The sequence below is a fragment of the Jannaschia pagri genome (assembly GCF_019655435.1).
GTDB classification, from domain to species: domain Bacteria; phylum Pseudomonadota; class Alphaproteobacteria; order Rhodobacterales; family Rhodobacteraceae; genus Jannaschia; species Jannaschia pagri.
Genome location: NZ_BPFH01000003.1, coordinates 1 through 53939, shown reverse-complemented (window position 1 = coordinate 53939; position 53939 = coordinate 1). Strand labels below are relative to the sequence as shown.

The following is a 53939-nucleotide window of genomic DNA, read 5'->3' as shown; positions in this document are numbered from 1 at the left end:
TTTGCGCTGTGATCCTCGTGGACCATCAATTGCCTTTGGGTGACCGCCCAGCATGGAACAGGAGCGCACGGCCAAGACCTAGGCGATGACTTCCAACTGCTCTTTCGAAAGATCCCCCGGCACAATCGTAATGGGCACCGGCAATGTGCCCGCCGATTTCGTCAAGGCCGTTACCAATGGCCCGGGGCCCTTTTTGTCGGCAGCTGCGCCCAGCACCAAAACGCCGATCTCCGGATCTTCGCGAACCTGGGCCAGGATTTCTTCGACCGGTTCGCCTTCGCGGATCACCAGATGGGGTTCCAGCTTGTGCTTATCGCGCATCCATTTCGCAAAGACCTCAAAGTGAGCGACGATCCGCTCTCGCGCTTCTTCGCGCATGATATCGCCGACACCGATCCAATGGTTGAATTCATCGGGGGGGGATCACCGACAGAACCTCCACCCCGCCGCTGGTATGTTCAGCCCGCAGCGATGCAAACCGCATTGCGTTCAGGCATTCGCGGCTGTCGTCCAAAACCACGAGAAACTTGCGCATGACGTCTTCCTCTCCGAGAGCGGCGTCCACCATGGCGCCTGGAACGGCGTCTGTCCATGGGCAAGCCCCTGCGTCGGGGATGAACCGATGGTCAAAGTCGCACCAGGGTGCACAGGGCCAGAGCACCCAACCGGGTGCCGAGGACGACTGCCAGGTGCAGCACCGTCGCCCAGAGGATCAGCAGCGCGCCAATGGCCGCCTCCGTCAGGCGGAGGGTTGCCCGAAAGGCGCGGGCCTTTCCCAACACGGCCAGGCTGCGGCTGGTGCGGGGACCCGCGGCCTCAGCCAAGCGCGCCAGGCGCGCGGCGTCCTCGGGGCTGTCCACATGGCGCGCCAGGCGCAGGGCTTCGGCGGTGGACGTGGCGCGGCGAACCCGGTCCATATCCGCTGCAAACCGACCCAAGCGGGCCACATGGGACAGGTCCGTCACCGTATCCAGAGCGGCGCGACCGGACAGGTACGCCGGGACAGCGGTCCACCGGACCGGCACGCGCAGCAGGCCCTTTGCGGCGGGCGTCAGGGTGCCCATGCGGTTTGCCATGCGGGTCAGGCCAGCCCCCGCTTTGACAGCGGTGGAACTGCCGCCACTGGCAACCACCGCCACCGTCGCACCCAGGCCGATCAGGGCAAGCGAGACGTCCAGGTGATCGACCTCGTCACCGGCCGCCCAGGCGACGGCTCCCCGGCGAAGGGCGTTGATATCCCCCAACGGTGATAGCTCGAACGGAGCCGCACAGGCGGCCAGATGGGTGAGCGAAGGGCAGGTCGCCACATCCACCATACAGCGTCCGCATGACAAGGCCTGGGGCAGCAGGGATTGGTGCCGCGCCAACAGCGCCTCGGCGGCCTCCGTGTCCAGGCTGTGCCCCAGGTCTTCCCGAAGGGACAGGAGCATCGCAACCCGGTCGGGATCGTCGGACGCGATGGCCCGATCCAACTCCGACGCTATCCAGGCTGGGCTGGCCTGACGCGCGATGCGCCGCTCCAGCGTTTGGGACAGATCCTCTGCTGTGCGCTCCACGAACGGTTGGGCAAGCGGGTTGGTCGTCAGCAGCCAGATCACGCCAGCCCCGGTCGCAAGCGTGGGGGCAAGTGTTGCGCAGACCCGCAGGGCACCGCGCAGCGCGCCTCGCTTCAGTCCGAGGAGAGCGCCCAGTCCCAATACATCTCTCGCACGCGCCGGGTGACAGGCCCCACTTGGTAGGACCGATCATCGAAGGCGGTAACGGGGGTGACCTTGGTCAGATTGCCGGACAGGAACACCTCATCGGCATCGCGAAAATCATCGAAGGTTAGCACGGTCTCATGGACGGGTGTGCTGTCGCCGCTGAGATTTGCGATATGTCGGGCCCGTGTGATCCCCGACAGAAAGGTCCCGTTGGCGATTGGGGTGAAGACCTCTCCGTCTTTGACCATAAAGACGTTTGACGTGGCGCTTTCGGCGACATTGCCCATGGCGTCCGCAACCAATGCATTGCCAAAGCCCTTTCGCTGCGCTTCTGCCAGCATCCGCGCGTTATTGGGATAAAGGCAGCCCGCCTTGGCGTCACAGACGTTGTCTTCCAAAACCGGGCGGCGAAAGCGCGTCGTGGTCAGGGTCGTGGTCTTGTCCGGGGCAAACATCGGTACTTCTTCGAGACAGATGGCAAACCCCGTGTCTTCGCCAGAGGGGACCAGCCCCAACTCGCTGCCGTGAATGCCCCAATACATTGGGCGAATGTAGATCGCGGCGTCTGGGGCGAAGCCCTCCAACCCTTCGTGGATCAGCGCGACCATGGCGTCGGCAGTCATTGTCGGGGTTAGCATCAGCGCCTCAGCCGAGCGGTTCACGCGGGCGCAGTGCTTGTCCAGGTCTGGGGTGACCCCTTCGAAGCGGCGGGCGCCGTCAAACACGCTGGAGCCTTGCCACATGCCATGATCGGCGGCGCGCATCACGGCGACATCCCCGTCGTGCCACGTTCCGTCGAACCAAGTGCGAATGGTCGTGCCGAATGCCATGGGGTCCCTTCCTTCGCTCTGGCCCTGACCGTAGCACCACTGCGCCATAGGTCCAGCCACCCCTTGCCCCGAAGCGGTTGGCGACCCAATCTAGCGGAATGACACCGTTTCGCCCCTTAGACGATGCTGCCCGGACCGAGGCGCGAGGCTTGCTGGCGGGTGCTATGTCCGCATCACTCGGTACCCTGCGCGATGGCGCGCCCATGGTCACGCGCACAGGCTGTCTGTGGATGCCCGGGCGGGGTCTTTGCATGCTGATCTCCGACCTGTCGGACCACGCGCGGGCTTTGGCGGCTGACCCAAGATGTTCGGCTTTGGTCGGGGAGCCAGCCGAACGGGGGGATCCGTTGACACATCCGCGCCTCACGTTGCTGGGGCGGACTGCCGCCCTGGACAAAGAGGCCGAGCGCAGCGCCTATCTGGCCGCCCGGCCGAAGGCGACGCTCTACTACGATTTCACGGATTTCCGGCTGCTGTTGATCGACGCGGACGAGGCGCTTTTGAACGGCGGCTTTGGCAAGGCCTATCGCCTCGGGGCCAACGATCTCCGGGCGCTGTGACCTTGGTTGCCATCGTTCTCGGGGCCGCCGTGCGTCCTGACGGAGAGGCGTCGCCCACCCTCCGGCTGCGGGTGGAGCATGCGGTCGCCTTGTATCACCGTGGCGCGGTCGCGGCTGTTTGTGTGACAGGGGGCGTCGGGCGCCACGGCCCCGCCGAGGCGGAGGTGGCGGCCCGTCTCGCCATGTCGCTGGGTGTGCCGGAGCGCGATGTGATCCTTGAAGATCGCTCCCGCACGACCGTGGAAAATATCGCCTTCGCCCGGCCATTGATCGGCGTGCATCAGGTGGTCCTTGTCTCCAATCGCTGGCACCTGCCTCGGGCTTGGGTTGTGGCACGGATCTTGGGTGTGCGGGCCAGCGTGTCGGGCCCGCGCGGGCGCATGTCCACGTCCCGGACGATCGCGGCGACCCTCAGAGAGGTCGCCGCCCTGCCATCAACGGTTTGGCGTGCGTGGATTCTGTCAAAGCGGAGCGCCCCCAAACCAGAGCCGCGCGCCCGCTGATCTGCTCAGGTCGGCGCGTCGCAGCGGGCCGTGACGAAGACCTTGCCTTTGACCGCCTCCGGCCAGGTCAGACGCACCGATTGGCGGTCGTTGTTCACCTGGGGCACGCCGTAGGGCATATGCCAGACCGTGGCGCCGCCCCCGTTGGTCACGCGCCCCTCAGGCATCACCGCCTGGATCACGCGCGCCTCGCCCCCAAACGGCAGGAAATCCGTCAGGTCGACCTCCCAATTGGTGGCCGCCGATCCCCTGACGATGGGCACCGTAATCGGGTTCTGGAACTGCTTGGCCACCGCATGGAACGTGTTCGAATGCACGTTCACATCGTTGAAGCGCGCCCGATCCAAGGTGGCGAAGGTCGTATCGATCAGATCCACGCGGTTCAGGGCCTGGCCTTTGATCGTCTTGAAGTTGTTCCCGGTAATCGTGACGCCGTTGATGTAGTGTCCAGCGCCATAAGGCTTGATATGGATCGGGGCGTAAGAGCTGGGCACATTCGACGAGAAGATGATGTTTCCCACGATCTGTAGGCCGCCAAATGACAACTCGGCGCTGAAATCTGGGTTCGGATCGAACTCGTTCGTCCATTCCAGATAGCAGTTGTCCACATAGTTGGACATGAACACCGTCTTTGCCTGTGCCTCGGCAAAAACGATCCCAGCCGACCGCTGTCCAAGGGTCTCGTTGTCCCCCTGGAAGAAGTGGTTGCCCGTGATGATATGCCCCGACCCGCCGATCACACCGAAATGCCGGAACTTATTGGCCCGGTTGTTCCGGATCTTGGTGTCGTTCTTATTGACGTTGAAGGCGATGGTTTCCCGGTCCTGCACGCGCAGCGTGTTCTCAGTCGACAAGAACTGACAGCGGTCGATCAGCATCCCCTGGCAGCCGGTGGCATGGCTTGTGATGGCGCGGTTCTTGGGACCGGTGAAGAAGCAGTCCTTGAAGTGGAAGATCAGGCCATTGGCTGGCAACAGCACGCCCGATGATTGCCCCGCCATCAAGAACTCAATGTCCTGCAGAGTGAATCGTTGCAGATTGGAAAAGCCGCTGAAATCCAAGGCGTACTTGAACCGACGGAACGTATAGGTCTGCGTGTTCGGCGCCCCATAGAGCGGGTTTGACAGAACGACGTAGTTGTTCGCCACATTGACCGAGGTCACATAGACCTCGCGCCCGACGCCCGTTCCGGCAGTGACCAGCGCGCCAACGGGGATATTGGCGATGTTTTGGACATTTGTCAGGCGGCGCGGCTCAGTCGAGTCGTAGCTGGCCGAGGCACTTACGACCGTCGTTTCGAAGGCGGGACCGCCGTTGATATCAATCTGGCCGTTCCGGATCTTGCGCTGATTGGCGTAGGTGTCCTTGTCGAACACGGCCGCCTGCACGTCCAGCGGCTCGGTCAGCTGGATCCGGCGTCCCATCATGTCCAGCGTGTCATGGTCGGTAAAGTTGAACAGCGCCTGGATGGCGTTGCGCAACCCTTCCTCTTCGTCGCCAAAGGCGTCGATGTAGCTGTTGAGTTCAAAGTTCTGGACTAGGCTCAACCGCTTGGATGCCGGGATTGTAACCGTTCCCTCAAAGCGGACACGTTCATCAAAGGTCACATGGTCGGTCAGCCGATATGTGCCTTTGCTGACCAGCACCTCGCGCCCGTTGGCCGCGGCATCTGCGGCCAGGAAGGCGGCGGTGTCATCGGCGACCCCATCCCCCACAGCGCCATAGTCTCGCACATCCACCCAATCCATCAACGTCCGCAGGTAGGCGCCGGTCACGTCCTCTATGGTGATGTCGTCGACACGGACGACACCTCCGTTCGGTCCCGTCAGATCGATGCCGATATGGGCATTTGCGACACGGTTGTCCCACCCCATGTCGACGCCGCCACGGGTGCCGGTTCCGATGATCGCAGTCACCGTTTCCACGCGGCCATAGGCGGCGAGTTGGGTGTCCGGCCCAAACTGCGCGAGGCCCGAGATGCCGCTGCCATTGGACGCAATCGGATAGGCCCCGATCCGTACCGCAGGAAAGTTCCCAGACACCGCTTTGACCCGTGCCGTGACCCGCAGATAGCACCCGGTCAGGATTGGCGTTCGCCCCATGGAGCGCAGCTTTTGCGTGCCCTCGGTTTTCAGCAGTTCCAAGCAGGAGGCGAAGTCCTGGTCTGCGGGCACGATCACCGCGTTTCCGGCGGTCGCATAGGTATCGGATCCAGGCAGCCCATCTTGGCTGGACCAGGCCGCGAGGCCGTCCTCGAACAGCGGCGGGTTAAAGACCAATCCGTCGGTGATCGCCTTGTTCATGTGTTGGGTCCCTCGGCAGGCCGCATACGAAAAAGACCGCCTCAGCGGCCTGTGGCCGAGGCGGTCTCAAATCTGTGAGTGATGGCGCGTCGGTGCCGCGTCGATGGGAGCAGTCTTCCGCTCGAACGCTTAAGGAAGCGTTAACGGCACCCGCCTGCGGGCGGTCTCAGATGTGTGGGAACGGACCAGTCGGTCCCAGCACCGACTATTCGGGGTCGGACCCGTCCGGTGCTGACGTCCTGCGCCCCGCGAACTCTGCGAGCGCTGTCTGGATTTGGTCGGCTCCCGCCTTGGCTTGATGCACAGATGCGACCGCTGCCTCAACATCCCGAAACGCCCGTGCCGCGCGATTGGCGGCCTCCCGCGACGCCCTTTGCGCCATCTCTAGGCTCCGGGTGCGATCTCCATCGTTCGGAAGATGGGGCCGCGCAGATGTCCGGTTGCGGCGGGGTGTCAACGCGTCGTCCGCCGGATCGTTTTGACCACTCACATGCTTTCTGACGTCCATGGTGCCGGTCCCCTTGCCAAGGCGCGTGTGTCGAACCGAGATCGGGACCTTTCGACAAAACAGGCGATGGACGGCAGAGCAGGCAGCCCGAACTGGCCTCGTGGCACGACTCGCTCTCCGTACCCGATGTCTCAGGCTACCAGGGCCGACTTCTTCAACAAGGGTCCGAAGAATTTCCTACCGCAAGCCGTATGACATCGGCTGAGCACATCCACAGGTTGGGAATCAGGCGCCAACGTCGGGTGCGGTCACCACTTGAACGCCGCCGATTTTCCAACCGTCCGCCGTCTCGAGCATCAGATAAGCAAGACGGTGCAACCGTCCACTGGCGTCGGTAATCAGGATATCCTGCATCCATCCGCGCTCCGTCTGCCGCGCGGACAGGTATTCCACCGTGTCGGGGCGCCAGACCATCGGGTAGCCTTGTTGCACCATCCGCCCAAAGGTTTCAGGCGTGCGAAACATCGATTGGATGCCCGGCGCCGCAAACCCAAAGGCCGTCTCCATGTCATCGGCCAAAAAGGCCTCGATCTGCCCTTCGATGACCCCCGCGAAGGCGTCTTGTTGGGCCACTGCGGCGATGGGAGCGAACGCAAAGAAGACGGCGGCGCAAAGCTGTTTCATGGGCTTTCCCTTCAACGGTTGATCGTCTGAGGGTAGCCTTGCGCCGCAGGAGATCAATCGGAGGGGGCGGGGCCTATCAGCGCACCTGACAAGGCCAAGTCGATCAGATCCGCGGTCTCGGCGACACCATAGAGCGCGATGAAACTGCCAAAGCGTGGTCCCTGATCGGCGCCCAGAAGCACCTGATACAGCGCCTTGAACCAATCGCGCATCGGATCGAAACGCTCCCGGCCCACGTCATAGACCAGACTCTGGAGCGCCTCGTCTGTCGTCGCGCCGTCCCAGGTGCGCAGCCCGTCGCGCAATTCCTGCAGTGCGTCGCGTTCCAACTCGGTCGGGGCGCGATAGACCTTCGTGGGCTTCACAAAGTCATTGTAGTACCGCACGGCCCCCTCGGCGGCGCGGTCCATCTGCGGGTTCGTCTCGGGCGAGGCTTCGGGGGCGTATTGCCGGATGTAGCCCCAAAGCGCGTCCTTGTGCTCCGCACCCGCAACCGACGCCAAGTTCAACAGCATCGAAAAAGGCACGACCATATCACTGGCCGGGGGCTGACCCCGGTGGATGTGAAAGACCGGGTTGTTGGCCTGCTTGGCCGGATCTTGATCGGGGAAGGCTCGCAATTGCTGATGGTATTCGTCGACCGCCTTGGGGATCACGTCGAAATGCATCCGCTTCGCCGTTCGGGGCTTTTGATACATGAAATACGACAGTGACTCGGTCGCCGCGTAGGTCAGCCATTCGTCGATGCTGATCCCATTGCCCGAGGTCTTTGAGATCTTGTGCCCCTCAGCATCCAGGAACAGCTCATAGACATAGTTTTCAGGCGCTTGCCCGCCGAGCGCCCGGCAGATCCCGCCATAAACGCCGGTATTGGCGGCATGGTCTTTGCCGTAGATTTCGAAATCGACGCCAAGCGCAGCCCAGCGGGCACCGAAGTCCGGCTTCCACTGGAACTTCACATTGCCGCCCGTAACAGGCACCGTCCATTCGCGACCGTCTTCGTCGTCAAAGGTGACCGTCCCCTCTTCAGCACTGACGTGCTTCATCGGGACATACAGAACGCGCCCCGTTTCCGGGTGAATGGGCAGGAAGATCGAATAGGTCTGACGACGTTCCTCACGGAGCGTCTTTAGCATGATCGCCATCAGCTCCTCGTACCGCTCCGCCGCGCGCAGCAGTGTCTCGTCGAATTGACCGGAGCCGTAGAACTCGGTCGCCGAGATGAACTCATATTCAAACCCGAAGGTGTCCAGGAACGTCCGCAGGCGCGCGTTGTTGTGGTGCCCAAAACTGTCGTGGGTGCCAAAAGGATCTGGCACGCGAGTCAGGGGCTTTTGCAGATGCGGGGCCAGGGCCTCTGGGTTTGGCACATTCCCAGGCACCTTCCGCATCCCGTCCATGTCGTCCGAAAAGCAGATCAGCCGCGTGGGAATGTCCGAGATCACCTCAAAGGCCCGGCGGATCATCGTGGTCCGCGCCACCTCGCCAAAGGTCCCGATGTGCGGCAGCCCCGAAGGGCCATAGCCCGTCTCGAACAAAGCGTGGTCCTTCCCGGCCTTTTCGATCCGTTTGAGCAGTCGGCGGGCCTCTTCGAAAGGCCAGGCCTTCGATGTCATGGCGGCGTCGCGCAGGGTGCTCATGGGATGATCCTTCTGGGATGTGACGGAAACCGGCCTCCCCTATTGCGGCAGCGCTGCGGCGTCAATAAATCACATGCAATAAGGAGAATACCCATGCCCGATACCGCCTTTTCCGCCCAGGACGCACTGGTCGCGTTGATGATCACGGTGTCGGCCTCGGACGCCACCATCCGCACGTCGGAGCTTTTGACGATCCAAGCCATCGTCAATCATTTGCCGATTTTCGCTGGATTCGATGAGGATCGCATGGAGCAGATCGCCCAGACCGTCTTTGACCTGTTGGAGGAAGAAGACGGCCTTGATGCGATTTTTGGCTTGGTACGCGGCGCCTTGCCCGCCACCCACCATGAAACCGCCTATGCCTTGGCCTGCGATGTTGCCGCCGCCGATGGCAACGTCCTCCAGACGGAGCTGCAATTGCTTCGGGAGCTTCGCTACGAGTTGGAGATTGATCCCCTCCACGCCGCTGCCATTGAACGGGGCGCGCGGGCCCGACACCTGCCGCTTTAAGGCGGTGGCAGCTGCCTCTGCAGGGTCTTGACGGAACCCGCTGACCTCCTGGTCAATGCGGAAGCGTCACAAGGGCCACGATGCCCTACGTTTACGGCTGCCGCGTTGACCCCCTGGTTGAGGGCACCGGCACGCCGTCCGTGCTCTCGTCGGGCATGTCGATCGTAGGCAGGATGTCGACGAACGTCGGCAGGCTTAGCGCAGGGGCGCTGGTGGCGATAAGGGCTGCAACCGCACAGGCCGCAACGCTTCTGAATGCAGAATTCTTGGACATTTACGCGCTCCGTAACAGATTTCACCGGACCCGCATTCTCTCGGGTCAAAAGGTACATCGGACGTAAGGCCCTTCCGCAAAATAGAGGCCTTCGCCGAAGGGGTCTGCATTTCCGCAGTGCTGATCCATGCTAGGGGAGCGATATGAACACTTGGTCCGATATCGCCGTCTTCCTAGCCGTCATGCGCCAGGGCTCCGCCGCTGCTGCTGCGCGGACGCTGGGGACAAACCAAACCACCGTCAGTCGCCGCATTGAACGGCTGGAACGCAGCCTGGGCCTCAAGCTGTTCGACGCAGGCCCCCGTGGGGCGCAACCGACGCCTCCGGCCCACCGGCTACTGCCCGATGCCGAAGCAGTCGAAGCCGCCGCCCAGGCCCTGCGGAACACAGCCGACGGTTTGACGCGCCGCCTCTCGGGTAAGATCCACGTGACCGCCCATCCGACCGCCGTGCGCTATGCCGCCGGTCTGCTGCATCGGTTCGAGCGGCTGCATCCCGAGGCCCATGTCACCGTCGACGCAGAAACCCGCACCATGTCTCTCGAAGATGGCGAAGCCGACGTCGCCGTCCGGCCCGGCGCGCGCCTGGTGGGGGACACGCTCGTTGCGCGGAAACTCTTTGACCACCCCTGGGGGTTCTACGGGTCGGAGGCCTATCTGGCCCGCCATGGTACGCCCAGCAGCTTTGCTGAAATGGCCCAACACAGGCTTGTCGCGCTCTCCGGTGACTTGGGCCTGGTGGAGCCGATGGCCATGGCGCGGGACCGCTTGCCGCCGGTGCGAGAGGTGTCCGAGACCGAGACGCTCTATGGCGTGATTGGTCTGGTGCGCGCGGGGGAGGGATTGGGTTTCCTGCCACGAGCGGAAGGCGACACCGAGGTGGGCCTGACCTACTGCTTCTCCGAGCCGGACCTGATCCAGACTCACTGGTTGGTCACCACGCAAACGGGCCATGCCGACCCGCTGATCCGCGCGTTCTTCCGGTTTTGTGCCGAGGAGGTTCCACGCCTGTTGGCGGAATTGCCCCGGGAATGGCGCGCCTGACCCATGCGACGGCGACCCCCGCCCCAACCGGGGCGGACGTCAGGTTGCGGCAGGGATCGTCAGCGCACCATGCCGACGATCTCATAGGTCCGCTCCAGGATCGGAACGGTGATCTCCCGCGCTCGTTCGGCGCCTCGGGCCAGCATCCGGTCGATTTCGGCGGGATCCGTCATCAGGCGGGACATCTCGGTTGAGATCGGTGCCAGCTTTGCGACCGCCAGATCCGCCAAGTCTTGCTTGAAGTAGCCCAGCTGTCCGCCCGCCTTCTCGTCCAGCACGGCTTGCGGCGCCACATCGGCCAAGGCCGCGTAGATATTCACCAGGTTGCGCACGTCGGGACGGGCCTCCAGGGCGTCGACGGATTCGGGCAACGGCTCCGGGTCGGTCTTGGCCTTGCGCACCTTCTTGGCGATTGCGTCGGCGTCGTCGGTCAGGTTGATGCGGCTGGCATCCACGGGATCGGACTTGGACATCTTCTTGGTCCCGTCCCGCAGGCTCATGACACGGGTGGCGGCGCCTCGGATCACGGGTTCGGTGATCGGAAAGAACTCAACGCCGAAGTCGTGGTTGAACTTGGTCGCGATGTCCCGCGTCAATTCCAGGTGCTGCTTCTGGTCGTCGCCCACGGGCACATGGGTCGTGTGATAGACAAGGATATCCGCCGCCATCAGGGCCGGGTAGGCGAACAGACCCAAGGACGCCGCCTCGGCATTCTTGCCCGCCTTGTCTTTCCACTGGGTCATACGCCCCATCCATCCCATGCGGGCCACACAGTTGAAAATCCACGCCAATTGCGCGTGCTCGGGCACTTGGCTTTGGTTGATGAGGATGGATCGCTCCGGGTCGATCCCCGCCGCCAGATAGCCCGCGCAGAGTTCGCGGGTGTTGCGGCGCAGCGCCTCCGGGTCCTGCCAGACGGTGATCGCGTGCAGGTCGACCATGCAATAAATCGTCTCGAAATCGCCCGCGTCCTGCATCTGAACGAAGTTCTTCATGGCGCCCAGATAGTTGCCCAGCGTCAAACCACCCGACGGCTGGATCCCCGAGAAAACGCGCGGCGTAAAGGATGTGTCGGTCATGGTCGATCTCCGGTCTCGGCTCTGGCCCTTGGGCCGGGCATCGCTTAGCCACCGGGGACAGTACCGTCAACAAAGGCCCGCGCCATGGACCCCCGTCAGCAAAGCCCGTTCAACGCCCTGCCGCCCGTGGTCGTCGCCATGGCGGTTCTGATCGCGGGCATCGAGTTGATGTTTCAACTGGGCGAAGCGGGCCTGATCGGCGGGCGAGAGGCGGTGGGCTGGCGGCTGACCGCGATCCGCGATTGGGCTGTGATCGATCCGGTGTTCCACTGGATGATCGACACACGCCAGGCGCCCTTGGGCGAGGTCGCGCGCCTGCTCACCTATCCGCTGCTCCACAGTGGTTTTACCCACGCGGCCTTTGTGGCGGTCTTTATTCTGGCCCTGGGGAACGTCACCGCGCCCATGTATCCGACCTGGCGCCTGCCGGTGATTTTCATGGCCGCGTCCCTGGCGGGGGCGGTTGCATTTCTTGTGCTGTTTTCGGCTGAGCGGCCTCTGTTTGGCGGCTACCCCGGCGCCTACGGCTTCATTGGGGTGTTCACATATCTCACGTTGCGGGGCCTGACGCCGGCCGATCCGCAGCGGGCGTTTCTGTTGATCGGGTTCCTGTTGGCCTTGCAGCCGATCTTTGGGCTGGCCTCTGGGGCAGGGTTCACCTGGCTGCCCGATTGGGTCGCCGACATCGCCGGGTTCGGGGCGGGCTACGGTCTGGCGATCCTCTTGTTTCCCGGCGGTTGGGAGGAGTTGCGTGGCCGCCTGCGGCAACGCTAACCGCGCCGTAGTGCGCCCCTGAGCTCCGCCAGGCGCACCGCCCCGAAGGCCTGTGCCAACCCAGCGTAGGCCAGCATCCCGACCGTGACCAACAGCAGCAGGGCCAGGCCGCGCCAGGCACTGCCAAACATCGGGCCGAGCACGATCATCGCGCCCCAGATGACAACGCCCATGGCGAGCGAGGCCGCGACGATCCGCCAGGCGCGCGATCGTGCGCGGGCGTCGAGGGTCGCCTCTGGCCCCATGGCGCGCGCACCCCGCCAGAGCAGCCAGACCATGGCCCAGGCGGCCAGCGTCGTGCCCAGTGCCGCCGCTGGGAAACCGATCAGCGGTGCCAAGCCAATCGCCACGCCCGCGTTCACGATCAGCGACACAACCGCGTAGCGCAGGGGGCGACGCGTGTCCTCCCGGGCGAAAAACAGAGGTTGGAGAACCTTTTGCAGGACGAATGCCGGCAAACCGAGAGCATAGATCATCAGAGCCACGGCTGTGGCCGAGGTGTCATCCGCCGTAAACGCGCCCCGCTCGAACAGGACGGACACCAGCGCCGTGGGCACCACCAACAGCGCCACGGCAGAGGGTATCGTGAGCAGCAACGAAAACTCCGCCGCGCGGGAATAGGCCGCCCGTTGGCCCTCGGTGTCGCCTGCGCGCACGCGGCGGGACAGGTCGGGCAGCAGAACGACGCCGATGGCGATCCCGACGATCCCGAGGGGCAGTTGATAGAGGCGATCCGCGTAGGTCAGCCAGGCGATGGCTCCGGCTTCGGTTTGGCTGGCCACTTGGCGGCCCACCAAAAGGTTGATCTGTACCACGCCGCCGGACAGAGCAGCGGGCGCGGCGATCACCAGCAGGCGTTTGAGATCCGGCGTCATGCGCGGCCAGCGTCGTGGCAACAACCGATGCCCCGCCCGGGCCGCCGCCCACCAGACCAGCCCCAGTTGCAGCGCACCGCCGACAGGGACCGTCCAGATCAAGGCCTGGCCATAGATCAGTTCGGGGACGGGGGTGGCCATGGGGATGAGCCCAGGGAAGGCCCAAGTCGCCGTCATCGCAGCGATAAACGCCACGTTGAGAAGCGCCGGCGCGGCTGCGGCGGCCAGGAAACGGCGGTTGGAATTGAGAACGCCTGAGATCAAAGCCGCAAGCGAAATCAAAAGGATATACGGAAAGGCAATCCGTCCGTAGGTGACCGCGATGTCAAAGCGAACGTCCCCTACAAAGCCCGAGGCCATGGCCAGGACGAGGGCGGGCATAAAGACGATGCCCAGCACGGAAAACAGCGTCAGGATCAGGACCATACCCGCCACGGCGTCTCGGGCGAAAGCATCGGCGTCCTCGCCCTCGGCCTCCAGCTTTTTGGCGTAGAGCGGGACGAACGCCATGTTGAACGCGCCTTCGGCAAAGAAGCGGCGGAACATGTTCGGGAGGGAAAATGCGACGAAAAAAGCCTCGGCCACGGCGGAGGTGCCGAGGAACCGCGCAATCAAAATGTCGCGTGCAAAGCCCAGGATGCGGGACAGAAGCGTCCAGGATCCGACGGTGAGAAAGCCTTTGATCATAACCGCGTGCCTAGAGGGTTTCGCCCGTCGGAACCATGGGGTGATGGCGGTCGGATCTAGGGGTGATCCCGGTCATACCCAAATTTTGCACCATTTGGCGTCATATCTCGACCTGTTGTGCGCAAGATTGTTGCGTCTACGACCTATGGCGGAGACCTACAGGGTCGCGATTGCGCCCGAATGAGAGGATTTGCCATTGACCCGGCGCGACCGCTTCGGTTCAACCCAGGGCGATGGTTCTCGGACGCCCAAGGCCGATGAGATGAAAAGGGAACACGGTGAGGAAGAGCCCAGAGGCGCCGAGCCCGTGACTGCCCCCGCAACTGTGAGCGGAGAGCGACCCCGACGACACCACTGGACGCGCGCGTCCGGGAAGGGTCGGGCGAGCGATGACCCGTAAGTCAGGAGACCTGCCATCACCGGTGCGGACAGACCCCGCGCCGTTCCTTTCACACGATTCGGGCGGGGCGCCTGGTCAGGAGCAAATGATGGCACAGCGGAACTCTCCGCGACGGCATGGTTTTATCTGGTCGCCCCCTTCGGGAGGCGGAGGGCCGGATGACCCATCGAATTACGATTTGCACCTCATGTCGGCACAAGGGCAACACCTGCCGCCCCGGCTATGAGCTGATCTCGCGCCTGCGGGCGGCGATTGCTGATGCGGGCGATGCGATAGCCGAAGACTTCGAGGTGTCTGGCGTGGCTTGCATGGCGGGCTGCGACCGGCCCTGCACGGTCGCCTATCACGGAAGCCGAAAGGCGACCTATCTGTTTGGGGATATCGACCCGGAGGTGGATATCGCCGATTTGGTGGCGTTTGCGCGCCAATACGCCGTCTTGGGGGATGGCTGGTGTTCCTCTGTAGATCGGCCCGGCAAGCTGCGGACGGCGACCTTGGCCCGGGTGCCTGCCGCGATCATGGCCATCGAGGACAGCGGGGTCCGGGCCTCGTGACCGCCGCGCATTTGTCCGTCACTGACCTGTCCTGGGCCCCCCGTCGCGGCGGGGACACTTTGCTGCAACCGTTGAGCTTCGATCTGGCACCCGGGCGTGTCTTGGGCATCGTGGGGCCGAACGGGGCGGGCAAGACCACGCTGCTGCGGCTGCTCTATCGTTTTCACCGCCCGGTGACCGGGACCGTCGCGGTGGACGGGGTGGACCTGTGGTCTTTGTCGGCCAAAGCGGCCGCGCAGCGGATTGCTGTCGTCTTGCAGGAACAGCCCAGCGATTTCGCGTTGACGGTGCGGGACATCGTGGCGCTGGGTCGGACACCCCATCGGCAAGGCTTTGGCGGTGGCGCTGGCGCCCGCGACGCGGAGGTGATCGAAGGCGCCTTGGACCGGCTAGACCTTCATACGTTGGCGGGCCGGACCCTCGGCAGCTTGTCGGGTGGGGAGCGGCAGCGCGTTTTGGTGGCACGCGCCTTGGCCCAAGAGCCGCGCCTGTTGATCCTGGATGAGCCGACCAATCACCTGGATATCCGCCACCAGTTGGAAATCCTGGACCTGATCCGCAGCCTGCCGCTGACCATCGTGACGTCGCTGCATGATCTGAACCTTACGGCGGGGGCCTGTGACGAGGTTCTGCTGCTGCGGCGGGGGCAGATGGTGGCCTATGGCGCCCCGTCCCATGTGCTGTCTGAGGACGCCGTCTCTGAGACCTTCCGCGTGCTGGCCAGGCGGGAACGCCTGATGCCCAGCCACGCCGATCACCTGACCTTTCACCTTTCGGACCAAAGGACCTGATCCATGAAACGACCTATGATCCTGGGCGCTGCCCTGTCGCTGACGGCGAGCGCCGTGTTCGCCGACACGACCGTTCAAAGCTGCGACCGGACGGTGACCTTCGATGCGCCGCCCGAGCGCGCGATCTCCAATGATGTGAACCTGACCGAGATGATGCTGGTTCTGGGGCTGGCCGACCGCATGGTGGGCTACACCGGTATCTCAGGCTGGAAGACCCTGGACGCCGAGATGACCGCGGGCGTTGAGGCTCTGCCGGAACTGTCTGAGAAATACCCGTCGAAAGAGGTCCTGGTCGGCGCGGACGCGGATTTCTTCTTTGCCGGGTGGAACTATGGCATGAAAGTCGGTGGAGAGGTCACGCCCGAGACCTTGGCCCCCTTTGGGATCGACGTCTACGAGCTGACCGAGTCCTGCGCCCACATCATGGACAAGGACAAGGCCAGCATCGAAGAAATGTATGCTGACCTGCTGAACCTGGGCCGGATCTTTGACGTGGAGGACCGGGCCGAGGGGTTGGTCGATGGCTATCGCGCGGAGCTTGAGGCCTTTTCCGGCGGGCTAGACCTTGGCGAGCCCCTGCGCGTCTTTGTCTATGACAGCGGTGAGGACACGCCCTTTACCGCTGGTCGCTATGCCATGCCCACGGCGCTGATCGAAGCGGCGGGGGGTGTGAACATTATGGACGATTTCGAGAAAAGCTGGGCCACGGTGACTTGGGAAGAGGTCGTGGAGCGTAACCCCGAGGTGGTCGTCATCGTGAACTACGGCGACGTGACCGCTGAACAGAAGCGGGCGTTCATGGTGTCGAACCCGGCCTTTGCGGATCTGGATGCGATCAAGAATGACCGCTTCGTGACCCTGGAATACGTTGAGGCGACGCCGGGCCCACGGAACATCCAGGCGATCAAGACGCTGGCAGATGCCTTCTGGGGGCAATGACAGCGTGAGGGCGGTCGCGCCAGACCGCCCTAGGGTCCCGGCCCGTCTTGGGGGCCGGGGTCTGTGGTGCATGGCGGGTCTGCTGCTGGTCGCTTCGCTGTCGCTGGCGATTTCTGTGGGCGCCGTGCAGGTTCCGCTGTCGACGGTTTGGGGCGTGTTCCTCAACAAGCTAGTCCCCGACTTGATCGAACAGACCTGGTCCCAGGGCCGCGCCGCCATCGTCTGGGAGATCCGGTTTCCCCGGGCGCTTTTGGCGATGATGGTGGGCGCTGGGCTGGCCCTGGTGGGCGCCAGCCTGCAAGCGGTGACCCGCAACCCCTTGGCGGACCCGCATCTGCTGGGCATTTCGTCGGGTGGGGCCTTTGGCGCGATCCTGGCCCTGTTGCACACGGGGTTGTTTCTGGGGCTGCTGACGGTGCCGGTGCTGGCATTTCTCGGGGCCTTGGCGGCGACGCTGATCGTGCTGGGCGTGTCGCGCCTGGCCGATGCGACCAGCGCCGACCGCCTGGTGCTGGCCGGGGTGGCGGTGTCCTTCATCATCATGGCCGGCGCGAACGTTCTGATTTTTCTTGGGGATCCAAGGGCGACCCACACGGTCGTGTTTTGGATGTTGGGCGGCCTTGGCCTGGCGCAATGGGGACAGCTGATTTACCCGCTGGTGATCTTGCTTGTCTGTGGGGCGTGGCTCCTGTCGCGCGCGGGCGCGTTGAACGCGATGACCGTGGGCGATGAGACGGCCTCGACCCTTGGGATCGCCGTCGCGCGCTTTCGCCTGACGGTATTTGTCGTCGGCGCCATGATCACCGGCGTCATGGTCGCCTTTTCCGGGATCATCGGTTTCGTGGGCCTGATGGTGCCCCACGTGGTCCGGTTGTTGGTGGGCGGCGATTACCGTCGCGTCTTGCCTGGGTCTGCGATCATTGGCGCGATCTTTCTCCTCTGGGCCGATATGGCCGCCCGCACCGTGATGGCCCCCGAGGATATTCCCATCGGGATCGTCACAGGTCTGATTGGAGGCGTGTTCTTCGTCTGGCTGCTGGGGCGTCGGTCGGCGTGAAGCCCGATCCGTGCGCTGTCACGTGCGTTGCGGCAGGGAGGGCAGAGGGGGCGCTGCCCCCGCCCTGACGGGCCCCCCGGCGATACTTAGGGAACATCGAAGGCGGGGCTTGGAGGAGCCGCGGGCTGCGGTGCCCTATCGCGCGGTTTGATCGGACGGCTGTTTGGCTGGGTGGGTTCTACGTGGTTTACCAAAGTTTGCCGAGGAGCCTTGGGAGACGCGTGACGCTCGCTCAAGTGACGACCCTAAGGGTCCGTTAGGGATGTCTGACGGGGGCGGATGGATGGCTGGGTTTACCGAGACAATATCGGCTGCGCTGTCGGGCGCTTGCCGCGGCATGGTTCGGGACAGACTTTTGTTGCGTGACGAGCCTCTTTGGTGGGGTCGTCTGGCGTCTGCGAAACGGCGAGACATGGTGGAGCGCTTCTGCACCGATGGCGGGCGGCACCGCTGCAATTCTGTCGGTGGACCTCGGGAGCGTAGGAACGGGCCTTCGCCCATCTGCACGGCGTGGGATGGCCCGATGTGAAAGTGGTCTCCGGGGACGGCACCTCTGTGCACATGAGAGAGGGCGGTGGGCGCAAGGGAGGCATGATGCGACGTTGCCTGGGCCGGGCGCACAGGGGCTAGGGAGCAAGGCAGCCCTGACCTGTGACGCGCCTGGACTGGTGTTGTCCATCGCTGTGGTGTGAGCAGACCTCCGCGCTGTAGCCCGCCCTGAATCTGGAGGATGTTGTCCGCGATTTCTGCGCGCCGTTGCCTGTATGTGCGACGGAGCCTAATCGACAAAGGCGTGGCGCGAGCGGATCGAGGCTGCCCTTGGCGAGGCCTGGGTACCGCCGAACAGGAGGCATCGGCCCCGCGCGTACGGTGCGAGCGCTTACCAGCGGCGGTGGCTGGCCGAACACCGCCGGGGCCGCCTCAGAGAAACCGGCGCTCTGGCACGGCGATACGAAGAGACCGCTGAACCCTGTTCCGAAAATCTGCGACTCGCCGCATCACCTGACTGGTTGTCGAACCGCCCCTAGGCCCCGGCCCGCTCGGCGGCCCGCTCCACCGCTGCACGCAGTTTCTTGTCCAACGCGTCCTGCTTGGATTTCGACCAGAGTTTCAGGCCGAATAGGTCTTTGACGTAGAAGCTATCCACGACCTGGGCGCCATAGGTCGCGATGACCGCTTGGTTGATGTAGATGTTCGAGGCCGCGAGGGCTTGGGTCAGATCGTAGAGCAGCCCCGGGCGATCGCGCGTATCGACTTCGATGATCGTGTAGATATCCGACCCTTCGTTGTCGAAACTGATGTTCGTGGGGACCGAGAACTTGCGCTCGCGCTTCTTGATTTCGCGGCCTTCCAGGGCCTGGCGGGTGGCGACCTCGCCACGGAGGATCTTTTCGATCATGCCGCGCAGGCGGGGCAGGCGCGACGGCTCATAGGGGTGGCCCTCGCCATCTTGCAGCCAGAAGGCCGAGACCGCGAAGCCGTCCTTGGAGGTATAGCTGCGCCCGTCGATGATATTGGCCCCGACCAGCGCCAGGGCCCCGGAGAGCCGGGAAAAGACGCCCGGGTGATCCTGGCAGGCCATCAGGACGCGGGTCGCGTCGCGGTCTTCGTCGGCCTCAAGCTCCACCCGGACTTCGCCGTCTTCCAGCCCCTTGAGCAGATGGGCGAAGCGAACCTGGGCCGCCGTTGGGACGCCTTGCCAGTAGGGGCCGCTGTGGCGCCCGATTTCGGTCCGCAACTCTCCCTCGGTCCAGCCGGTCATGGCCTCGCGGAACAGCTTTTTGGCGCGGGCCTCGCGGGTTTCGCGGTTGACGTCTTCGAGCCCATTCTCCAGCGCGGCAGCGGTGGCCCGGTGGAGCGCGCGCAGCATCTGCGCCTTCCAGTTGTTCCACACGCCGGGGCCGACGCCACGGATGTCGCAGACAGTCAGGACGGTCAGAAGGTCCAGCCGGTCGCGGGTTTTCACGGCCTTGGCGAAGTCGCGGATGGTGCGGGGGTCGGCGATGTCGCGCTTCTGCGCCATGTCGGACATGAGCAGATGGTGGCGCACCAGCCATTCCACGGTTTCTACCTCGGAGGTCTTGAGACCCAAGCGCGGCGCCACGGTCCGGGCAATGCGCGCGCCAAGAACGGAGTGATCTTCGGGACGGCCTTTGCCGATGTCGTGGACCAGAAGGGCCACGTAGAGGACACGGCGGTTGACGCCCTTTTCCAAAATTTCGGAGCAGAGCGGTAGGCTTTCCTCAAGCTCTTTCCGTTCGATCTGGGCCAGGTTGGAGATCACTTGGATCGTATGTTCGTCCACCGTGTAGGAGTGATACATATTGAATTGCATCATCGCGACGATGGGTGCGAATTCGGGGATGAACGCCGAGAGGATCTCTAACTCGTTCATGCGGCGCAGGACCCGTTCGGGGTTGCCGTGTTTCAGAAGCAGCGACAGGAACAGGCGTGCGGCCTCGGGCCGTTCGCGTAGATCGCGGTCGATCAGGTGCCGATTGGCCGAAATCAGGCGCATGGCATGGGGGTGCAGCAGCAGGCCGGTGCGCAGCGCCTCCTCGAAGATGCGCAGCATGTTGAGCGGGTCGCCCAGGAAGGCGGCCTCATCGGCGATATCCAGGCGGCCCTGGCGTTCCTCGTAGGGCTCCTTGACCCGGCGGCGACGCTTGAAGAAGCCGAGCAGGCCCGGTTCTTGCTTGGTGTTGTCGGCCTCCAGCGCGGTCAGCAAGATGCGCGTCAATTCCCCCACCTTGGTCGCGTGGCGGAAGTAGGCCTGCATGAAGTGTTCCACCGCGCGTCGGCCCGCGTGGTCGGAGTAGCCCATGCGCGCGGCCACCTCGACCTGCATGTCGAAGGTGAGCATGTCGGAGGCACGTCGCGCGATCAGGTGCAGGTGGCAGCGCACGCACCACAGAAACCGCTCGGCGGCCTCGAAATTCGCAAATTCCTCGGCGGTAAAGACGCCGAGGGCGACCAGATCCGCCGCCTCAGCCACGCCATAGCGATATTTGGCGATCCAGTAGAGGGTTTGGAGGTCGCGGAGGCCGCCTTTGGCCTCTTTGACGTTGGGTTCCAATAGGTAGCGTTGGCCACCTTGTTTGCGGTGGCGTTCCGACCGCTCCTCCAGCTTTGCCTCGATAAAGTCGGAGACGGTGCGGCTGAAGAGCGTGTCCCGCAGGGTGGTTTGGAGCTCCTCTGCCAAGCGGTCGTCGCCACAGATCTGGCGCTGCTCCAGCAGGGAGGTGCGGATGGTGTAGTCTTCTGCGCCCAGGCGGAGGCAGTCCTTTACGGTGCGGGTGGAATGGCCGACCTTCAGCTTCAGGTCCCACAGGATGTAGAGCATCGATTCCACGATGCTTTCGACCAGGGGCGTGACTTTCCACGGACTCAGGAACAACAGGTCCACATCGGAGGACGGCGCCATTTCACCGCGCCCGTAGCCGCCCACGCCCAGAACCGCGAACCGTTCCCCGTCGGTCGGGTTGGGGCAGGGGTGCAGGTGCTGCGTGGCCACGACCCAGGTGCATTGCACCAGGCGGTCCGTGAGGTGGGCGTAGCTCCGGGTGACCCGGCGGGCGCGGGTGGGGTCCAGGGCGAACGTCTGCGCGATCATGGCGCGACCCGCTGTCTGGGCTGCCCGCAGAACCTCGACCGTGTTGCGTCGCACGGTCATCGCATCTCCGCCCTCCGCCATGACGGTTTGCAGGGCGGCCATGACGACGGCATCGTCGAAGATGTCCCCCGGCGCCGCAATCAGCGCATCCGGGGGAGCCGTTGGAAAGAGCGTTTCGGGCTGTGCCGCGCTCAGGTCCTCAGGACCCGGCGCCAAATCGGTTCGGGGCAGGGCTGACCACCTGTACTGAACGGTTGACGATCTGGGCAACGGCCAAGCCACGTTGGATCGTGCCGTCCCCACGCAGGCGGAATACCCCGCCCGTCCCAGCAAAGCCAGACCCGTTGGTCAACGACCGCCGACCAACCGTGTCCCCCCGGCGCGTGATGGCACCGATGGCCGCCATCCCGTCATAGGCCAAGCCCGCCAGTGGGTGGGGGGTGCTGCTGTAGGCGCTTTGATAGCGGGCGCGGAATTGGTTGAGGGGGCCAGGGTCCGGCAAGGTGAAATAGCCGCCTTGCAGACCGGGCAGTTGCAGCGCCTCGGCGGGGATGTCCCACCGTGTCAATCCAAGATAGCGGAAGTCTTCCCCGCCGATTCCTTGTTCGGACAAGAGTTGGGCCATCACGGGCAAGTCGCCAGCGGTGTTGCCCGTCAGGAACACCGCGTTGGAGCTGGTGGAGCGGGCCTGGGCCGCGATTTGGGGAACGGCGGCGGTGATTCCCGCCTGGCTTAGTTCATAGGCGACGTTGCCCGTGATCTGGGCGCCGGTGCCCTGGGCCGCTTTGCCGATGGCCTGGGCCGCCAATTGGCCCGTCGCTTGATTGTTGTGTGTCACGAGCACGCGGTTGCGCCCCTGGGCGGCCGCGAAGCGCAGCAGCCGCGCGGCGGTGTTCTCGAAAGTGTTGCCCAGAACCCAAACATTGCCGCCCGCGATGGAGGTGTTGTTGGAAAAGCTAAGGATCGGCACCTGGGATTGCGCCGCTGCAATGCCCGCGGCGGCTGCGTTATCGGCGTAGAGCGGGCCGAGGATGACCTGCGCGCCCGCAGCGATCGCTTGCTGCGCGGCGCTCTGGGCCCCAGCCGCCGTGCCCTGGGTGGGATAGACCGTGATGGTGACAGTGTCCGATCCGAGGTCGGCCGCGGCAAGCCGCGCGGCGTTTTCTAGGCTGCGGGCGACCGTGCCGTCGGTGGCGCGCGCCGATCCGAGGGGTACGAGCAGGGCGACTTTGGTCGGGCCCTCGCCCCGGACCCCGGCGCCCCCAACGGTTGTGCTTTGCCCAGGCGCCGAGACTTGGCAGGCGGCGAGAACAGCGCTGGCCGCAAACAGGCCGATGGCCTTGCGCGCACGGCGGATGAATGAGACGCAAGAGCGGGCGGCGGTTGCGAGTGCCATGGCGACGGTATTCCCCTGATGGTCGGCGCGCGGTGAGCTGCGCATGGTGCTGCGAACCTAGAGCGGGGGTAACCCGGAGTAAACGCCGGATGGATGGGAGACGTCGAATGGCAGAGACTGGCGCGGCCACAGGCGATCGGATTGAGCCGGGGCTGCATCTGGTGTCCGTTCCCATCGGGGCGGCGCGGGATATCACCTTGCGGGCGCTCGACGTGTTGCGGGGTGCCGATGTCTTGGCCGCAGAGGACACGCGGTCCCTCCGGCGGTTGATGGCCATCCATGGGGTGGACCTGGGGGGGCGGCCTTTGCTGCCCTACCATGATCACAACGGCCCGGCGGTGCGTCCCCGCCTGCTGGCGGCGCTTCGGGAGGGGCAATCGGTGGCCTATGCCTCGGAAGCGGGAACACCGTTGATTGCGGATCCCGGGTTCGCGCTGGGTGTGGCGGCCCAGGCAGAGGGACTGCCTGTTCGAGCGGCACCGGGGGCAAGCGCGGTTCTCGCGGCGCTGTGCGTCGCGGGCCTGTCGACGGATCGATTTTTGTTTGCGGGGTTTCTGCCGCCCAAATCGGGCGCGCGTCGGACGGCGTTAAAGGAAGTGGCCGAGGTCCCGGCAACACTGGTCTTCTACGAGTCGCCACGGCGTTTGGGAGCCATGTTGAGCGATGCGTCAGAGGTGCTCGGGCCGCGTGATGCCGCCGTCTGTCGAGAGCTGACCAAGCGGTACGAAGACGTCGTGCGCGGCCCCTTGGATGTCTTGGCTGAGCGTTACGCTGACGAAGATCCCAAGGGCGAAATCGTTGTGGTGATCGACCGGGGCGCGCCCGCCGCGCTGTCAGAGGAGGATTTGATGGATCTTCTCGCCGTCGAGATGGAGACAGTTTCGTTAAAAACTGCGGTAAAAGGTGTTTCGGAAAAGTATGGGGTTGGGCGTAACACTGTGTATGAGGCGGCGCTCAAGGTGAAGCGGCGCTAAGGTTTCGTTTGCACCCCACGGGCGGCACAAGGGTTTAGGGATGACTGGGACAGTATCGTACCATGCTGGTGCCGCTGCGGAGGAGCAGGTCTCGCATCTCTATGCGCGACAGGGGCACAAGATCGTCGGGCGTCGATGGCGCGGTCAGGGCGGTGAAATCGACGTGATTGCCCAACGAGGGGACGATACGATTTTCATCGAGGTCAAGAAAAGCCGCAGCCATGCCGAGGCCGCTCAAGCTTTGCGACCCCGTCAGGTTAAACGATTGTTTGACTGCGCGGGCGAGTACATGGGCACCTTACCCAGTGGTTTGAACAGCTCGGTCCGGTTTGATGTGGCCCTGGTCGATTCCTGTGGTCGGATTGAAGTGATCGAGAATGCTTTGACAGCCTGAGGGCGGGGGCTGCGGGTCCGCACATTGCCGTTGGCCGCCGCATGGGTCATCACTCGGCCCGAACCAATCGTTCGGAGACCGCCATGCCCCTTTCCGTTGCCTTTCAGATGGACCCGATCGACGCCATCGATATTACCGCGGATAGTTCGTTTCGCCTTGCCCTAGAAGCTCAGGCGCGGGGGCATCGGTTGTTCTACTACACCCCGGACAAGCTCGCCTATGTGGAAGGTCGGATTGTTGCGCAGGGCCAGGACCTGGAGGTCCGGCGGGTCGCTGGCGATCACGCGACGCTCGGGCCCCTGCGGGAGGTCGACCTGTCCGAATTCGATGTGGTTTGGCTGCGACAGGATCCGCCGTTCGATATGGGCTACATCACGACGACCCATTTGTTGGATCGATTGGCCCCTGGAACGCTTGTGGTGAATGACCCGACTTGGGTGCGGAACTGGCCGGAAAAGCTGATGGTCTTGGATTTCCCGGATTTGACGCCGCCCACGGCCATCGCGCGGGATCTGGACGTGTTGAAGGCCTTTAAGGCACGGCACGGCGACGTGATTCTCAAACCGCTCTATGGCAATGGCGGCGCCGGGGTCTTTCGCTTAACGCCCGAAGATCGCAATTTAAACTCGCTGCATGAGGTGTTTTCGGGCATCAATCGGGAGCCTTTGATCATGCAAAAATTCCTGCCTGATGTGTCCAAGGGCGATAAGCGGGTCATTCTCGTGGATGGTGTCCCTGTTGGGGCCATCAATCGGGTTCCTGCGGAAGGTGAGACACGATCGAACATGCATGTGGGAGGTCGTCCGGAGCCGATCGCGCTGTCGGATCGGGATCGCGAAATCTGCGATCGGATCGGGCCGCGCCTGAAACAGAACGGCCAGATTTTCGTCGGCATCGACGTGATCGGCGACTACCTGACGGAAATCAATGTTACGTCGCCCACCGGCTTGCAGGAATTGGAGCGATTCGACGGCACCAATGCCAGTGCGTTGATCTGGGAAGCCATTGAGCGCCGTCGGGTTTAGCCTGGGTTTTTTGCAGTTCGTTCTTCGTGTTTGGGCCGGGGTGTCCTCTTTCCAGGGTGGTTTCTCACATGCCGGGGTGGCGTCGGCATATTTTTGGAACATCGAAAGGGTTGGGTTGAGCTGCCGATTTCGGATGAGCCGGTAGGAAACGCTAGCCAAGCGCGATGTTGGGGACGTGTTGTTCCGGGGCTGTGGGCCTGGGTTCGGCTTGGATTTTGCCTCTGATCAGCGCCCTGGAGCCGACAGCATTGTCTTTGGTCGGGCCTGCCGTCGCTATGTGTCCCGCGCGGCAATCAATCGGTAGGAGAGAGCTTCGGCGATATGGGGTCTCCCCACGGTCTCGACGCCCGCCAGATCAGCGATAGTGCGCGCGACTTTGAGGACGCGGTGATAGCCTCTTGCGGTGAGCCGGAAGCGGTCTGCCGCTTGGTTCAGAATGTCTTGCCCATCGGCGTCCGTTGTGGCGACGGCCATCAGGTCATCACCAGATATGTCCGCATTGACCTGGATATCGGGTTGCCCTTTGTACCGGTCCGCTTGGATCTCTCGCGCGGCCGCGACTCGACCGGCCACGGTGGCGGAGGTGTCGCCCGATGGCGGCAAGGACAGGTCCGACACATCGACGGCAGGCACCTCAAGGCGCAGATCGAAGCGGTCCATCAATGGGCCAGACACTCTGGACATGTAGTCTTCGCCGCAGACGGGCGCGCGGGAACAGGCGGCATTTGCGTCATACAGCATGCCGCACCGGCAGGGATTCGCGGCCGCGATGAGCAGGAAGCGGCAGGGGTAGCGGACATGGGCGTTTGCGCGGGCGATGACGACTTCACCGGTCTCAATGGGCTGGCGGAGTGTTTCGAGGACGGCACGGGGAAACTCTGGGAATTCGTCCATGAAGAGGACGCCATTGTGGGCCAGACTGACTTGGCCCGGGCCTGCGCGTTTGCCCCCGCCGACGATGGCCGCAACCGAGGCGGTGTGGTGCGGTTCCTGGAACGGACGGCGGTACAGGATCCCGCCCTCTTCGAGCGTCCCGGCCAGGGAGTGGATCATCGAGGTGTCGAGGGCTTCGCGCGCGGACAGGGGCGGTAGGAGTCCCGGCAGGCGGGCGGCGAGCATGGATTTTCCGGCCCCAGGGGGGCCAACCAGAAACAAGTGATGGCGTCCTGCGGCGGCGATTTCCAACGCGCGCTTCGCCCTCTCCTGCCCGCGGACATCCCGCAGGCAGGGGCCAGCGGGTGTGTCTGGCAGGCGCCCCGGTTTGGCCGGGTCAATGGGCGCGACGCCCGTCAGATGGTCGATCAGCGCCTTGAGCGAAGGGGCGGCATGGACCGGCGTGGCATCGACCCAGGCCGCCTCCGCCCCGCAAGCGGAGGGGCAATAGAGCACTGAACCAAGGGCCCCTGCGGTCAAGGCCGATGGCAGCGCACCGACCACCGGGACCAAGGCGCCGTCCAGCGACATCTCACCAATGGAGACGGCTTGAGTGAGCTTGGTCGGTGGAACGATTTCCAGGGCCGCCAGAAGGGACAGCGCGATGGGGAGATCAAAATGCGCGCCTTCCTTGGGAAGGTCTGCTGGCGACAGGTTCACGGTGACCTTCTTGGAAGGCAGCGCGATGGACAGTTCCGACAAGGCGGTCCTGATCCGATCACGCGCCTCGGAGACCGCCTTGTCGGGCAGACCGACGATGGAAAAGCCGGGCAGCCCGGGCGAGACGGCGCATTGGACGTCGACGGGCCGCGCCTCCAGCCCTTCAAAGGCAACCGTCGTGGTGCGTGCCAGCATATCCCGTCCCCTTCAGGAAAGGGTTAACGCGGCAAACCTTTCCGAGAGGTTAACGACGGCGCAGGATGTCTAGGCACCGGCGGCTGGGGCGAGGCGCCCCGCCGCACGCGTGCGTCAGGGGGCAATGGGGAAGGGCTCCAAGGGTTCGAAAACCGCATAGACGTCCAGGGTCCGGTCTGCGGCTTCGCCTAGGGCGCGCCATTTCCGGAGTGGGGCGTGATCCAGGTGGGCTTGGACATAGGCTTGGGCCAGGTCGGAGACCGGCAGGCCATATCCGGCAATCCGCATGGCGACCGGTGCATACATGGCGTCTGCGATGGAATAGGCGCCAAAAAGCCAGGGGCCATCCGTGGCCATGGCGCGTGCTTGGGACCAAATGACCTCTAACCGGGCCAGGTCGGCCAAGACCGCTTCGGACGGGCGGAACCCACCGGATTTGACGCGAAGGTTCATGGGGCAAGCCGACCGAAGCGCGGTGAAGCCGCTGTGCATTTCCGCCGAGATCGACCGGGCAAGGGCCCGCGCCTTGGGGGCCGAGGGCCAGAGGTGTTTGTCGGGATGCGCCTCGGCCAGGCCTTCGGCGATGGCGAGGCTGTCGGTCCAAAGGCCCCCCTCGGGCGTGCGCACGGTGGGTACGCTGCGGGCCGGCGCCCAGGCTTTCAAGTCCTCAGCAAAGCTGTCGTCATAGAGCAGGGTAAGCTGCTCGGAATAGGCAATGTCGAACGTCTCGAACAACACCCACGCGCGCAGCGACCAGCTGGAGTAGCTGCGGTCGCCAATCAAAAGGGAATAGGTCTGTGTCATGGGGTCTGGATATCCTGACGGATCCGGTCTGGGAATTCAGGATCTCTGACAGCGCCATCACGGACAGTGATTGGCCCGATGGGCGACCATCTGCCCTGCGGTCCAGTCAATGCGCGTGAGGCTCAGGTTGTCGATTTTCTGGCCCAGGGCTTGGTAAGGGGTGATGCCCTGTGCGCGGGCCCAAAGGGTCAAGATGACACCCATATGGGCGACGACGATCAGGTCCCGGCCATGGGCGAGCCGGTTGAGCGCCCGATACACACGGTCCGAGACATCGTTCCAGGACTCCCCACCCGGTGCGCGCTGGGCCCCAGGCCGCTCGAAGTAGCTTCGCAATTCTGGACTGTCGATGGCGTCGAAGGCGCGGTTTTCCCAGTCGCCGTAGTGGAACTCTCGCAACGGCTGTTCATGGGGCAAACGTGGGCGGGTGCCTTGGATCGCATCGGCTGTGGCCGTGGCGCGGATCAAGTCGCTGCTTACAACGGGGGCCTGCGGTAAGGCTGCGGATAGACGGGCCAGCGCCGCCGTATCGGACAGATCGGCGGGCAGGTCGGTCCATCCGACCATCCGTTTGGCGTGGGTCGGGCCATGGCGGATGAGCCAGAGGCGGGTCATTTCAGCACCTGGGGCAAGCCAGCCGTCACCAGAACCACACGGTCGGCGGCAGACGCTAACTGCTGGTTCAAGGCGCCTTGGGCGCGCTGAAAACGCCGCGCCAGGGCATTGTCCGGAGCCACGCCACCGCCAACGTCATTGCTGACCACCACGTAGCGTGCGGCCCCCTCCGCCATTGCGGCGATCCAGGCCGTGGCCGGCGCCTGCCAATCTGTGTCCGTCATCATCAGACCGGTCAGCCACATGGTCGCGCAATCAATCAGCAGGACGTCGCCGCGCTGGGCCGCCAGACAGGTGTCTGCCAGGTCTTTCGGGCCTTCGATCAAGGTCCAAGCCGCGCCACGTCGGTCGGCGTGGGCCTGTGCCTTCGCCCGCATCTCATCGTCCCAGAGCGCGGCGGTTGCCACATACACAGCACGCCCCCCCGCCTCCAAAACGTGTGTCTCGGCCCAAGCGGATTTGCCGGACGCGGCATGTCCGAGCGCTAGCGTCAGGCGAGAGAGGGTCGTCATGGGGCCAAACTTTTTTTGATCCGGGCGCAGGGTCGCCCCGTAGTTGCATACATAAGCACGGAGAATTCCGGCACACCTGCAAAGTTTACCCAACAAGGGGGTGCAAGATGGCTCTCGATTTCAACAGTGACATGTCCCTGTCAAGGCGCGCCATGAAGGCAGAGCTTTTGGATGCGGAGACAGAGTTGAAACTGGCTTACGCTTGGCGTGACGAGCGCTGCGAGGAAAGCCTGCATCGCTTGATTACAGCGTACATGCGCCTCGCCATCTCTATGGCGGCGAAGTTCAAGCGGTACGGCGCCCCCATGAACGATTTGATCCAAGAGGCGGGTCTGGGCTTAATGAAGGCGGCTGAAAAGTTCGACCCGGACCGGGGTGTTCGGTTCTCGACATACGCCGTGTGGTGGATCAAGGCATCGATTCAAGACCACGTGATGCGGAATTGGTCGATGGTGCGGACCGGATCGACCAGCAGCCAGAAGTCGCTGTTTTTCAATCTGCGTCGTGTGCAGGCTCGTTTGGAGCGGGAAGCCCTGGCCGAGGGCATCGTGCTGGACCGTCAAACCCTGCGGGAGCGGATCGCGGAAGAGGTCGGCGTTCCCCTTCACGACGTGGAGATGATGGAAGGCCGGTTGAGCGGCTCTGACTTCAGCCTCAATGCAACCCAATCCTCCGAGGATGAGGGCCGTGAATGGATCGATACGCTGGAGGACGATGCCTCCCAAGCGGAAGAGATCGTCGAGAACAACCACGACACCGAGACCTTGCGCCAGTGGTTGCTGACGGCCTTGTCCTCCCTGAATGAGCGGGAGCGGTTCATTGTTCGGGAGCGGAAGCTTCGCGAAGATCCTCGGACGTTGGAATCCCTCGGCAATGAGCTTAAGCTTTCTAAGGAGCGTGTGCGTCAGCTTGAGGCCGCTGCCTTCGCGAAGATGCGCAAGAACTTGGAAAAGCAGTCCCGTGAGGTCCTCGAATTCCTAAACTGATCCAATGGGCCAGCGGGGCGCTGCTGGCCATGACCGGATTTGTCGGCGCGCAGTCGTTGCCGACAGCCGACGTCTATGTCCTGGGCGAAACCCACGACAACGCCGATCACCACACGGCCCAAGGGCGATTGATCGCGGAGATCCGTCCGACTGCTGTGGTTCTGGAAATGCTCACAGACGAGCAATCCGATCGGTTGGACGACAGCATACCCCTTGATCCCCAGGTTCTGGATCAGGTGCTTGATTGGTCGGACATGGGCTGGCCGGATGTTTCTCTCTACATGCCAGTGTTCGAGGCAGCGACCGGCCCCATTGTCGGTGCCGCTGGTGCCCCTGGGGATTTGTCCGCGTATGGTTTGGACGACCCACTTCCGCCAGAACAGCAGGCCGAGCGAGAAGCGTTGCAGGGAGCGGCCCATTGCGATGCGCTTCCGGCTGAGTTGTTGCCGCAGTTCGTTGCGAGACAGCGTGCGATTGATGCGCAGTTTGCTGCTCGAACGTTGGACGCGCTCGACCGGTACGGGTCGCCCGTGGTTCTTGTGACGGGCAACGGACATGCCCGCACGGATTGGGGTGTGCCCGCGGCCATTGCGCGCGTGCGGCCAGAGGTCACCGTTGTTTCGGTCGTTCAGGGGGAGGATGGCCGCGTCCCGCCCGGTGGTGACATTGTGTTGGATGCACCTGCGGCAACGCGACCCGACCCTTGCGAAGCCTTCCGCTGACGCGCGCCACCGCCTAAGACGGGGCGAAGGGGGCGGCGCATGTTGGCTGACAAGACAATCCTTTTGGTGATCGGGGGTGGGATCGCGGCCTTTAAGGCCTTGGATCTGATGCGCCGTTTGCGCGAACGCGGCGCGCGCATCGTGCCTGTGCTGACCCCAGCGGCAGAGCAATTTGTCACGCCGCTCTCGGTCTCGGCGCTGGCGGGCCATAAGGTGTATCGGGACCTTTTCGACCTGACCGACGAGGCGGAGATGGGTCACATCGAACTGAGTCGGTCCGCTGATCTGATCCTTGTCGCGCCGGCAACCGCTAACCTGATGGCGCGCATGGCTGGCGGGTTGGCCGATGATCTGGCGACGACGCTGCTGCTGGCAACGGATACGCCCGTGATGGTTGTCCCAGCCATGAACGTGCGGATGTGGCTGCATCCGGCGACGCAACGCAACCTGGAGGTGTTGCGCGCCGATGGGATCAAGGTCGTTGGGCCGGTCGACGGGGACATGGCCTGCGGAGAACACGGCCCCGGTCGCATGTCTGAGGTTTCCGACATTGTGGCGGCGGTCGCGGCGCATTTTTCGGATGGGCCTCTGGCCGGGAAACATGTGCTCGTGACCTCGGGGCCAACCCATGAACCCATTGATCCCGTTCGCTATATCGCCAACCGCTCCTCAGGCGCCCAAGGGACCGCCTTGGCTGTGGCATTGCGAGATCTGGGTGCGCGTGTCAGTTTTGTGACCGGTCCGGCCGATGTGCCGCCCCCCGAGGGGGTCGAGGTTCATGCCGTGCAAACTGCGCAACAGATGCTGGCAGCGGTCGAGGGAGCCTTGCCTGCCGATGCCGCTGTCATGGCCGCCGCCGTCGCCGATTGGCGGGTGGCGACGGCGTCTGACAGCAAGATGAAGAAGGTTGGCAGCGGCGCGGTTCCGGCCCTGAATTTTGTGGAAAACCCCGACATCTTGCGGACGGTGGCCCAGGCCGATCAGCGGCCCAAACTGGTCGTCGGTTTTGCAGCCGAAACCGATGATGTGGTTGCCCACGCCACGGCCAAACGCGCCCGGAAGGGATGCGACTGGATCGTGGCAAACGATGTGTCTCCGGCGACGGGAATTATGGGCGGAACGGAAAACGCCGTGACGCTGATTACCGGCAAGGGGGCGGAGACGTGGCCGCGTCTCTCAAAGGGTGAAACGGCGCGTCGCTTGGCCGCCCGCATCGCGGAGGCGCTGGAATGACCGAAATCACCGTGGCTTTCGCCCGCTTGCCGGGGGCGGACAAGGATCTGCCGCTTCCTCGCTATGAGACGGAGGGCGCGGCGGGCGCCGATCTGTGTGCTGATACGGGTGGTGAGACGGTCACGCTGGATCCCGGTCAGCGGGCGTTGGTCGGGACAGGGCTGCGTGTGGCCGTACCCGACGGCTATGAGATGCAGGTGCGCCCGCGATCTGGGCTCGCGCTGAAACACGGGATAACCCTGGTGAACGCACCGGGCACGGTGGATGCCGACTATCGTGGGCCGTTGGGCGTCATCCTGATCAATCACGGGACGGCGCCCTTCGAGGTGACCCACGGCATGCGTATCGCTCAGGCCGTCCTGGCCCCGGTCACGCGCGCCGTCTTCGCCGAGGTAGCGGAGTTGGGCGACACGGCGCGGGGCGCGGGCGGTTTTGGCTCAACGGGTTTTGGGGGATCCCAATCATGATGCTGGTCCTGTTCCTTGGGGGCGCGATTTGGGGTTTGGGCGTTATGCTAAAGACCCCGGTGCAGGCCCGGCTCTATATGTTGGCGCTGCTCTATGTGGCGGTTCTATTCGTGCAATTTGCCTTGCCGGACGGCCATGGTCTGCGCCTAGCGCTTGGGGGCAGTCCGGGGCAATGGCTGGTCCTGGGTGGGCTGGTTGGGGCGGTCCTCGTCTACCGAGAGGTTCTGTCGCGTGTGAAGGGGCGCGCCGTCGCCGCCGAGGCCGCGCGGGAAGAGGCTGAGGTGCCCGTGCAGACCGGTCCCTTTTCCGCTGTCGAGTTGGAACGCTATGCGCGCCACATCGTGCTGCGCGAAGTGGGGGGGCTGGGGCAGAAACGCCTGAAGGATGCTAAGGTTCTCGTCGTGGGGGCAGGGGGGCTGGGCTCGCCTGCGCTGCTGTATCTCGGTGCAGCCGGGGTGGGCACAATCGGTGTGATCGATGACGACACCGTCAGCCTGTCGAATCTGCAACGGCAGATCGTGCACACCGACGACCGCAGTGGCACGCCGAAGGTGTTCAGCGCACAGATCGGCATAAACGCGGTGAACCCCCATGTGACGGTGCGTCCCTATGATCGTCGCCTGACGCGAGAGATCGCGGAGGATCTGTTTGCGGACTATGATCTCATTCTCGACGGCTCCGACAGTTTCGCGACCCGGCAGATGGTGAACGCCGCCGCCGTGGCAACGGGGAAGCCCTTGATCGCAGGGGCCATCACCCAATGGGAAGGGCAACTGACGATCTATGACCCAGCGGGGGGCGCGCCCTGCCTGTCTTGCATCTTCCCAGAGGCCCCCGCCCATGGTTTGGCCCCGTCCTGTGCCGAGGCCGGTGTGATCGGTGCCTTGCCGGGGATTGTCGGGGCCGCCATGGCCATGGAAGCCATTAAGGAAATCACCGGTGCGGGCACCCCTTTGCGCGGCGCGCTCCTGACGTGGGATGGGCTTGATGCTGACGCCCGGCGGGTCACCATCCGGCGGCGCGCCGACTGCAAGGTCTGCGGAGATATTTAGCGGGGCTTGTCCGGTTGTGCCCAATCCTTGGATCAATGGGCCGCGTGGGACAGCATCGCTTCGATTGGAGGCTGGTGGCCAAGGGTAAAACGATCCGACCCTTGTCAGGGATGCCGGACGGTGCATCATCCTGACGGAGCCATGGTGGGAGATGCCCTATGAAACCCTTCGTCCTGTTCGCCGTCCTGACCTGTGCCGCCCCAACCATCGCGGTGGCCGATGTGCCAGACCTGGGGGGACGCACGGTGGTCATCGCCACCGAAGACGCCTATCCCCCAATCCAATTCAAGAACCCGGCCACGGGTGAGGCCATCGGGTGGGAATACGACTTCATGGCCGAGGCGTCGGTGCGGCTCAACTTCACGCCCGAATATGAAAAGATCAGTTGGGACGGGATGATCGCGGCCGTTGGTGCGGGTGAGTTCGATATGGGCATGACCGGAATTACGATCCGCGACGACCGAAAAGAAGCGGTGACCTTTTCCGCGCCCTATATGACCAGCCAGATGCTGATGATCGTGCGAGGCGATGAGGAACGGTTCGCGGATGCTGCTCAGTTCGCGGCCGACGACGATCTCTTGATGGCGGCGCAACCCGGTACGACCCCGTTTTATGTCGGCGTCTATGACGTGCTGGATGGGAACGAAGCCAATCCACGGATCAAACTGTTTGAGACCTTTGGCGCAGGGCTACAGGCCCTCCGCGTGGGCGATGTGGATCTTGCCCTGTCCGATAGCACGGCGGCGAACGGGTATGTGGCGGCCTCGGATGGCGGATTGAAGATCATAGGTGCGCCCTTGGGGACGGAACAATTCGGTTTCATCTTTCCCAAAGACGCGGACCAGACCTTGGTCGATGCAATGAATGCCGCGATTGCAGATATGGAGGCCGATGGCACGCTTGAGGCGCTCAACACCAAGTGGTTCCTGGACTATGAGATCGGCGAGTGAGGGGCCCAGAGTTTTCGTTGAAAACTCTGTCAAAAATCTTCTTTGAAGATTTTGCCGCCCGTGGGACCTGATCGCGCTCAACAGGGCGACTTTCCCTATTGGTTGGTTGCTGTCGTGCTTCTTTTGGGCGGCGCCTATGTAGCCGTTCTCTCTGAAGAGACGACCCGGCAAGTTCTGTTCACCCTGCGCAAGGGGCTTGGTATTACGGTGCTGGTGACCGTGGTGTCGTTTGCGGCAGCCAGTCTTGCGGGCCTAGGCATCGCGCTGATGTCCCTGTCGGGGAACATCATTTTACGGCAGGTCGCGCGCTTTTATACCGAAATCGTGCGCGGCATTCCGATCCTCGTTCTGCTCCTCTACGTGGCGTTCGTTTTGGCGCCGGGGCTTATGGGTTTCTGGAATTGGCTCGGTTTGCCCGAGCTTCGCACGCGCGACGTTCCGCTGCTCTGGCGGGCCATTCTGGCGCTGGTAATTGCCTATTCGGCCTTCATCGCGGAGGTTTTTCGCGCCGGATTGCAATCGGTCGACGCAGGGCAGATTGAAGCGGCGCAGGCGCTTGGGCTGAAGCGGTGGCACCGCTTTCGCTTCATCGTCATGCCCCAGGCTATCCGTACGATTCTGCCGCCCTTGGGCAATGATTTTGTCGCCATGGTAAAGGATAGTTCCCTGGTTTCGGTCGTTGGGGTCTTGGATATTGCGCAGTTGGGCAAGCTAACCGCCGCAGGCAACTTTCGGTATTTTGAGACCTATAACGTGGTCGCTCTGATCTATCTGACGATGACGGTTCTGTTGTCCCTCGGCCTGCGCCGGTTGGAAGGTTTTCTCGCTCGAAAACAGGGCTGAACGACTGTGCCTTTCCGTTGGAAAGCCCACGGGTCAGGCAGTGTGGCGTGTGGGCGGCGCGCCTGGGCGACGGCATGCGATCGTACGCTATGACAGTCGGTCGCACCCCCCTTACGCGGGCCATCTCAGGTGATACATGATTTTCAGAAATTTCTGAAATGGCCGATATGACCCTCACATCCCTCCAGAAAGAGTTCCTCCTCCACTTCGGTGAAATGGGCAGCCGATGGGGCATCAACCGCACCGTCGGACAGATCTATGCGCTTCTGTTCCTGTCCGAAGCCCCGCTGAACGCTGAAACGATCACCGAAGCCTTGGGCATCAGTCGCTCCAACACCTCGATGGGGTTGAAGGAGTTGCAGAGTTGGAACCTCGTCCTGCTGCGCCACCAACAGGGTGACCGACGTGATTACTTCACGACGCCGGATGATCTTTGGGAGATCGTCCGCACCCTGGTGGCCGAGCGCCGCAAGCGTGAAATCGACCCCACCCTGACGAAGCTGCGTGAGTTGGAGATGATGGGCAAAACCGGTGATCCCTACGCCGAAGCGCGCATCGCTGAGCTGCGCGAGATGATCGAAATGATGACCCAGTTCCATGATGAGATGAACCGTTTGGAAACTGAACGGTTGGTACAACTCATGACGATGGGTCGAACCCTTGGCGGTTTGCTCGACAAGGCACCCCGCCTCAACCCGTTCCGAAAGGCGAAATGACATGGAGATGATGGACACCCTCCTCCTCAGCCGCATTCAGTTCGCGGCCAATATCTCATTCCACATTCTGTTCCCGACCATCACCATCGCGTTGGGCTGGTTCCTGCTGTTCTTCAAACTGCGGTTCCAATGGACCGGAGACCTGAAGTGGATGGAGGCCTATCGCTTCTGGGTGAAGGTCTTCGCGCTGAGCTTCGCCATGGGCGTCGTCTCGGGCATCACCATGTCGTTCCAGTTTGGGACGAATTGGCCCGGTTTCATGGAAAAGGTCGGCAATATTGCCGGACCGCTGCTCGCCTATGAGGTGATGACCGCCTTCTTCCTGGAGGCTGTGTTTATCGGCATCATGCTGTTTGGATTTAGCCGAGTGCCCAACTGGTTGCACACCACGGCGACCTTCCTGGTGGCCTTCGGGACGACCATGTCGACCTTCTGGATCATCGTTCTGAACTCCTGGATGCACACGCCCCAGGGGTTTGAGATGATCGACGGTGTGGCCTACGCGACCGATTGGTGGGCGATCATCTTCAACCCGTCCATGCCGTATCGTTTGGCGCATATGTTGCTGGCGTCGGGCCTGACGGTGGCGTTCCTGATCGCCGGTCTCTCGGCCTTCCGTTATATCTTGGGCGACCGGAAAGAGACCGTGCGCAGCCAGATCCGCGTGGGCCTGACCTTTGCCGCGCTGTTGATCCCGGTGCAGATCTTCATGGGGGACCTGCACGGTCTTAACACGAAGGAGTATCAGCCGGCGAAAGTTGCCGCGATGGAGGGGAACTGGTCCGACACCGACGGCAACACGCCTCTGATTTTGTTCGCGCTGCCAGATGATGAGGCACGCGAGAACCGGATGGAGGTGGGAATCCCGGGCATGGCGTCCCTGATCCTTGGCCATTCCTTCGATGCGCCCATCCCTGCCTTGGATGAGTTCGTGGCAGAGGATGGCACTGTCCTGCACCCGCCCGTCGACAAGGTCTTCTGGTCCTTCCGCGTCATGGTCGGAACGGGGTTTGCGATGCTGCTGCTGAGCTGGGGCTCGCTGGCCTTCCTATGGCGTCGGGCGGAGGATGGACGCCGCTTCGCGATCCGTCGGCTGCCAAAGCCATTGCTCTACGGGCTCGTGCCCATGGCGCTGTCGGGTTGGGTTGCGACCTTGGCCGGGTGGTACACCACTGAGATCGGACGGCAGCCTTGGCTTGTCCAAGGCGTGATGTCGACGGCCGAGGCCGTGGCAGACGTGCCCGCGCCGATGGTCCTGTCGACGCTGCTCGGATACTTGGCGATCTATGCCGCCCTGATGTTCGCCTACATCGGCGTCATCCTCTACCTCGCCACCAAAGCGGCCCACGGGGAGGAGTTGACCGAGCTGACGCCCTCTTCCGGCGGCGCGGTCGTTGACGCCATCACCCGCGAAGATCGCGGTGTGGTCCCTGCGGAGTAAGCCAGATGGAACTGCTTGGATATCAGCCCGACGTTTGGCTTCCCTTCGTTTTCGCGGGCCTGATGGGCGTGTCGATCCTGCTCTATGTCATCCTGGACGGCTATGACCTGGGGGTGGGTATTCTCACCCCCTTTGCCGGGGATGACGCAGAAAAGGACATGATGGTCGCCTCCATCGGCCCCTTCTGGGACGCAAATGAGACGTGGCTGGTGCTGGCCGTTGGTCTTCTGCTGGTGGCCTTTCCCGCCGCCCACGGAATGATCCTGTCGACGCTTTACCTGCCGGTTTTCATACTGCTGGTCGGTCTGATCCTACGCGGCGTGTCGTTTGAATTTCGCGTAAAGGCCCGGGCGAAGTACAAGGATCTTTGGAATAAGCTCTTTTTCACCGGATCGCTGATGGCCACGCTGGCACAGGGTTTCATGTTGGGCCTCTACATCATGGGGTTGGAGTTCGCCTGGCATACGGTCCTGTTCTCGATCCTCTGTGCCATCGCCCTCACCATCGGCTACGCGTTTATCGGAGCAACCTGGCTCATCCTGAAGTCTGAGACCGCGCTCCAAAAACGCGCGGTGACTTGGGCCAAGACCTGCATCTGGGGGCTTGTGCTGGGCATTGCGACGATCTCGCTCGCCTCGCCATTGGTCAGCCCCCGGATCTTTGAGAAGTGGTTCACGTTCCCGAGCCTGCTGTACCTGTCGCCGCTGCCGATCCTGTCGCTGCTCCTTCTATGGTTCCTGTGGCGGAGCTTGTCGCGGATGCCAAAGGAGGATGATCGCGGTGCGTGGAAGCCTTTCGTCTCCGCCCTTGGCCTCTTTGCGCTCGCGTTCCTCGGCCTTGCCTATAGCTTCTTCCCCTACGTGGTGCCCGAACGGTTGACGATCTTCGAGGCCGCCAGTGCGTCCGAGAGTCTATTTATTATTCTCATTGGCGCGTGTTTCGTGGTGCCCACGATCTTGGCCTACACCGCGCTCGCCTACTGGGTGTTCCGCGGCAAAACGAGAGAATTGCGCTACGATTGAGCGGGGGCGCAGGCAATGCCTGCGCAGGCCTCCGGTTGACCGGAGGCTGCCCGGTTAGAACGCCAGTTCGACACTGGGTAGGTTGAGCGACTTGAGGAGGTCGCGGACCTCTTGCCGTGCAGCGACGTTCGACAGATTCAAGTTCGCGACACCGATGTCTTTCAGGTCCAGAAGCGTCATCCCCCTGGGAAACAACTCCCGGAAAATGACACGCTCCGTAAACCCAGGTGCCACGCGGAAGCCGATACGCTTCGACAAATCCGTCAGAGCCTGACCCATCTTGCGCTTATTGTGCATCTCCTGCGCGCCTAACCGGTTTCGCAGAACGATCCAATCCACCGGTTTCAGCCCCGCTTTCGCACGCAATTGCCGCGCGTGCCAAACCATCTCGGAATAGACCGATGGGCCGAGAATACGCCCGGAATCTGGGTCGATTTTGGCCAGCAGATCGAAATCGACAAAACTGTCATTGAGCGGCGTCACCAAGGTATCAGCCAAGCTGTGGGCGACCTGGCTCAACCGTGTATGGGATCCAGGGCAGTCTATGACGATGAAATCGCAAGTCTTTTCCAATTCCGCAACCGCGAGGCTGAGGGACTTGTCGAAGGGATTTTCCGTCGGTCCCAACCCCTCACGGTCCACCTTCGGGAGACCTGTGACACTGGGTGTGGGGAGCGCCACGCCATGTTTCGCACCATAGGCACCTCTGTTTTCGAGATATCGCGTAAAGGTCCGCTGCCGCAGATCCAGATCGAGTGCGCCAACCCGCGCGCCCGACCGCGCAAGGGCCGTCGCTGTGTGCATACATGTCGTGGACTTACCCGATCCGCCCTTTTCGTTTCCGAAAACGATGATATGCGCCATGTTGAGACCGACCCCCAGATGTTGCGTTGAACTATAGGTGGGGGCGCAGACGGTGCAAAGGCCCGCTGGGTCTCCGGCGGGTACAGAGGCTGATTTTTAAAGCGTCCGGTTTGATGAACACGTCTCCGTCGTCGTTCCAGACAGAGCCCGTGCCCCATTTTCGCGGTCCGGTAGAGGAAAGCGATGTTGCGTGGCCGGCGGGGACGGCCGACTGGCGGGGGCTACTAGCTGCCCTTCGGTTCCAGGCGGCCTGTGACGTGAGCCCCGCTTCCTTCTCCAGATTTGGGTAGAGTTCGTCCCTAAGAAGGCGATGGACGGATGAAGAGATCGAGGTTCAGCGAGGCGCAAATCATCGAGATGCTGAAGGAGCAGGAGGTGAGCCAATGCCGCCAGTCCAACGGCGGCGTTTGGATCAATGGATGACACTGCGAGGCGGATTGAACGAAGAGCAAGCGAGATCTGCGTCACGCCATTTGATTCAACGTATGCCGGTTCACCGATCTCTGGTGAGCGCTCAGGGAAAAGCCAATCCGCGAAATCAGGCCCGATCGGGGGGCGAACGAAAAACGCCGCCCCAAAGGGAGCGGCGTCTCGGCGGTCTCTGCAGCGAAGGCTTAGAAGCCCAGGCCAGCGTACTTGTTCTTGAACTTGGACACGCGGCCACCGGTGTCCATCAGACGGGTGCCGCCACCGGTCCAGGCCGGGTGCACCGAGGGGTCGATGTCGAGCGCCATCTGCTCGCCTTCGCCACCCCAGGTGGATTTCATTTGAACCACGGTGCCATCGACCAGCTTGACGTCGATGATGTGGTAGTCGGGATGGATATCCTTTTTCATCTCGTCTCTCCTCAGGCCTTCGGGGCGCGGTAGTTGGTCTGTTCGGCGATCCGGGCGGACTTCCCGCGACGGGTGCGCAGGTAGTACAGCTTGGACCGGCGGACGCGGCCACGGCGCACCACGGTGATGTTGTCGATGTTGGTGGAGTGCAGGGGGAAAACCCGCTCGACACCTTCGCCGAAGCTGATCTTGCGAACGGTGAACGATCCGGCAATGCCATCACCGTTCTTACGGCTGATGCAGACGCCTTCGTAGTTCTGGACGCGGGTGCGCGTGCCTTCGGTCACCTTGAAGCCGACGCGAATCGTGTCGCCAGCCTTGAAATCGGGAATGTCTTTGCCGAGCGCGGCGACTTGTTCCGCCTCGATCTGAGCGATCAGGTCCATGGGACCCTCCTATGATTACGCGGGGTTTGCCCCCGGATGATGTCCTGCGCCGGTTTGTCCGGGCGGCTGTTCTTTGGTGCAACGAAGAACACCCCGGGCAGCCGGGGTGGAACGTCTGGCGCGCTGTTAGGGGGGAATCGCGTTACTTGCAAGAGGCAGGCTGGGGCGCTGCCCCAGACCCCGGAGTATTTTCGCCAAGAAGAAACCCAGTCAGCCTTTGCGCTTGGACCAGAGGTCGGGGCGGCGCGTTTGGGTCAGGGCCTCCGCCTGGGCGCGGCGCCATGCAGCGACCTTGCCGTGGTCGCCAGAGGTCAGGACCGATGGGATCGTGCGTCCCTGCCAGTCGGCCGGTTTGGTATATTGGGGATGTTCCAACAGGCCGTCGGAATGGCTTTCGTCCTCGGCGCTGGCGGCATTGCCCAGAACACCCGGCAGCAGGCGGACTGTGGCGTCGAGCATGGCCTGGGCGGCGATTTCGCCCCCGGTCAAAACGAAGTCCCCCAGAGAGACCTCGGTGATATCGTAGTGATCCAGGATGCGCTGATCGACGCCTTCGAACCGCCCACAGAGCAGCGTGACCCCGGGGCCGCGGGCCCAATCCCGTGCCATAGCTTGTGTAAAGGGCGCGCCCCGGGGGGACAGGTAGATCATCGGGCCGGGGACGCGCGCCGCCTCAAGCGCTGGGCCGACGACATCGGGCCTTAGCACGAGGCCGGGGCCGCCGCCCGCAGGTGGGGCATCGACGTTGCGATGCTTCGTCAGGCCGAAATCCCGCAGGTTTGTCGTCTCTAGGGACCAGATGCCGTGCTTGAGCGCAGACCCCGTGAGGGACTCGCTCAGGACGCCTGGGAAGGCTTCGGGGAAGAGCGTGACAACACTCGCGCGCCAGGCATTGGCAGGCGTCGCCTCTTCCATGAGGTCGCGGGGGCGGGTCGAGAGACGTATGGATTTGGTCCCATGGGACCGGGGCAAATCGGACATGGCCCCCGCTTAGCGCGAGGACGGTGTCCGGGAAAGGGTCAGGCGACCGCCGCTCCCAAGAGCGAGACAGCGGCAACGACCAGCGCCAGCACCACGAGGATTTTCGCCCCGGACAGTGCCACGCCAGATAGGCGACCGAGACCCAAGAAGGCAGCGATCGCGGCGACAACAAGGAAGATGATGATCCAGTCCAACATGGGAACCCTCCGGGCATGATTGCTTTGACAGGATAACCTTGCGCGCGCCTGTTTGGTTCCGGATCAGGCGTGCATTAGGTCGGGGCGTCCTCTTCGCCTTCACCAGGAAACAGACCGTGGGGTGGGTCGATCACCAGGCGCTTGGCCGCCAGATCGACTGTGGGAACAATGGCTTGGGTGAAGGGAACGAGGATCGGTTTGCCGCCTTTGGGGCGCACCTCGAGCAAGTCGCCCGCGCCGTGGTCGTGGACGGCATGGACCCGGCCTAGATCCGCGCCGCCGGTGTCCACGGCGGTCAGGCCGATCAGGTCGGAGTGATAAAACTCATCATCGGGCAGCGTCGGCAGGGCGCTGCGGGGGGCCCAGAGGCGACGGCCCTTGAGGGCATCGGCGGCTTCCTTATGGGGGACGCCGGAGAGGCGGACAGCGTAGCCACCCTTGACCGGACGCAGCACCGTGACCTTGTAGGATTGCCCTTGATCGTCGGTGAGCGGCCCGTAATCCCCGATGGCAGAGGGATCCGCACAGAAGCTTTTGACGCGGGCATCACCGCGGACACCGTAGCTGCCCATGATGGCGCCGAGGCAGACGTGGTCTTTCATGCGGGTGTCTCTCGGTAGCTGTCGCGGCACCGGAAGGTGCGGGCGCACAGGGCGCGGGTCAAGCCCAAAGCAGGATAGCAGCCGCGAGCGCGGCACTGACTGCGATCATTCCTGCGCCTACGGGGCGCAGGCGTCGACGTTCTGTTTGGAGGAGCAAGACGGCGCCGATGATGGTCAGCAGGGTCGCGAAGGCCAGGCCCCCGATCAGAAGGTGGAGCATAGGGTCCCCGGCTGTTGGGTGGCGTCCCCGGGAAGCTTCCGGGGACGCCGTTTTTCAGAGATTTCCATGTGGAAATCTTGGAATGCCAAAGGCTTATTCCTCTGCCGGGGTGGCTTCGGACTCGGCGGCCGCAGCGGCTTTGTCGGCCTTTTCCTGGGCGCGTTCCTGGGCTTTCTTGCCCGGCTCGGCCTTTTTCATGTTGGCGCGCTCTTTCTTGGGCAGCACGTCAGCGGCTTCGAGGAAGCGCGAAATCCGGTCGGTGGGTTGGGCGCCCTGGCCGAGCCAGTATTGCACGCGCTCCATGTTCATCTTGACGCGGTCTTCGCTGTCCTTGGGCAGGAGCGGGTTGTAGGTGCCCAGCTTTTCGATGAAGCGGCCATCGCGGGCCATGCGGCTGTCGGCGGCCACAATGGCGTAATGGGGGCGCTTCTTGGAGCCGCCACGGGCGAGGCGAATTTTCATAGCCATGGTGTTTTTCCTTTGGTTTGTCAGTTGGATGGCGGGGCGTGTCCCGCCCTAGGCTTGGTGGGTCCGATGGTGACGGATGACTTCCTCGATGATGAACCCGAGGAATTTCTTGGCGAAGTCGGGATCAAGCCCGGCCTCTTCGGCGAGCCTGTCGAGTCGCGCGATCTGCTTGGCCTCCCGGTCCGGGTCGGACGGCGGAAGGGCGTGTTCTGCCTTGAGTTTGCCCACCGCCTGGGTGTGGGCGAAGCGCTCGGCCAGGGTATAGACCAGCACGGCGTCGAGGCGGTCGATGCTGTCGCGATGCTCCGCCAGAATGGCGGCGGCGCGGGTTGTGGCGTCGGTCATGGCATGCTCCGGGCGGGGCAGAAAACAAAGGGTGATCCGGGGGTGACGACGGGGGGATCCCGGTCGGACCACAGGCGGTTAAGGGGGCGGGCACGATTAGTCAACGGGGACCCCCTCAGGCTTAAGGCTGGGGTCCGCATAATGGTCGATCTCGCGGTCGATGGCCCAGGCAAGCTGTGTATCTAGCAGTGCTTCGGGGCCGGGATGGCGGTACGCCACGTCGTTGCCGTCGATCGTCGGCGCCTGTGGGTCCCGTTTGGCGCCCAACCGTTCGCAGAGCCGGATCGAATCGAGGTGCTTGGGGTCGACATAGGTCACCGCGCCGTCCCACCCTTGGGCGTAGAGATGGCGGCGCACGGCGTGGGTTGCCTCCAGCGCGTAGCCCTGTCCCGCAGCGCCGGGCCAGATGATCCAGGCGAGTTCCCGTTCGGGCCAGCCAGCTGGCTGCCACCCGCCGGCCATCCCCAGGGTGCGGTCGTCGTCTTTGGCGTGGATCATCCACATGCCGAAGCCACGGATGTCCCAATGGCCGATTTCGGCGGCGTAGAGCATCCAAGCTTCGTAAGCGTTCAGAGGACCGCCCATGAACCGCGACCGATAGGAGGCGAAGGTGGCCTTGAAGTCGGGATAATCCTCAGGCTCCGGACCGCGCAGGATCAGGCGCCGGGTTTCAAGGGTTGGAATGTTTGCGCGGCTCATGGGTGACCTCCGGGCAGGGGGCGGGGCCCGCGGGGCATTGAGCCCCGCTGGCCCCGACGAGAGGCGCTGCCTCTCGTGCTCTCCGGAGTATTGCTGGACCCGTGATGGGAGGGTGTTCGGATCATTGGGTGGCCTCCGACGGGGCGGGGTGGCGCATGACGTGGAACGTGCCGAACTGCGGATGGCTGTGGGTGCCGTCGGGATGGCAGCCGAGGCGTAGGGCGAGGGCCATGGAGCGAGTATTGGCGGGATCCACGAAGGACATCAGGGTGGTCCAGCCCAGGGTGTCGTAGGCATAGGCGCGGGCGGCCAGCGCCGCTTCTTGCGCGACGCCACGGCCCTCACCGGCGGCGTACATGGTCCAGGCAAGTTCCGGCTCGGGCCAGTCGTCCGGGTGGTGCAGGCCGACAATGCCGAGCGGCGCATCGGCGTCGCGGTCGGCTACCAGCCAACGGCCATACCCGCGCAGGGCCCATTGGCCTGGAATGGCGGCGAAATGGCCCCAAGAGATGCTTCGGTCGGACGGGCCGCCGACAAAGGCCGCGCGATCGGATGCGCGAAATGCGGCGTGGGCCTCGAAATCCGCCAACGTAGGGGCGCGCAGGGTGAGCCGCGCGGTGGTGAGGGTGGGGATCATGGAGCGCCCCCGACATCGTGCAGCCAGATCGTGCAGAGCGGATCATGGGCAGGCGGCACACCGGTGTCCGTGGCGCCCAAGCGCAGGGCGACGCGTGCAGACGCCCGGTTGTCGCGGTCGATGTGGCTGACGATTCGGGGCCAACGGGTGCCTGCCCAGGCCAATGCCGCTTGGGCCGCTTCGGTCGCATAGCCCCGGCCCATACCTGAAAACAGGGACCAGCCCAGTTCCACATCCGGGCGCCCCTCGGGGAGGTGGAAGCCGCAGGATCCCACACAGCCGGTTCCGTCATCCAACGACCACCAGCCGAAACCGCGCAAATGCCAGTGGCCCACGTCGTTTGTCAGGATTTTCCAGGCGGCGGTTTCGTCCAAGGGGCCGCCGATGATTTCGGAGCGGGGCGAGGCGTAGAACGCCGCATAGGCCGCGTGGTCGCGCGTCTCGGGGGCGCGAAGGGTCAAACGCTCTGTGGTCAGGGTTGGGATCATTGGGCGGTTCCCCAGTGTCGCCAGATGGTGACTTGGTCGTTGAGTATGGTGCCGTCGGGGACGGCCCCGAGACGTTGCGCGACGGCCTCGGACCGCGCGTTGCCCGGTGCGATATAGCTGACAAGGGAGGGCAGGTTCAGGGTCTTTTGGGCATGGGTGCGGGCCGCCATGGCCGCTTCGGTGGCGAGGCCCATGCCTTCGTAAGGGGCGCAGAGGAGCCAGCCGAGCTCATGTTCCTCGTCCCCCGGTTCGGTGCCAATCAGGACGAAGCCCGCCACATCGCCCCCGTAGGTGTCCACCGTCCACAGGCCGTGGCCCCGCAGGATCCAGGTGGCTGTCATTCCACAGAAGTCGGTCCAGGTTTCTTCTGGGGTGGAGGGCCCGCCCTCGAAGGCATTGCGGTCGCTACCGGTGATTCCATGGAGCGCTTCGAAGTCGCTGAGACGGGGCGCCCGGAGCGTTGTGCGCGGGGTGCGTAGCTTTGGCACGAGCGCCTCGAGGGCGGCCGCTTGGGCCACGGCTGCGGGCGTGGTTGGGATGGTGCACGGGCCAATCATGGGCACGTCCTTTGGGCCAGGCGCACCGATCGGGGCATCGAGCCCCGTCCGGCGCGGCGAGAGACGCTGTCTCTCGCGCTCTCTGGAGTATTGAGTGACCCGTGATGGTGAAGGACGGTCATTGGGCTTGCCCCCAGTGACGGTAGACGAGCGCGCCGTCGTGGTTTGGTGTCGCCGCGGGGTCAAAGGACGCGCCCAGGCGCTCGGCCACCGCAATCGAGGCCGTATTTGCGGATGAGATGTAACTGACGGCGGAGGCCCACCGCAGGGTGTCGCGGGCATAGGCGAGCGTCTTGCGTGCGGCCTCGGTGGCGTAGCCCTGGCCCTCGGAGGCGGGGTCCCAGAGGGTCCAGCCGATTTCCGGCTCGGGCCAGCCCTCGGGGCGGTAGGGGCCGACGGTGCCGAGTGGGGTCGGGTCGTCGTGCCGATGATAGACGAAGAGACCGTAGTCGCGCAGCACCCAATGGCCCACGAAGCTGCCGAAGAGGCGCCAAGCGTTTCGCCGATCCAGGGGACCTCCCGCCCAGCGGGAGCGGGGCGAGGCCATGAAATCCCGGATCCCCGGCCAATCGGTCGCGATGGGGGCCCGGAGGGTGAGGCGTTGCGTGCGCAGGATTGGGGTTGGCGCAAGGGCGATCATGGGCGCCCTCCGTGGCGAAAGACGGTGGTATCTGCGGGTGTTTCGCCTGCTGGACGTTGAGCGCTGTCGTCTTGGCGCGCCCCGAGGCGCCGGGCCAAAGCCAGGGAGCGGATGTTTTCGGGATCCACATAGGAGACGAAGGTTGCCAAGCCGCGCGTTTGCAGGCCCCAGGTTTGGGCGGCGCGGGCCGCCTCATGGGCGATGCCTTGGCCCTCGGCCTCTGGGGCGACCATCCAGCCTAACTCAGGTTCCGGGAAGTGGTCGGGGTGGGTGATGCCTGTCTCACCGAGCCAGGCGCCTGTGGCGCGATCGGTGATCATCCAACTTCCGAAGCCCTCCAAAAGCCAAGACGCGCAGGCCCCAGTGAACTGGGCCCAAGCCGCGGCTCGGTCGTAGGGCCCTCCCATGTAGGTCGCGCGCGCGCTGGCGAGGAGCGCTGCGGAGGGCGCGAAGTCCGCTCGTGTCGGGGCGCGTAAGATCAGGCGCTCGGTCGTTAGGGTGGGAATGGTGAGGGGCATCATGGCGTGTCTGCGCCTCGGTCGCACTGGAGGGGCCGTTCGTCGAACTGCCCCCGGCGGACGGAGGCGCCCATGTGCGCGTTGCGGTCGTGTTGTCTGGCAAGGCTGGGTGAGAGGCGCGCGCGGCCAATAGGTGTCAATAATGAGCCATGCCGGGACGACAAGCCTGCGTGATTGTGGGCGGCCACAACCCGGATAGGCGATACGGTAACGACGCAGAGCAGGGCGCCCGTAAGTGTGGCCTGTACAGCCTGAACGCCATGCCGTCTGACCGGGCTAAGTCGGCGGCTTCGCGGTGGGCATAAGGCTTGCGCAGGGGCAGGCATGTGGGCACGGGGCGATGGGCGGGACAGCGTCATTGTGCGACCTGCCGATAAGTGCGCATCGTTTGATCGTAGGATGGTGGCGGGGCGTTTGGGTCTTCCACAAAGCCAAGCCGTTGCGCCATGGCGATGGAGCGTCCGTTCGATGGTGCAATCCGAGCGACCAGTGGTTCCCCAGCCCAGGCGGTCAAGATGGCGCGGCAGGCCTCCGTTGCGAAGCCTTTGCCTTCCCATTGGGTGTGCCAGAGGGTCCAGGTCATTTCAGCGGGGTCGCCGTCATCCACATGCATGATGCCAGCATGTCCAAAGGCGGCTTGCCCATCCGTGATGGCATACCGTCCGTATCCGCGCAGTGCCCATTGACCGGCCATGGCCTGGAAGCGTTCGGCTACGACGTACCGTGGCTTAGGCCCGCCCACGCCGGTTGTGCGCGGACCGGTGTAATAAGCGACGTAGGCATCGAGATCGCGCATCTCGAAGGGGCGAAGCACCAGACGTTCGGTCGTTATCGTGGATGGGAGCGTCACCGGAGGGCCTCTTGCAAGGAGGCGTTGGTGACGCGCGGCGTTGTCACGACATAGCTCTGATGCTTTGAGGTATCGGTCCGTTTGGCTTGGGTGGGCACAAGCTGGCCTGCCGCGTGGCGCCAGGTCTGTTCGTGCAGCGGTTGGGGAGGGGTGTGGCGGCGGGCGATGTCGGTTTCTGTCTCACGCCGAGTGTGATCGTCCTGGAGCAGGACGGTCAGCGTGCTCGCGCTGGGCTGGTGGTGGCCCGAGTGGGGGATCATGTCGGCACCCCACCTGTGGTCATTGGGCACTGATTGGGTGTGGTCGGGGGCCTGCGGGTGAGCGTCTGGAGCGCGCGTCCCGCCAGTCAGTTGGGTAACAGCTTCAAAGACGGTTCGCCCGGGACCGACGTCGCCATGGGCGCTCGGGGTCGGCAAACCTGTGCGACCGTATCTGCGTACTGCATGGGGCTGACGTCCGCTGGCCACGTCCGAGTGTGTGTGCAACGTCCGCTCGTGGAGGTCTTGTCGGCGCAGGCCGATTGGGCGGATGTCTTTGCTCTGGCACGAGTTGCTTTCCGAGACCGCTCTGTCCTGCACCGCCATACTGTTGACGATACTCGTCAGGCGGTTGCTGACGTTGCGCTGGATGAGGTGGCCCGGGAGACCGGCGCGCGCTGACTGGCGAACAGAAGAGGGGGCTTTAGACCCCATGTAGGGCCAAGCCCGCATCGTGCCTGCTTCTGCGCGGCACGTCGGAATGTAAGAGGCGGCCTTTGTCATGTCCGCACCGGGTCCGGGTGCCGCCAGATCTCGACATCGCTGCCCAGGAGGGCGCCCGTACCTTCGACTCGGGCGCCCAGGCGACGGGCCACGGCGCGGGAGGCATGATTGTCGGCGTCAATGGGGCTGATGAGGGGGCCGAGGCCGAGACGCGACCACGCATCAGTGCGGGCTGCGCGGGCGGCTTCGGTCGCGAAGCCCTTGCCTGTGTTCCCGTCGTAGAGATGCCAAGCCAGTTCCGGTTCCGGCCATCCGTCGTGGAACAGGAGGCCCGCCTTGCCAATCCGGTCGCCAGTGGACTTTTCGAGTATTTGCCAAAAACCGTAACCACGCAGCACCCAATGGCCCAGCATTGAAGTGAACGACCGCCAGGCGCCCCAACGGTTCGTAGGCCCGCCCGTGAATTGCATGCGGTCGGAGAGGCCGAAGGCAAGGTGCTCCGGCCAATCCGCCTCGATCGGAACGCGCAACACCAAGCGCTCAGTCTCCAGCGGGGCAATGGCGTCGAGGGTATGGAGACCGCTCGCGATCATCTGCGCACCGTCCGATCCGGGGCGGTGGCCGCGGGGTGACCCGCGGCGGGCCTCCGGTTGACCGGAGGCAGGGTGCGCAGGGCTGCCGTCATTTCTTGCCGCCAAATCCCTTGGGCAGGGTCATGCCGGGCGGCATACCAGGCATTCCGCCGCCCAGGCCCGGCATCCCCTTCATGGAGCCAAGCTGCTTCGACGCGGCTTCCAAAGCGGCGGGGTCCATCTGGGACGGGTCGGGCATGCCACCGCCCTTGCCGGTCATCATGGCCATGGCCTTCTTGAGCATCCCGCCCTTGCCCATCTTCTTCATCATATCCGCCATCTGGCGGTGCATCTTGAGCAGCTGGTTCAACTCGCTGACCTGAAGGCCTGCGCCTGCGGCGATGCGTTTCTTGCGGCTGGCTTGCAGCAGCGCGGGATTGGCGCGTTCCTTCTTGGTCATGGAATCGATCAGCGCGATCTGGCGTTTCAGGATGCTGTCATCCAGGCCCGCCTTGTCCATCTGCTTGGCCATCTTGCCCATGCCGGGCATCATGCCCATGACGCCTTCCATGCCGCCCATCTTCTGCATTTGGGTTAGCTGGCCCTTGAGGTCGTTCATGTTGAAGAGACCCTTCTGGAACCGCTTCATCATGCGTTCCTGGGCCTCGACCTCCATGACCTCCTGAGCCTTTTCGACCAGGGCCACGATGTCGCCCATGCCGAGGATGCGGCCCGCGATACGCTGGGGATCGAATTCCTCGAGCGCATCCATCTTTTCGCCAAGGCCCACGTAGCGAATGGGCTTGCCGGTGACCGCGCGCATGGACAGGGCGGCGCCGCCACGGCCGTCTCCGTCCATCCGGGTGAGGACAACGCCGGTGACGCCGACCTTGGCGTCGAATTCCTCGGCGACCTCGACGGCGACCTGACCGGTCAGGCCATCGACCACCAGCAGTGTTTCGCGCGGCGCGACGGCGGCATGGACCTGGGCGACCTCGTCCATCAGGACCTGGTCGATCTGCAAACGGCCGGCGGTGTCGAGCAGGTAGACGTCATACCCGCCGAGCGCGGCCTGGGTCTTGGCGCGTTTGGCGATGTCCACGGGCGTCTGGCCCTGGACAATGGGCAGGGTGTCGACACCGATCTGGCCGCCCAGAATGGCCAGCTGGTCCATGGCCGCCGGGCGGTAGACGTCGAGCGAGGCCATGAGCACGCGCTTGCCGTCCCGCTCCTTCAGGCGGCGGGCCAGCTTGCCGGTGGTGGTCGTCTTACCGGAGCCCTGCAGGCCGACCATCAGGATGGGCGCGGGCGGGTTGTCGATCTTCAGGGGCGCGATGCCCTCTTCGCCGGCCAGGACCAATTGCAGCTCGTCATGGACGATCTTGATGACCTGTTGGCCAGGGGTGATCGACTTGGTGACCGCGGCGCCGGTGGCCTTGGCGGTAACCTTTTTGACGAAATCGCGCGCCACGGGCAGGGAGACATCAGCCTCCAGCAGGGCCACGCGGACCTCGCGCATGGCGGTCCGCACATCGTCTTCGGACAGGGCGCCCTGCTTGGTGAGGCGGTCAAAGACTCCGCCCAGGCGGTCTGACAGGCTCTCGAACATCCAACGTCCTCCGGGTTTGACCCGCCCCATATGGGCGAGCCCGGTCCAATGCGCAAACGCCCCCGCGGGCGTATAACGCTGGCGGAGGGCGATCCCCGGAAAAGGCCGAGGACCGGAAGGCTGTCGCTTCCGGGTTTTGCCGTCGGGGTACGCCCCTAGGTGACGCGAGTCAAGGTTCCCGCACGGAGGTGAGCGCGCGCCAGCCGTCCTCATCCACTGCGCGCAGTCGTTCTAGCGCGGCCTTCGCATCGGCGCGCAGGTCGTCTTTGTTGCGGGTTTTGGCGGTCTCCACCTTAGTGACCAGTTTGTCGATGTCCGGCAGAGGTGTCTTCGTTGCGTCCGAAAGCGTCTGAAGCGCCTCTAGTATTTTGCCCAGCTGCGTGCCGTAGCTGGCGACCTCCGTATGGATGGTCCGCTCGATCTCGGTCTGGCCTGCAATGTCGGGTGAGAGGACGCGGGGCGTAATCTCCTGGGTGACGTCACCGGAAAAGGGCGCCCGGATCATGGGCGCCCAGATATCGAAGGGGGTAATCATTCTCTGCCTCCTACACTGGGTCGGAGGCAGGCTCGGTACGGCATGGCGGTCTGTCAAAGGCGTTTCGGGCTGCTTCCATGTGACAGCCACTGTTAACGAGACGGTCGCTTAGGAAGTCGGCCACGGCGCGTCTTTTGATTGCAGCTTAAGGCCGACGGCTCATGCCATTGGTCAATCGCTTCGGAACGTTAGGGCGGCGCCGAGGGTGTTTATGGTGATATGTCGGGAGAGCCAGCCGCTGAGGTGACCTCGGTCCAGGCAGTCGATGTGACCGGGCGCGTCTTTCGATATGAGGTGTGCCGCGCAGGCAGCCCCGACATCGCTCTTACGCTATGCCGGGGCTGGCGAGCATCGGTCAGGCTGCGAGGGCCTCGATCTGGCCGGTGGCAGCGGCCAGCTTGGTGTCGCTGTCCGAACCCAGGGCGTCGGCGGCGATGACGGTCACGTCATGGATGCCGATGAAGCCGAGCGCGTGTCGGAGGTAAGGAGTGGCATAGTCGATCTCCGAGTCGACGGGCGTCCCGCCCGAGGCCACGGCAATGACAGCGCGTTTGCCGGTCAACAGGCCCTTTGGTCCGTCGGGCGAGTAGCTAAAGGTGACGCCCGCGCGGGCGATCAGATCGATCCAGGCCTTCAGAGCAGATGGCAGGCCAAAGTTATAGATCGGCAGCCCAATGACGAGCGTATCGGCGGCTTGGACCCGGGCGATCAGGTCGTCCGACTGGGACAGCACGGCTTTCTGGGCGTCGGTGCGGTCGCCGACGGGTGTAAAGTTCGCGCCAACCCAGTCTTCGGTCAGTTGGGGGAGAGGGGTGGCTGCGAGATCCAAGTGATCCACCGTGCCACCCAGGCGGGCGGCGATCTGGCGTGTGAGGTCGCGCGTGACGGAGCCTTCGGTGCGGGCGGAAGCATCAATTTGGAGGATATGGGACATGGGGACGTCTCCTGCGGGGTGTTTGGCTGTGGGCATAAGGTTGTCGGTCTAAGGGTGTCGGGCAATTCCGTCGCGTAAGCGTCGTGCTGTGCATCTGCGCAGGATGCGCCGCCGCGCTTGTCATGTGCGCCTGCGCACGTATAGTCGGCCCAACGCAGGGAGAGACCATGGCCTTCAACGATTGGGACGAAGTCCGCACGGCCTTTCAAGTGGCCCGGTTGGGCACAGTGTCGGGGGCGGCGCAGGCTTTGGGTGTGCACCACGCCACGGTCATCCGACATATTGACAGCCTGGAGGGCAAGCTTGGCTCTAAGCTGTTCCAGAGACATGCTCGCGGCTACACCCCGACGGAGGCCGGACAAGACCTATTGACGGTGGCTCAGTCGACCGATGACCAGTTGGCGCAGCTGGCCAACCGCATCAAAGGGCGCGGCAACGAGGTGACGGGTGAGTTGATCATCACGTCGCTCGCGGTCCTGGCACCCCTGTTGTCGCCCGCGCTGGCGGCCTTTCGGGAGGTGCATCCCGAACTGACCATCAAGCTGTTGACCGATGAGCGGCTGTTTCGCCTGGAATACGGAGAGGCCCATGTGGCGATCCGGGCGGGCAACCCACCGGATCAGCCGGACAATGTTGTTCAGAAGCTCTATAAGCAGTCCTTCGCGCTCTACGCCTCCAAGGACTACATCCGGCGTCATGGGCGGCCCACGAGCCTGGAGGATGTCGGCGACCATGTGTTTATCGGCTCGGCGGATGAGGTTCCGCGCGCCCCGTTCTTCGCTTGGCTCAAAAAGAACATCCCGGCGCGCAACATCGGCTATCAGGTGAATCAGATTACGGCGGCCCGCCCAGCGGTCTTGGCGGGTCTGGGTATCGGGTTCTCGACCACCTGGGCGGAGAACGAGAACGACGAGGTGGAGATGGTCTTCGGCCCGCGTGATGAATGGAATAGCCAGCTTTGGCTGGTGACCCACGTCGATCTGCATCGAACGGCAAAAGTCCAAACCGCCGTGTCCTTCCTCAAGGACTGGGTGTCGCGCTGGCCCGTGGACGGCTGAGCCCCTCCGCCCAGGGGCATTTGGCGATGCTCCTCTTTTCGATCTTGGTGGCGGGGTCCTTTCCGTTGGGCGCCGCGGCCGCCAATGATATCCCGCCGATTGTCTTGAACGCCGTACGGTTCGCCATCGCGGCTTGCGTCATTGGCATGGCTGTCGCGCTTCGTGGCGGCATTCCCAGGGAGGCGCTCTCGGCGCCTTGGCGGTACGGCCTGCTCGGTGGGCTCTTCTCAAGCTACTTCGTCCTGATGTTCGAGGGCCTGAAGACGGCAACGCCGGTGTCGGCGGCGGCTGTGTTTACGCTCACCCCGGTTCTGACGGCTGGATTTGCATGGCTTCTGCTCGGGCAGGTGACAACGGGACGGATCTGGCGTGCGCTGGCGCTCGGGGGCATTGGCTCGCTCTGGGTGATTTTTCGCGGTGACCTGAATCTGCTGTTGGGCTTGGATGTGGGGCGCGGCGAGGTGATCTACTTCGTCGGTTGCACGGCCCATGCCTTATACACGCCGCTCGTGCGGCGGCTAAACCGAGGGGAAAGCGCGCTGGTTTTTACGTTTGGCACGCTGATCGGCGGTACGATTGTCTTGGCGGGTCTTGGGTTGCCCGCAGCGCTCCACGTTTCATGGATGCAGCTTCCCTCACGGGTCTGGATCGCCATTGGGTACACGGCTCTTGCGGCAAGTGCCGCGACATTCGTTCTGTTGCAGTTCGCGGCGCTGCGCCTGCCCGCGTCCAAGGTGATGGCCTATACGTACCTTGTCCCTACCTGGGTGATCGTTTGGGATGTGGCGCTTGGGCGTCCGCCGGTTCTTGGCGCTGCGTTGGTCGGCGTGGTCCTGACAGTCTGCGCGTTGTTGGCGTTGCTGCGGGATTGAGCCCAACATCTGGGGGTTTGGGGCGTCTCTCGAGTCGATCTGAGCATAAGTATCATTTAAATTCAGGTGGTTAAGAGAATTTTTTCGGAAATACGCTTTTTCTGCCAGAATCCGCTTGCGGGTCTGGATTGGTATCCGTAAAAGCCCCCTCACCGGCGGCGCT

General features: G+C 63.8%; 59 protein-coding genes, 1 pseudogene and 1 riboswitch. Of the genes and pseudogenes, 25 read left to right on the top strand and 35 right to left on the bottom strand.

Annotated elements, in window-relative coordinates; genetic code table 11:
* Positions 1–78: 78 nt before the first annotated feature.
* The 3 genes and pseudogenes from K5R33_RS08455 to K5R33_RS08445 all read right to left on the bottom strand — a co-directional run bounded on the left by K5R33_RS08455 (position 79) and on the right by K5R33_RS08445 (position 2533).
* A pseudogene (locus K5R33_RS08455) lies at positions 79–535 on the bottom strand (universal stress protein).
* 91 nt (positions 536–626) lie between these two features.
* Positions 627–1697 (bottom strand): hypothetical protein, encoded by a 1071-nt coding sequence (locus K5R33_RS08450; protein WP_220748599.1) that lies wholly within the window; start codon positions 1695–1697, stop codon positions 627–629.
* On the bottom strand, positions 1670–2533 hold the full coding sequence (locus K5R33_RS08445) for a branched-chain amino acid aminotransferase (protein WP_220748598.1): 864 nt from the start codon (positions 2531–2533) through the stop codon (positions 1670–1672). The genes K5R33_RS08450 and K5R33_RS08445 overlap by 28 nt, the downstream gene beginning before the upstream one ends.
* A 98-nt stretch (positions 2534–2631) precedes the next feature.
* Between K5R33_RS08445 and K5R33_RS08440 the strand changes: the two genes are divergently transcribed.
* Positions 2632–3093, top strand: a complete 462-nt coding sequence (locus K5R33_RS08440) for a pyridoxamine 5'-phosphate oxidase family protein (RefSeq protein ID WP_220748597.1) — start codon at positions 2632–2634, stop codon at positions 3091–3093.
* A 2-nt stretch (positions 3094–3095) separates the two neighbouring features.
* A complete protein-coding gene (locus K5R33_RS08435) occupies positions 3096–3596 on the top strand; it encodes a YdcF family protein (RefSeq protein WP_220748596.1) in 501 nt (166 codons plus the stop codon).
* A 5-nt stretch (positions 3597–3601) separates the two neighbouring features.
* On the opposite strand, the gene K5R33_RS08430 is transcribed toward K5R33_RS08435, so the two are convergent.
* From K5R33_RS08430 to K5R33_RS08420, 3 genes are all read right to left on the bottom strand, one after another.
* Complete coding sequence (locus tag K5R33_RS08430; protein ID WP_220748595.1) at positions 3602–5899, bottom strand: glycosyl hydrolase family 28-related protein; 2298 nt, start codon at positions 5897–5899, stop codon at positions 3602–3604.
* 733 nt (positions 5900–6632) lie between these two features.
* The gene (locus tag K5R33_RS08425; protein ID WP_220748594.1) at positions 6633–7031 is read right to left on the bottom strand and encodes a DUF4864 domain-containing protein; all 399 of its coding nucleotides are present in this window, start codon (positions 7029–7031) and stop codon (positions 6633–6635) included.
* Positions 7032–7084: 53 nt separating this feature from the next.
* Entirely contained in the window at positions 7085–8671 is a 1587-nt protein-coding gene (locus K5R33_RS08420; RefSeq protein ID WP_220748593.1) for a lysine--tRNA ligase, read from the bottom strand.
* A gap of 93 nt (positions 8672–8764) precedes the next feature.
* Between K5R33_RS08420 and K5R33_RS08415 the strand changes: the two genes are divergently transcribed.
* Together K5R33_RS08415 and K5R33_RS08410 are read left to right on the top strand one after the other, a co-directional pair.
* Complete coding sequence (locus tag K5R33_RS08415) at positions 8765–9181, top strand: tellurite resistance TerB family protein (RefSeq protein ID WP_220748592.1); 417 nt, start codon at positions 8765–8767, stop codon at positions 9179–9181.
* Positions 9182–9598: 417 nt separating this feature from the next.
* The gene (locus tag K5R33_RS08410; RefSeq protein WP_220748591.1) at positions 9599–10498 is read left to right on the top strand and encodes a LysR family transcriptional regulator; all 900 of its coding nucleotides are present in this window, start codon (positions 9599–9601) and stop codon (positions 10496–10498) included.
* A 59-nt stretch (positions 10499–10557) separates the two neighbouring features.
* On the opposite strand, the gene trpS is transcribed toward K5R33_RS08410, so the two are convergent.
* A complete protein-coding gene (trpS, locus tag K5R33_RS08405; RefSeq protein ID WP_220748590.1) occupies positions 10558–11577 on the bottom strand; it encodes a tryptophan--tRNA ligase in 1020 nt (339 codons plus the stop codon).
* An 84-nt stretch (positions 11578–11661) separates the two neighbouring features.
* Here trpS and K5R33_RS08400 point away from each other — a divergent pair, with 84 nt between their 5' ends.
* Entirely contained in the window at positions 11662–12351 is a 690-nt protein-coding gene (locus K5R33_RS08400; protein ID WP_220748589.1) for a rhomboid family intramembrane serine protease, read from the top strand.
* On the opposite strand, the gene murJ is transcribed toward K5R33_RS08400, so the two are convergent.
* Complete coding sequence (gene murJ / locus K5R33_RS08395) at positions 12348–13913, bottom strand: murein biosynthesis integral membrane protein MurJ (RefSeq protein ID WP_220748588.1); 1566 nt, start codon at positions 13911–13913, stop codon at positions 12348–12350. The genes K5R33_RS08400 and murJ overlap by 4 nt on opposite strands.
* A 217-nt stretch (positions 13914–14130) precedes the next feature.
* A riboswitch (cobalamin riboswitch) is annotated at positions 14131–14345 on the top strand.
* 126 nt (positions 14346–14471) lie between these two features.
* Here murJ and K5R33_RS08390 point away from each other — a divergent pair.
* The 4 genes from K5R33_RS08390 to K5R33_RS08375 all read left to right on the top strand — a co-directional run bounded on the left by K5R33_RS08390 (position 14472) and on the right by K5R33_RS08375 (position 17654).
* Positions 14472–14867, top strand: coding sequence for a DUF1636 family protein (locus tag K5R33_RS08390; protein ID WP_220748587.1), 396 nt, complete (start codon positions 14472–14474; stop codon positions 14865–14867).
* Entirely contained in the window at positions 14864–15658 is a 795-nt protein-coding gene (locus K5R33_RS08385) for an ABC transporter ATP-binding protein (RefSeq protein ID WP_220748586.1), read from the top strand. The genes K5R33_RS08390 and K5R33_RS08385 overlap by 4 nt, the downstream gene beginning before the upstream one ends.
* A gap of 3 nt (positions 15659–15661) precedes the next feature.
* Complete coding sequence (locus K5R33_RS08380) at positions 15662–16597, top strand: ABC transporter substrate-binding protein (RefSeq protein WP_220748585.1); 936 nt, start codon at positions 15662–15664, stop codon at positions 16595–16597.
* Between the two features lie 70 nt (positions 16598–16667).
* Complete coding sequence (locus K5R33_RS08375; RefSeq protein ID WP_255576252.1) at positions 16668–17654, top strand: FecCD family ABC transporter permease; 987 nt, start codon at positions 16668–16670, stop codon at positions 17652–17654.
* 1024 nt (positions 17655–18678) lie between these two features.
* Here the strand turns inward: K5R33_RS08375 and K5R33_RS08370 are convergent.
* A complete protein-coding gene (locus K5R33_RS08370; protein ID WP_373314161.1) occupies positions 18679–21462 on the bottom strand; it encodes a [protein-PII] uridylyltransferase in 2784 nt (927 codons plus the stop codon).
* Between the two features lie 4 nt (positions 21463–21466).
* The gene (locus K5R33_RS08365; protein WP_220748583.1) at positions 21467–22663 is read right to left on the bottom strand and encodes a penicillin-binding protein activator; all 1197 of its coding nucleotides are present in this window, start codon (positions 22661–22663) and stop codon (positions 21467–21469) included.
* A 107-nt stretch (positions 22664–22770) separates the two neighbouring features.
* Between K5R33_RS08365 and rsmI the strand changes: the two genes are divergently transcribed.
* From rsmI to gshB, 3 genes are all read left to right on the top strand, one after another.
* Positions 22771–23637, top strand: coding sequence for a 16S rRNA (cytidine(1402)-2'-O)-methyltransferase (gene rsmI, locus K5R33_RS08360; protein ID WP_255576249.1), 867 nt, complete (start codon positions 22771–22773; stop codon positions 23635–23637).
* A 40-nt stretch (positions 23638–23677) separates the two neighbouring features.
* Positions 23678–24031 (top strand): YraN family protein, encoded by a 354-nt coding sequence (locus tag K5R33_RS08355; RefSeq protein ID WP_220748581.1) that lies wholly within the window; start codon positions 23678–23680, stop codon positions 24029–24031.
* 83 nt (positions 24032–24114) lie between these two features.
* Positions 24115–25056 carry a glutathione synthase gene (gene gshB, locus K5R33_RS08350; protein WP_220748580.1) on the top strand — a complete coding sequence of 314 codons (942 nt, stop codon included), beginning with the start codon at positions 24115–24117 and terminating at the stop codon, positions 25054–25056.
* A gap of 273 nt (positions 25057–25329) precedes the next feature.
* On the opposite strand, the gene K5R33_RS08345 is transcribed toward gshB, so the two are convergent.
* The 4 genes from K5R33_RS08345 to K5R33_RS08330 all read right to left on the bottom strand — a co-directional run bounded on the left by K5R33_RS08345 (position 25330) and on the right by K5R33_RS08330 (position 28775).
* Entirely contained in the window at positions 25330–26844 is a 1515-nt protein-coding gene (locus K5R33_RS08345; protein WP_220748579.1) for a YifB family Mg chelatase-like AAA ATPase, read from the bottom strand.
* Between the two features lie 114 nt (positions 26845–26958).
* On the bottom strand, positions 26959–27648 hold the full coding sequence (locus K5R33_RS08340) for a glutathione S-transferase (RefSeq protein ID WP_220748578.1): 690 nt from the start codon (positions 27646–27648) through the stop codon (positions 26959–26961).
* A 57-nt stretch (positions 27649–27705) separates the two neighbouring features.
* Positions 27706–28263 (bottom strand): histidine phosphatase family protein, encoded by a 558-nt coding sequence (locus K5R33_RS08335; RefSeq protein ID WP_220748577.1) that lies wholly within the window; start codon positions 28261–28263, stop codon positions 27706–27708.
* Positions 28260–28775, bottom strand: coding sequence for a bifunctional adenosylcobinamide kinase/adenosylcobinamide-phosphate guanylyltransferase (locus K5R33_RS08330; protein WP_220748576.1), 516 nt, complete (start codon positions 28773–28775; stop codon positions 28260–28262). Before K5R33_RS08330 ends, K5R33_RS08335 begins: the two co-directional genes overlap by 4 nt.
* A gap of 107 nt (positions 28776–28882) precedes the next feature.
* Here K5R33_RS08330 and K5R33_RS08325 point away from each other — a divergent pair, with 107 nt between their 5' ends.
* The 10 genes from K5R33_RS08325 (at position 28883) to K5R33_RS08280 (ending at position 38207) form a co-directional block, all read left to right on the top strand.
* Positions 28883–29761, top strand: coding sequence for an RNA polymerase factor sigma-32 (locus K5R33_RS08325; protein WP_220748575.1), 879 nt, complete (start codon positions 28883–28885; stop codon positions 29759–29761).
* Positions 29762–29790: 29 nt separating this feature from the next.
* Positions 29791–30483, top strand: a complete 693-nt coding sequence (locus K5R33_RS08320; RefSeq protein WP_220748574.1) for a ChaN family lipoprotein — start codon at positions 29791–29793, stop codon at positions 30481–30483.
* A gap of 39 nt (positions 30484–30522) precedes the next feature.
* Entirely contained in the window at positions 30523–31716 is a 1194-nt protein-coding gene (gene coaBC, locus K5R33_RS08315; protein WP_220748573.1) for a bifunctional phosphopantothenoylcysteine decarboxylase/phosphopantothenate--cysteine ligase CoaBC, read from the top strand.
* A complete protein-coding gene (gene dut / locus K5R33_RS08310; RefSeq protein WP_220748572.1) occupies positions 31713–32183 on the top strand; it encodes a dUTP diphosphatase in 471 nt (156 codons plus the stop codon). Before coaBC ends, dut begins: the two co-directional genes overlap by 4 nt.
* A complete protein-coding gene (locus K5R33_RS08305; RefSeq protein ID WP_220748571.1) occupies positions 32180–33235 on the top strand; it encodes a HesA/MoeB/ThiF family protein in 1056 nt (351 codons plus the stop codon). Before dut ends, K5R33_RS08305 begins: the two co-directional genes overlap by 4 nt.
* Positions 33236–33393: 158 nt before the next feature.
* Positions 33394–34185 carry a transporter substrate-binding domain-containing protein gene (locus tag K5R33_RS08300; protein WP_220748570.1) on the top strand — a complete coding sequence of 264 codons (792 nt, stop codon included), beginning with the start codon at positions 33394–33396 and terminating at the stop codon, positions 34183–34185.
* 51 nt (positions 34186–34236) lie between these two features.
* Positions 34237–35028, top strand: a complete 792-nt coding sequence (locus K5R33_RS08295) for an amino acid ABC transporter permease (RefSeq protein ID WP_373314160.1) — start codon at positions 34237–34239, stop codon at positions 35026–35028.
* A 158-nt stretch (positions 35029–35186) separates the two neighbouring features.
* Entirely contained in the window at positions 35187–35744 is a 558-nt protein-coding gene (locus K5R33_RS08290) for a GbsR/MarR family transcriptional regulator (RefSeq protein WP_255588434.1), read from the top strand.
* 1 nt (position 35745) lies between these two features.
* Positions 35746–37185, top strand: a complete 1440-nt coding sequence (locus tag K5R33_RS08285) for a cytochrome ubiquinol oxidase subunit I (protein WP_220748568.1) — start codon at positions 35746–35748, stop codon at positions 37183–37185.
* 5 nt (positions 37186–37190) lie between these two features.
* On the top strand, positions 37191–38207 hold the full coding sequence (locus K5R33_RS08280; RefSeq protein ID WP_220748567.1) for a cytochrome d ubiquinol oxidase subunit II: 1017 nt from the start codon (positions 37191–37193) through the stop codon (positions 38205–38207).
* A gap of 54 nt (positions 38208–38261) precedes the next feature.
* Here K5R33_RS08280 and K5R33_RS08275 read toward each other — a convergent pair whose 3' ends face one another.
* From K5R33_RS08275 to K5R33_RS08195, 17 genes are all read right to left on the bottom strand, one after another.
* A complete protein-coding gene (locus K5R33_RS08275) occupies positions 38262–39071 on the bottom strand; it encodes a division plane positioning ATPase MipZ (RefSeq protein WP_220748566.1) in 810 nt (269 codons plus the stop codon).
* Between the two features lie 614 nt (positions 39072–39685).
* The gene (gene rpmE, locus K5R33_RS08270) at positions 39686–39907 is read right to left on the bottom strand and encodes a 50S ribosomal protein L31 (RefSeq protein ID WP_220748565.1); all 222 of its coding nucleotides are present in this window, start codon (positions 39905–39907) and stop codon (positions 39686–39688) included.
* An 11-nt stretch (positions 39908–39918) separates the two neighbouring features.
* Positions 39919–40293, bottom strand: a complete 375-nt coding sequence (rplS, locus tag K5R33_RS08265) for a 50S ribosomal protein L19 (RefSeq protein WP_220748564.1) — start codon at positions 40291–40293, stop codon at positions 39919–39921.
* Positions 40294–40503: 210 nt separating this feature from the next.
* The gene (gene trmD / locus K5R33_RS08260; protein WP_220748563.1) at positions 40504–41274 is read right to left on the bottom strand and encodes a tRNA (guanosine(37)-N1)-methyltransferase TrmD; all 771 of its coding nucleotides are present in this window, start codon (positions 41272–41274) and stop codon (positions 40504–40506) included.
* Between the two features lie 38 nt (positions 41275–41312).
* Positions 41313–41471, bottom strand: a complete 159-nt coding sequence (locus K5R33_RS08255) for a DUF1328 family protein (RefSeq protein WP_220748562.1) — start codon at positions 41469–41471, stop codon at positions 41313–41315.
* 74 nt (positions 41472–41545) lie between these two features.
* Complete coding sequence (rimM, locus tag K5R33_RS08250) at positions 41546–42073, bottom strand: ribosome maturation factor RimM (protein ID WP_220748561.1); 528 nt, start codon at positions 42071–42073, stop codon at positions 41546–41548.
* A gap of 58 nt (positions 42074–42131) precedes the next feature.
* On the bottom strand, positions 42132–42293 hold the full coding sequence (locus tag K5R33_RS08245; protein WP_220748560.1) for a hypothetical protein: 162 nt from the start codon (positions 42291–42293) through the stop codon (positions 42132–42134).
* A gap of 93 nt (positions 42294–42386) precedes the next feature.
* Positions 42387–42761: a 30S ribosomal protein S16 gene (rpsP, locus tag K5R33_RS08240; protein WP_220748559.1), complete on the bottom strand. Its 375-nt coding sequence runs from the start codon at positions 42759–42761 to the stop codon at positions 42387–42389.
* A 48-nt stretch (positions 42762–42809) separates the two neighbouring features.
* Entirely contained in the window at positions 42810–43106 is a 297-nt protein-coding gene (locus K5R33_RS08235; RefSeq protein WP_220748558.1) for a chorismate mutase, read from the bottom strand.
* Positions 43107–43202: 96 nt separating this feature from the next.
* Positions 43203–43805, bottom strand: a complete 603-nt coding sequence (locus tag K5R33_RS08230; RefSeq protein ID WP_220748557.1) for a GNAT family N-acetyltransferase — start codon at positions 43803–43805, stop codon at positions 43203–43205.
* 121 nt (positions 43806–43926) lie between these two features.
* Entirely contained in the window at positions 43927–44442 is a 516-nt protein-coding gene (locus K5R33_RS08225) for a GNAT family N-acetyltransferase (RefSeq protein ID WP_220748556.1), read from the bottom strand.
* Entirely contained in the window at positions 44439–44930 is a 492-nt protein-coding gene (locus K5R33_RS08220; protein WP_220748555.1) for a GNAT family N-acetyltransferase, read from the bottom strand. Before K5R33_RS08220 ends, K5R33_RS08225 begins: the two co-directional genes overlap by 4 nt.
* The gene (locus K5R33_RS08215; protein ID WP_220748554.1) at positions 44927–45487 is read right to left on the bottom strand and encodes a GNAT family N-acetyltransferase; all 561 of its coding nucleotides are present in this window, start codon (positions 45485–45487) and stop codon (positions 44927–44929) included. Before K5R33_RS08215 ends, K5R33_RS08220 begins: the two co-directional genes overlap by 4 nt.
* Before the next feature lie 118 nt (positions 45488–45605).
* Positions 45606–46127, bottom strand: a complete 522-nt coding sequence (locus K5R33_RS08210) for a GNAT family N-acetyltransferase (RefSeq protein WP_220748553.1) — start codon at positions 46125–46127, stop codon at positions 45606–45608.
* Positions 46124–46648 (bottom strand): GNAT family N-acetyltransferase, encoded by a 525-nt coding sequence (locus K5R33_RS08205; protein ID WP_255588433.1) that lies wholly within the window; start codon positions 46646–46648, stop codon positions 46124–46126. Before K5R33_RS08205 ends, K5R33_RS08210 begins: the two co-directional genes overlap by 4 nt.
* 352 nt (positions 46649–47000) lie before the next feature.
* Positions 47001–47495 (bottom strand): GNAT family N-acetyltransferase, encoded by a 495-nt coding sequence (locus K5R33_RS08200; protein WP_220748552.1) that lies wholly within the window; start codon positions 47493–47495, stop codon positions 47001–47003.
* On the bottom strand, positions 47492–47755 hold the full coding sequence (locus K5R33_RS08195) for a hypothetical protein (RefSeq protein ID WP_220748551.1): 264 nt from the start codon (positions 47753–47755) through the stop codon (positions 47492–47494). The genes K5R33_RS08200 and K5R33_RS08195 overlap by 4 nt, the downstream gene beginning before the upstream one ends.
* A 219-nt stretch (positions 47756–47974) precedes the next feature.
* Here K5R33_RS08195 and K5R33_RS08190 point away from each other — a divergent pair, with 219 nt between their 5' ends.
* Complete coding sequence (locus K5R33_RS08190; protein ID WP_220748550.1) at positions 47975–48154, top strand: hypothetical protein; 180 nt, start codon at positions 47975–47977, stop codon at positions 48152–48154.
* Between the two features lie 98 nt (positions 48155–48252).
* Here the strand turns inward: K5R33_RS08190 and K5R33_RS08185 are convergent, their stop codons facing one another.
* From K5R33_RS08185 to K5R33_RS08170, 4 genes are all read right to left on the bottom strand, one after another.
* Positions 48253–48789 carry a GNAT family N-acetyltransferase gene (locus tag K5R33_RS08185; protein ID WP_220748549.1) on the bottom strand — a complete coding sequence of 179 codons (537 nt, stop codon included), beginning with the start codon at positions 48787–48789 and terminating at the stop codon, positions 48253–48255.
* A gap of 88 nt (positions 48790–48877) precedes the next feature.
* A complete protein-coding gene (ffh, locus tag K5R33_RS08180; RefSeq protein ID WP_220748548.1) occupies positions 48878–50377 on the bottom strand; it encodes a signal recognition particle protein in 1500 nt (499 codons plus the stop codon).
* Positions 50378–50546: 169 nt separating this feature from the next.
* The gene (locus K5R33_RS08175) at positions 50547–50912 is read right to left on the bottom strand and encodes a hypothetical protein (RefSeq protein WP_220748547.1); all 366 of its coding nucleotides are present in this window, start codon (positions 50910–50912) and stop codon (positions 50547–50549) included.
* 355 nt (positions 50913–51267) lie between these two features.
* The gene (locus K5R33_RS08170) at positions 51268–51846 is read right to left on the bottom strand and encodes an FMN-dependent NADH-azoreductase (RefSeq protein WP_220748546.1); all 579 of its coding nucleotides are present in this window, start codon (positions 51844–51846) and stop codon (positions 51268–51270) included.
* A 167-nt stretch (positions 51847–52013) separates the two neighbouring features.
* Between K5R33_RS08170 and K5R33_RS08165 the strand changes: the two genes are divergently transcribed.
* Both K5R33_RS08165 and K5R33_RS08160 read left to right on the top strand, forming a co-directional pair.
* Entirely contained in the window at positions 52014–52904 is an 891-nt protein-coding gene (locus tag K5R33_RS08165) for a LysR family transcriptional regulator (protein ID WP_220748545.1), read from the top strand.
* A gap of 26 nt (positions 52905–52930) precedes the next feature.
* Positions 52931–53776 carry a DMT family transporter gene (locus tag K5R33_RS08160; RefSeq protein WP_220748544.1) on the top strand — a complete coding sequence of 282 codons (846 nt, stop codon included), beginning with the start codon at positions 52931–52933 and terminating at the stop codon, positions 53774–53776.
* The last annotated feature ends 163 nt before the right edge of the window (positions 53777–53939 follow it).

What these genes read in the sequence shown, in the direction of transcription:
- K5R33_RS08445 (WP_220748598.1), bottom strand. Translation starts at nt 2,533, where the DNA reads ATGGCATTCGGCACGACCATTCGCACTTGGTTCGACGGAACGTGGCAC.
- K5R33_RS08440 (WP_220748597.1), top strand. Translation starts at nt 2,632, where the DNA reads ATGACACCGTTTCGCCCCTTAGACGATGCTGCCCGGACCGAGGCGCGA.
- K5R33_RS08430 (WP_220748595.1), bottom strand. Translation starts at nt 5,899, where the DNA reads ATGAACAAGGCGATCACCGACGGATTGGTCTTTAACCCGCCGCTGTTC.
- K5R33_RS08425 (WP_220748594.1), bottom strand. Translation starts at nt 7,031, where the DNA reads ATGAAACAGCTTTGCGCCGCCGTCTTCTTTGCGTTCGCTCCCATCGCC.
- K5R33_RS08420 (WP_220748593.1), bottom strand. Translation starts at nt 8,671, where the DNA reads ATGAGCACCCTGCGCGACGCCGCCATGACATCGAAGGCCTGGCCTTTC.
- K5R33_RS08415 (WP_220748592.1), top strand. Translation starts at nt 8,765, where the DNA reads ATGCCCGATACCGCCTTTTCCGCCCAGGACGCACTGGTCGCGTTGATG.
- K5R33_RS08410 (WP_220748591.1), top strand. Translation starts at nt 9,599, where the DNA reads ATGAACACTTGGTCCGATATCGCCGTCTTCCTAGCCGTCATGCGCCAG.
- trpS (WP_220748590.1), bottom strand. Translation starts at nt 11,577, where the DNA reads ATGACCGACACATCCTTTACGCCGCGCGTTTTCTCGGGGATCCAGCCG.
- K5R33_RS08400 (WP_220748589.1), top strand. Translation starts at nt 11,662, where the DNA reads ATGGACCCCCGTCAGCAAAGCCCGTTCAACGCCCTGCCGCCCGTGGTC.
- murJ (WP_220748588.1), bottom strand. Translation starts at nt 13,913, where the DNA reads ATGATCAAAGGCTTTCTCACCGTCGGATCCTGGACGCTTCTGTCCCGC.
- K5R33_RS08390 (WP_220748587.1), top strand. Translation starts at nt 14,472, where the DNA reads ATGACCCATCGAATTACGATTTGCACCTCATGTCGGCACAAGGGCAAC.
- K5R33_RS08380 (WP_220748585.1), top strand. Translation starts at nt 15,662, where the DNA reads ATGAAACGACCTATGATCCTGGGCGCTGCCCTGTCGCTGACGGCGAGC.
- K5R33_RS08375 (WP_255576252.1), top strand. Translation starts at nt 16,668, where the DNA reads ATGGCGGGTCTGCTGCTGGTCGCTTCGCTGTCGCTGGCGATTTCTGTG.
- K5R33_RS08365 (WP_220748583.1), bottom strand. Translation starts at nt 22,663, where the DNA reads ATGGCACTCGCAACCGCCGCCCGCTCTTGCGTCTCATTCATCCGCCGT.
- rsmI (WP_255576249.1), top strand. Translation starts at nt 22,771, where the DNA reads ATGGCAGAGACTGGCGCGGCCACAGGCGATCGGATTGAGCCGGGGCTG.
- K5R33_RS08355 (WP_220748581.1), top strand. Translation starts at nt 23,678, where the DNA reads ATGACTGGGACAGTATCGTACCATGCTGGTGCCGCTGCGGAGGAGCAG.
- gshB (WP_220748580.1), top strand. Translation starts at nt 24,115, where the DNA reads ATGCCCCTTTCCGTTGCCTTTCAGATGGACCCGATCGACGCCATCGAT.
- K5R33_RS08345 (WP_220748579.1), bottom strand. Translation starts at nt 26,844, where the DNA reads ATGCTGGCACGCACCACGACGGTTGCCTTTGAAGGGCTGGAGGCGCGG.
- K5R33_RS08340 (WP_220748578.1), bottom strand. Translation starts at nt 27,648, where the DNA reads ATGACACAGACCTATTCCCTTTTGATTGGCGACCGCAGCTACTCCAGC.
- K5R33_RS08335 (WP_220748577.1), bottom strand. Translation starts at nt 28,263, where the DNA reads ATGACCCGCCTCTGGCTCATCCGCCATGGCCCGACCCACGCCAAACGG.
- K5R33_RS08330 (WP_220748576.1), bottom strand. Translation starts at nt 28,775, where the DNA reads ATGACGACCCTCTCTCGCCTGACGCTAGCGCTCGGACATGCCGCGTCC.
- K5R33_RS08325 (WP_220748575.1), top strand. Translation starts at nt 28,883, where the DNA reads ATGGCTCTCGATTTCAACAGTGACATGTCCCTGTCAAGGCGCGCCATG.
- K5R33_RS08320 (WP_220748574.1), top strand. Translation starts at nt 29,791, where the DNA reads ATGACCGGATTTGTCGGCGCGCAGTCGTTGCCGACAGCCGACGTCTAT.
- coaBC (WP_220748573.1), top strand. Translation starts at nt 30,523, where the DNA reads ATGTTGGCTGACAAGACAATCCTTTTGGTGATCGGGGGTGGGATCGCG.
- dut (WP_220748572.1), top strand. Translation starts at nt 31,713, where the DNA reads ATGACCGAAATCACCGTGGCTTTCGCCCGCTTGCCGGGGGCGGACAAG.
- K5R33_RS08305 (WP_220748571.1), top strand. Translation starts at nt 32,180, where the DNA reads ATGATGCTGGTCCTGTTCCTTGGGGGCGCGATTTGGGGTTTGGGCGTT.
- K5R33_RS08300 (WP_220748570.1), top strand. Translation starts at nt 33,394, where the DNA reads ATGAAACCCTTCGTCCTGTTCGCCGTCCTGACCTGTGCCGCCCCAACC.
- K5R33_RS08290 (WP_255588434.1), top strand. Translation starts at nt 35,187, where the DNA reads ATGGCCGATATGACCCTCACATCCCTCCAGAAAGAGTTCCTCCTCCAC.
- K5R33_RS08285 (WP_220748568.1), top strand. Translation starts at nt 35,746, where the DNA reads ATGGAGATGATGGACACCCTCCTCCTCAGCCGCATTCAGTTCGCGGCC.
- K5R33_RS08280 (WP_220748567.1), top strand. Translation starts at nt 37,191, where the DNA reads ATGGAACTGCTTGGATATCAGCCCGACGTTTGGCTTCCCTTCGTTTTC.
- K5R33_RS08275 (WP_220748566.1), bottom strand. Translation starts at nt 39,071, where the DNA reads ATGGCGCATATCATCGTTTTCGGAAACGAAAAGGGCGGATCGGGTAAG.
- rpmE (WP_220748565.1), bottom strand. Translation starts at nt 39,907, where the DNA reads ATGAAAAAGGATATCCATCCCGACTACCACATCATCGACGTCAAGCTG.
- rplS (WP_220748564.1), bottom strand. Translation starts at nt 40,293, where the DNA reads ATGGACCTGATCGCTCAGATCGAGGCGGAACAAGTCGCCGCGCTCGGC.
- trmD (WP_220748563.1), bottom strand. Translation starts at nt 41,274, where the DNA reads ATGTCCGATTTGCCCCGGTCCCATGGGACCAAATCCATACGTCTCTCG.
- K5R33_RS08255 (WP_220748562.1), bottom strand. Translation starts at nt 41,471, where the DNA reads ATGTTGGACTGGATCATCATCTTCCTTGTTGTCGCCGCGATCGCTGCC.
- rimM (WP_220748561.1), bottom strand. Translation starts at nt 42,073, where the DNA reads ATGAAAGACCACGTCTGCCTCGGCGCCATCATGGGCAGCTACGGTGTC.
- K5R33_RS08245 (WP_220748560.1), bottom strand. Translation starts at nt 42,293, where the DNA reads ATGCTCCACCTTCTGATCGGGGGCCTGGCCTTCGCGACCCTGCTGACC.
- rpsP (WP_220748559.1), bottom strand. Translation starts at nt 42,761, where the DNA reads ATGGCTATGAAAATTCGCCTCGCCCGTGGCGGCTCCAAGAAGCGCCCC.
- K5R33_RS08235 (WP_220748558.1), bottom strand. Translation starts at nt 43,106, where the DNA reads ATGACCGACGCCACAACCCGCGCCGCCGCCATTCTGGCGGAGCATCGC.
- K5R33_RS08230 (WP_220748557.1), bottom strand. Translation starts at nt 43,805, where the DNA reads ATGAGCCGCGCAAACATTCCAACCCTTGAAACCCGGCGCCTGATCCTG.
- K5R33_RS08225 (WP_220748556.1), bottom strand. Translation starts at nt 44,442, where the DNA reads ATGATCCCCACCCTCACCACCGCGCGGCTCACCCTGCGCGCCCCTACG.
- K5R33_RS08220 (WP_220748555.1), bottom strand. Translation starts at nt 44,930, where the DNA reads ATGATCCCAACCCTGACCACAGAGCGTTTGACCCTTCGCGCCCCCGAG.
- K5R33_RS08215 (WP_220748554.1), bottom strand. Translation starts at nt 45,487, where the DNA reads ATGATTGGCCCGTGCACCATCCCAACCACGCCCGCAGCCGTGGCCCAA.
- K5R33_RS08210 (WP_220748553.1), bottom strand. Translation starts at nt 46,127, where the DNA reads ATGATCGCCCTTGCGCCAACCCCAATCCTGCGCACGCAACGCCTCACC.
- K5R33_RS08205 (WP_255588433.1), bottom strand. Translation starts at nt 46,648, where the DNA reads ATGATGCCCCTCACCATTCCCACCCTAACGACCGAGCGCCTGATCTTA.
- K5R33_RS08195 (WP_220748551.1), bottom strand. Translation starts at nt 47,755, where the DNA reads ATGATCCCCCACTCGGGCCACCACCAGCCCAGCGCGAGCACGCTGACC.
- K5R33_RS08185 (WP_220748549.1), bottom strand. Translation starts at nt 48,789, where the DNA reads ATGATCGCGAGCGGTCTCCATACCCTCGACGCCATTGCCCCGCTGGAG.
- ffh (WP_220748548.1), bottom strand. Translation starts at nt 50,377, where the DNA reads ATGTTCGAGAGCCTGTCAGACCGCCTGGGCGGAGTCTTTGACCGCCTC.
- K5R33_RS08175 (WP_220748547.1), bottom strand. Translation starts at nt 50,912, where the DNA reads ATGATTACCCCCTTCGATATCTGGGCGCCCATGATCCGGGCGCCCTTT.
- K5R33_RS08170 (WP_220748546.1), bottom strand. Translation starts at nt 51,846, where the DNA reads ATGTCCCATATCCTCCAAATTGATGCTTCCGCCCGCACCGAAGGCTCC.
- K5R33_RS08165 (WP_220748545.1), top strand. Translation starts at nt 52,014, where the DNA reads ATGGCCTTCAACGATTGGGACGAAGTCCGCACGGCCTTTCAAGTGGCC.
- K5R33_RS08160 (WP_220748544.1), top strand. Translation starts at nt 52,931, where the DNA reads ATGCTCCTCTTTTCGATCTTGGTGGCGGGGTCCTTTCCGTTGGGCGCC.